Origin of the sequence: Microcoleus sp. S36a_B3 (assembly GCF_036700745.1) — a bacterium.
Classification (GTDB): Bacteria; Cyanobacteriota; Cyanobacteriia; order Cyanobacteriales; family Microcoleaceae; genus Microcoleus.
Map to the genome: position 1 here is coordinate 1 of NZ_JAUBPN010000008.1, position 55,784 is coordinate 55,784.

52 protein-coding genes, 1 pseudogene and 2 CRISPR repeat arrays are annotated in these 55,784 nt (G+C 44.6%); of the genes and pseudogenes, 21 read left to right on the forward strand and 32 right to left on the reverse strand.

The window, feature by feature from the left end:
- Window positions 1–525: 525 nt before the first annotated feature.
- On the reverse strand, window positions 526–1,305 hold the full coding sequence (locus QUA01_RS10985; protein ID WP_333092382.1) for a hypothetical protein: 780 nt from the start codon (window positions 1,303–1,305) through the stop codon (window positions 526–528).
- Window positions 1,306–1,586: 281 nt separating this feature from the next.
- Window positions 1,587–2,078, reverse strand: coding sequence for a hypothetical protein (locus QUA01_RS10990; RefSeq protein WP_333092383.1), 492 nt, complete (start codon window positions 2,076–2,078; stop codon window positions 1,587–1,589).
- A gap of 23 nt (window positions 2,079–2,101) precedes the next feature.
- Here QUA01_RS10990 and QUA01_RS10995 point away from each other — a divergent pair, with 23 nt between their 5' ends.
- On the forward strand, window positions 2,102–2,410 hold the full coding sequence (locus QUA01_RS10995) for a nucleotidyltransferase family protein (RefSeq protein WP_333092384.1): 309 nt from the start codon (window positions 2,102–2,104) through the stop codon (window positions 2,408–2,410).
- Window positions 2,407–2,658, forward strand: coding sequence for a HepT-like ribonuclease domain-containing protein (locus tag QUA01_RS11000; RefSeq protein ID WP_333092385.1), 252 nt, complete (start codon window positions 2,407–2,409; stop codon window positions 2,656–2,658). The genes QUA01_RS10995 and QUA01_RS11000 overlap by 4 nt, the downstream gene beginning before the upstream one ends.
- A gap of 12 nt (window positions 2,659–2,670) precedes the next feature.
- On the opposite strand, the gene QUA01_RS11005 is transcribed toward QUA01_RS11000, so the two are convergent.
- On the reverse strand, window positions 2,671–3,828 hold the full coding sequence (locus tag QUA01_RS11005) for an RNA-guided endonuclease InsQ/TnpB family protein (protein ID WP_333092386.1): 1,158 nt from the start codon (window positions 3,826–3,828) through the stop codon (window positions 2,671–2,673).
- A 27-nt stretch (window positions 3,829–3,855) separates the two neighbouring features.
- Here QUA01_RS11005 and QUA01_RS11010 point away from each other — a divergent pair, with 27 nt between their 5' ends.
- Both QUA01_RS11010 and QUA01_RS11015 read left to right on the forward strand, forming a co-directional pair.
- Complete coding sequence (locus QUA01_RS11010) at window positions 3,856–4,017, forward strand: HepT-like ribonuclease domain-containing protein (protein ID WP_333092480.1); 162 nt, start codon at window positions 3,856–3,858, stop codon at window positions 4,015–4,017.
- Window positions 4,018–4,267: 250 nt separating this feature from the next.
- Complete coding sequence (locus QUA01_RS11015; RefSeq protein WP_333092387.1) at window positions 4,268–4,633, forward strand: DUF72 domain-containing protein; 366 nt, start codon at window positions 4,268–4,270, stop codon at window positions 4,631–4,633.
- Between the two features lie 177 nt (window positions 4,634–4,810).
- Here QUA01_RS11015 and QUA01_RS11020 read toward each other — a convergent pair whose 3' ends face one another.
- From QUA01_RS11020 to QUA01_RS11065, 10 genes are all read right to left on the reverse strand, one after another.
- Window positions 4,811–5,293 (reverse strand): Hsp20/alpha crystallin family protein, encoded by a 483-nt coding sequence (locus tag QUA01_RS11020; protein WP_333092388.1) that lies wholly within the window; start codon window positions 5,291–5,293, stop codon window positions 4,811–4,813.
- A 211-nt stretch (window positions 5,294–5,504) separates the two neighbouring features.
- On the reverse strand, window positions 5,505–5,663 hold the full coding sequence (locus QUA01_RS11025) for a hypothetical protein (RefSeq protein WP_333092389.1): 159 nt from the start codon (window positions 5,661–5,663) through the stop codon (window positions 5,505–5,507).
- A gap of 448 nt (window positions 5,664–6,111) precedes the next feature.
- Window positions 6,112–6,963, reverse strand: a complete 852-nt coding sequence (locus QUA01_RS11030) for a hypothetical protein (RefSeq protein ID WP_333092390.1) — start codon at window positions 6,961–6,963, stop codon at window positions 6,112–6,114.
- Window positions 6,964–7,066: 103 nt separating this feature from the next.
- Window positions 7,067–9,076, reverse strand: coding sequence for an AAA family ATPase (locus QUA01_RS11035; protein ID WP_333092392.1), 2,010 nt, complete (start codon window positions 9,074–9,076; stop codon window positions 7,067–7,069).
- A gap of 178 nt (window positions 9,077–9,254) precedes the next feature.
- The gene (locus tag QUA01_RS11040; protein WP_333092393.1) at window positions 9,255–9,467 is read right to left on the reverse strand and encodes a hypothetical protein; all 213 of its coding nucleotides are present in this window, start codon (window positions 9,465–9,467) and stop codon (window positions 9,255–9,257) included.
- A 16-nt stretch (window positions 9,468–9,483) separates the two neighbouring features.
- The gene (locus QUA01_RS11045) at window positions 9,484–9,963 is read right to left on the reverse strand and encodes a nucleotidyltransferase domain-containing protein (RefSeq protein WP_333054123.1); all 480 of its coding nucleotides are present in this window, start codon (window positions 9,961–9,963) and stop codon (window positions 9,484–9,486) included.
- A complete protein-coding gene (locus tag QUA01_RS11050) occupies window positions 9,947–10,519 on the reverse strand; it encodes an SLATT domain-containing protein (RefSeq protein ID WP_333092394.1) in 573 nt (190 codons plus the stop codon). The genes QUA01_RS11045 and QUA01_RS11050 overlap by 17 nt, the downstream gene beginning before the upstream one ends.
- Before the next feature lie 163 nt (window positions 10,520–10,682).
- Window positions 10,683–11,588: an S-4TM family putative pore-forming effector gene (locus QUA01_RS11055; RefSeq protein WP_333092396.1), complete on the reverse strand. Its 906-nt coding sequence runs from the start codon at window positions 11,586–11,588 to the stop codon at window positions 10,683–10,685.
- Window positions 11,589–11,623: 35 nt separating this feature from the next.
- The gene (locus QUA01_RS11060; protein WP_333092397.1) at window positions 11,624–12,628 is read right to left on the reverse strand and encodes a hypothetical protein; all 1,005 of its coding nucleotides are present in this window, start codon (window positions 12,626–12,628) and stop codon (window positions 11,624–11,626) included.
- A gap of 198 nt (window positions 12,629–12,826) precedes the next feature.
- Window positions 12,827–13,177, reverse strand: a complete 351-nt coding sequence (locus tag QUA01_RS11065) for a hypothetical protein (protein ID WP_333054127.1) — start codon at window positions 13,175–13,177, stop codon at window positions 12,827–12,829.
- A gap of 262 nt (window positions 13,178–13,439) precedes the next feature.
- Between QUA01_RS11065 and QUA01_RS11070 the strand changes: the two genes are divergently transcribed.
- On the forward strand, window positions 13,440–13,916 hold the full coding sequence (locus QUA01_RS11070; RefSeq protein ID WP_333029205.1) for a DUF1643 domain-containing protein: 477 nt from the start codon (window positions 13,440–13,442) through the stop codon (window positions 13,914–13,916).
- 106 nt (window positions 13,917–14,022) lie between these two features.
- Here the strand turns inward: QUA01_RS11070 and QUA01_RS11075 are convergent, their stop codons facing one another.
- Complete coding sequence (locus tag QUA01_RS11075) at window positions 14,023–14,415, reverse strand: DOPA 4,5-dioxygenase family protein (protein ID WP_333092399.1); 393 nt, start codon at window positions 14,413–14,415, stop codon at window positions 14,023–14,025.
- Between the two features lie 132 nt (window positions 14,416–14,547).
- On the opposite strand from QUA01_RS11075, the gene QUA01_RS11080 reads away from it, so the two are divergent.
- Window positions 14,548–15,819 (forward strand): alpha-L-fucosidase, encoded by a 1,272-nt coding sequence (locus QUA01_RS11080; protein WP_333092400.1) that lies wholly within the window; start codon window positions 14,548–14,550, stop codon window positions 15,817–15,819.
- Between the two features lie 53 nt (window positions 15,820–15,872).
- On the opposite strand, the gene QUA01_RS11085 is transcribed toward QUA01_RS11080, so the two are convergent.
- From QUA01_RS11085 to QUA01_RS11120, 8 genes are all read right to left on the reverse strand, one after another.
- Window positions 15,873–16,769 (reverse strand): GIY-YIG nuclease family protein, encoded by an 897-nt coding sequence (locus tag QUA01_RS11085; protein ID WP_333092401.1) that lies wholly within the window; start codon window positions 16,767–16,769, stop codon window positions 15,873–15,875.
- A gap of 191 nt (window positions 16,770–16,960) precedes the next feature.
- A complete protein-coding gene (locus tag QUA01_RS11090) occupies window positions 16,961–17,665 on the reverse strand; it encodes a tyrosine-type recombinase/integrase (RefSeq protein ID WP_333092402.1) in 705 nt (234 codons plus the stop codon).
- 418 nt (window positions 17,666–18,083) lie between these two features.
- Window positions 18,084–18,713, reverse strand: coding sequence for a hypothetical protein (locus QUA01_RS11095; protein ID WP_333133143.1), 630 nt, complete (start codon window positions 18,711–18,713; stop codon window positions 18,084–18,086).
- Window positions 18,714–18,746: 33 nt separating this feature from the next.
- Entirely contained in the window at window positions 18,747–19,463 is a 717-nt protein-coding gene (locus tag QUA01_RS11100) for a hypothetical protein (RefSeq protein ID WP_333092405.1), read from the reverse strand.
- Window positions 19,464–19,940: 477 nt separating this feature from the next.
- Complete coding sequence (locus QUA01_RS11105) at window positions 19,941–25,637, reverse strand: DEAD/DEAH box helicase (protein ID WP_333092406.1); 5,697 nt, start codon at window positions 25,635–25,637, stop codon at window positions 19,941–19,943.
- Between the two features lie 16 nt (window positions 25,638–25,653).
- A complete protein-coding gene (locus QUA01_RS11110; RefSeq protein ID WP_333092407.1) occupies window positions 25,654–26,661 on the reverse strand; it encodes a hypothetical protein in 1,008 nt (335 codons plus the stop codon).
- Entirely contained in the window at window positions 26,654–28,684 is a 2,031-nt protein-coding gene (locus tag QUA01_RS11115) for a hypothetical protein (protein ID WP_333092409.1), read from the reverse strand. The genes QUA01_RS11110 and QUA01_RS11115 overlap by 8 nt, the downstream gene beginning before the upstream one ends.
- A gap of 424 nt (window positions 28,685–29,108) precedes the next feature.
- The gene (locus QUA01_RS11120) at window positions 29,109–29,729 is read right to left on the reverse strand and encodes a tyrosine-type recombinase/integrase (RefSeq protein ID WP_333092410.1); all 621 of its coding nucleotides are present in this window, start codon (window positions 29,727–29,729) and stop codon (window positions 29,109–29,111) included.
- A gap of 547 nt (window positions 29,730–30,276) precedes the next feature.
- Between QUA01_RS11120 and QUA01_RS11125 the strand changes: the two genes are divergently transcribed.
- Window positions 30,277–31,467: a hypothetical protein gene (locus tag QUA01_RS11125; protein ID WP_333092411.1), complete on the forward strand. Its 1,191-nt coding sequence runs from the start codon at window positions 30,277–30,279 to the stop codon at window positions 31,465–31,467.
- A gap of 208 nt (window positions 31,468–31,675) precedes the next feature.
- Window positions 31,676–31,837 carry a hypothetical protein gene (locus QUA01_RS11130; RefSeq protein WP_333092412.1) on the forward strand — a complete coding sequence of 54 codons (162 nt, stop codon included), beginning with the start codon at window positions 31,676–31,678 and terminating at the stop codon, window positions 31,835–31,837.
- Here QUA01_RS11130 and QUA01_RS11135 read toward each other — a convergent pair.
- Both QUA01_RS11135 and QUA01_RS11140 read right to left on the reverse strand, forming a co-directional pair.
- On the reverse strand, window positions 31,809–32,039 hold the full coding sequence (locus QUA01_RS11135; RefSeq protein WP_333092413.1) for a hypothetical protein: 231 nt from the start codon (window positions 32,037–32,039) through the stop codon (window positions 31,809–31,811). The two genes, QUA01_RS11130 and QUA01_RS11135, sit on opposite strands and share 29 nt — an antisense overlap.
- Before the next feature lie 103 nt (window positions 32,040–32,142).
- Window positions 32,143–33,438: a glycosyltransferase gene (locus QUA01_RS11140; protein ID WP_333092414.1), complete on the reverse strand. Its 1,296-nt coding sequence runs from the start codon at window positions 33,436–33,438 to the stop codon at window positions 32,143–32,145.
- 132 nt (window positions 33,439–33,570) lie between these two features.
- Here QUA01_RS11140 and QUA01_RS11145 point away from each other — a divergent pair, with 132 nt between their 5' ends.
- Together QUA01_RS11145 and QUA01_RS11150 are read left to right on the forward strand one after the other, a co-directional pair.
- Window positions 33,571–33,741, forward strand: a complete 171-nt coding sequence (locus QUA01_RS11145) for a hypothetical protein (protein ID WP_333092415.1) — start codon at window positions 33,571–33,573, stop codon at window positions 33,739–33,741.
- A gap of 243 nt (window positions 33,742–33,984) precedes the next feature.
- Window positions 33,985–34,449: a GNAT family N-acetyltransferase gene (locus QUA01_RS11150; RefSeq protein ID WP_333265830.1), complete on the forward strand. Its 465-nt coding sequence runs from the start codon at window positions 33,985–33,987 to the stop codon at window positions 34,447–34,449.
- Window positions 34,450–34,490: 41 nt separating this feature from the next.
- Here QUA01_RS11150 and QUA01_RS11155 read toward each other — a convergent pair whose 3' ends face one another.
- Complete coding sequence (locus QUA01_RS11155) at window positions 34,491–34,808, reverse strand: type I restriction enzyme endonuclease domain-containing protein (RefSeq protein WP_442921605.1); 318 nt, start codon at window positions 34,806–34,808, stop codon at window positions 34,491–34,493.
- On the opposite strand from QUA01_RS11155, the pseudogene QUA01_RS11160 reads away from it, so the two are divergent.
- Window positions 34,753–34,978: pseudogene (locus QUA01_RS11160) on the forward strand (hypothetical protein); the annotation flags it as partial. The gene QUA01_RS11155 and the pseudogene QUA01_RS11160 overlap by 56 nt on opposite strands.
- Here QUA01_RS11160 and QUA01_RS11165 read toward each other — a convergent pair.
- The 5 genes from QUA01_RS11165 to QUA01_RS11185 all read right to left on the reverse strand — a co-directional run bounded on the left by QUA01_RS11165 (window position 34,926) and on the right by QUA01_RS11185 (window position 38,273).
- Window positions 34,926–35,237, reverse strand: coding sequence for a hypothetical protein (locus QUA01_RS11165; RefSeq protein WP_333092418.1), 312 nt, complete (start codon window positions 35,235–35,237; stop codon window positions 34,926–34,928). The pseudogene QUA01_RS11160 and the gene QUA01_RS11165 sit on opposite strands and share 53 nt — an antisense overlap.
- A 724-nt stretch (window positions 35,238–35,961) precedes the next feature.
- On the reverse strand, window positions 35,962–36,480 hold the full coding sequence (locus QUA01_RS11170; RefSeq protein ID WP_333092419.1) for a phage baseplate assembly protein V: 519 nt from the start codon (window positions 36,478–36,480) through the stop codon (window positions 35,962–35,964).
- A gap of 155 nt (window positions 36,481–36,635) precedes the next feature.
- Window positions 36,636–36,800, reverse strand: a complete 165-nt coding sequence (locus tag QUA01_RS11175; RefSeq protein ID WP_333092420.1) for a hypothetical protein — start codon at window positions 36,798–36,800, stop codon at window positions 36,636–36,638.
- 134 nt (window positions 36,801–36,934) lie between these two features.
- Window positions 36,935–37,234 carry a hypothetical protein gene (locus tag QUA01_RS11180; protein ID WP_333092421.1) on the reverse strand — a complete coding sequence of 100 codons (300 nt, stop codon included), beginning with the start codon at window positions 37,232–37,234 and terminating at the stop codon, window positions 36,935–36,937.
- A gap of 31 nt (window positions 37,235–37,265) precedes the next feature.
- Complete coding sequence (locus QUA01_RS11185) at window positions 37,266–38,273, reverse strand: tetratricopeptide repeat protein (protein WP_333092422.1); 1,008 nt, start codon at window positions 38,271–38,273, stop codon at window positions 37,266–37,268.
- 193 nt (window positions 38,274–38,466) lie between these two features.
- On the opposite strand from QUA01_RS11185, the gene QUA01_RS11190 reads away from it, so the two are divergent.
- A complete protein-coding gene (locus tag QUA01_RS11190) occupies window positions 38,467–39,549 on the forward strand; it encodes a leucine-rich repeat domain-containing protein (RefSeq protein WP_333092424.1) in 1,083 nt (360 codons plus the stop codon).
- Window positions 39,550–40,284: 735 nt separating this feature from the next.
- Here QUA01_RS11190 and QUA01_RS11195 read toward each other — a convergent pair.
- Window positions 40,285–40,461 (reverse strand): hypothetical protein, encoded by a 177-nt coding sequence (locus QUA01_RS11195; protein WP_333092425.1) that lies wholly within the window; start codon window positions 40,459–40,461, stop codon window positions 40,285–40,287.
- Between the two features lie 173 nt (window positions 40,462–40,634).
- Window positions 40,635–41,115: a CRISPR direct-repeat array (repeat unit 37 nt; unit sequence GTTTCCATTCAATTAGTTTCCCCAGCGAGTGGGGAGT).
- Window positions 41,116–41,666: 551 nt separating this feature from the next.
- The gene (locus QUA01_RS11200) at window positions 41,667–42,842 is read right to left on the reverse strand and encodes a helix-turn-helix transcriptional regulator (RefSeq protein ID WP_333092426.1); all 1,176 of its coding nucleotides are present in this window, start codon (window positions 42,840–42,842) and stop codon (window positions 41,667–41,669) included.
- Between the two features lie 364 nt (window positions 42,843–43,206).
- Here QUA01_RS11200 and QUA01_RS11205 point away from each other — a divergent pair, with 364 nt between their 5' ends.
- The 9 genes from QUA01_RS11205 to cas2 all read left to right on the forward strand — a co-directional run bounded on the left by QUA01_RS11205 (window position 43,207) and on the right by cas2 (window position 52,362).
- The gene (locus QUA01_RS11205; RefSeq protein ID WP_333092427.1) at window positions 43,207–44,964 is read left to right on the forward strand and encodes a Cas10/Cmr2 second palm domain-containing protein; all 1,758 of its coding nucleotides are present in this window, start codon (window positions 43,207–43,209) and stop codon (window positions 44,962–44,964) included.
- Complete coding sequence (locus QUA01_RS11210) at window positions 44,943–46,079, forward strand: type III-B CRISPR module-associated Cmr3 family protein (protein ID WP_333092429.1); 1,137 nt, start codon at window positions 44,943–44,945, stop codon at window positions 46,077–46,079. Before QUA01_RS11205 ends, QUA01_RS11210 begins: the two co-directional genes overlap by 22 nt.
- Entirely contained in the window at window positions 46,055–46,891 is an 837-nt protein-coding gene (locus tag QUA01_RS11215; RefSeq protein WP_333092430.1) for an RAMP superfamily CRISPR-associated protein, read from the forward strand. The genes QUA01_RS11210 and QUA01_RS11215 overlap by 25 nt, the downstream gene beginning before the upstream one ends.
- 2 nt (window positions 46,892–46,893) lie before the next feature.
- A complete protein-coding gene (locus QUA01_RS11220) occupies window positions 46,894–47,340 on the forward strand; it encodes a hypothetical protein (protein WP_333092431.1) in 447 nt (148 codons plus the stop codon).
- The gene (locus QUA01_RS11225) at window positions 47,324–49,063 is read left to right on the forward strand and encodes an RAMP superfamily CRISPR-associated protein (RefSeq protein ID WP_333092433.1); all 1,740 of its coding nucleotides are present in this window, start codon (window positions 47,324–47,326) and stop codon (window positions 49,061–49,063) included. The genes QUA01_RS11220 and QUA01_RS11225 overlap by 17 nt, the downstream gene beginning before the upstream one ends.
- The gene (locus QUA01_RS11230; RefSeq protein ID WP_333092435.1) at window positions 49,063–50,655 is read left to right on the forward strand and encodes a hypothetical protein; all 1,593 of its coding nucleotides are present in this window, start codon (window positions 49,063–49,065) and stop codon (window positions 50,653–50,655) included. The genes QUA01_RS11225 and QUA01_RS11230 overlap by 1 nt, the downstream gene beginning before the upstream one ends.
- Window positions 50,656–50,767: 112 nt before the next feature.
- Window positions 50,768–51,055: a CRISPR-associated protein Csx18 gene (gene csx18, locus QUA01_RS11235; RefSeq protein ID WP_333092437.1), complete on the forward strand. Its 288-nt coding sequence runs from the start codon at window positions 50,768–50,770 to the stop codon at window positions 51,053–51,055.
- 32 nt (window positions 51,056–51,087) lie between these two features.
- Window positions 51,088–52,077: a CRISPR-associated endonuclease Cas1 gene (cas1, locus tag QUA01_RS11240; RefSeq protein WP_333092438.1), complete on the forward strand. Its 990-nt coding sequence runs from the start codon at window positions 51,088–51,090 to the stop codon at window positions 52,075–52,077.
- Between the two features lie 3 nt (window positions 52,078–52,080).
- On the forward strand, window positions 52,081–52,362 hold the full coding sequence (gene cas2 / locus QUA01_RS11245) for a CRISPR-associated endonuclease Cas2 (protein WP_333092439.1): 282 nt from the start codon (window positions 52,081–52,083) through the stop codon (window positions 52,360–52,362).
- Window positions 52,363–52,548: 186 nt separating this feature from the next.
- A CRISPR array of direct repeats spans window positions 52,549–55,781; the repeat unit is 36 nt; unit sequence CTCCCCACTCGCTGGGGAAACTAATTGAATGGAAAC.
- The last annotated feature ends 3 nt before the right edge of the window (window positions 55,782–55,784 follow it).

Below are 55,784 nucleotides of genomic sequence, written 5' to 3' on the forward strand. Positions count from 1 at the left end.
CAGAGAGGAAGCATAAGCGCTAAGAAAGAATGTTTAAAGCTTATACCGCAGAGCTTACCCAGGTTTACCTAGGTTTTCACAAGCGGTTGGACGATCGGTGAAGCAACTGCCGGCAAAATATTGTTACTAACCACGATTGCTGCAATCCTGTTTCGCTTGTGGCAATCGTGGCCGCAGGAGTGGGTTTGGTTCGCTGTGCTGCCTCAATGCGCGTTTGTAGTGTTTGTTGGGGGATTAGTCGGCTGTACTTCCAAGTGGGGTGTTGAACGAACTGTTGCCCGCGACTGAGAATTTAAGGGTACTCAAGCAAGCACTCCAAGCCATCGCCCTCAATTTTTATCGAAGCGCGAAGGTTACACAGAGTGTTTGTGCAGAAGATTGAGTCTTGGGAAATAGGGCGATCGTCCGTCCCCTTTCTCTGCATTTATATGGCTCTCAAGATACGGGTAAAGCTAGATTTTGCGAACCAAATGACAGATTAACATTCGGTGTACTAGGTTTTTCAGACCAACCTTAACGCTGCATCTAGTTACTGAAACACACTTGAAGAGAACCCCCATTATCACCCAGTGCATTATCAGCATCATTGATTCTCATATCGACTGCATTAAAAGAGGCGGAAGAGAATGAATTAGGACTCTGAACCCATACAATTCCCTGTCCGCTACTCATCAACAAGACCCCAAAAGGAAACCTCTGGTCAAATTTGTATTGATTGTATGGTGCAAGCAACTCAGCATCGCGCCCAGTATGCCCAGAGGCTCCAACTGGAGCATAATTTTTAGCGTCAACACTCCACCCTCCACTAATGCTTGTAACTTTTGTAAATGCACGAGGTAGGTTAAATCTTTGCCATGCAGTTCTTGAATTTACAAAGACACAATGTGGTGCAGATGCCTTTTGTGCAGCAGTTTTTTGAGCTTGGCTATGGGGTTCGCCTCCATTTTTTTGAACAGCACTGTAATAAATATCTGCAAATCCATTGCACCTTGCTTTAAGAGGTTTTCCAATTATAGTATTGTGGTCTCTCGCGCATATACCGAGCATCCTGTTGTGAAATGCCTTATCGCATTCTTGCTGCGATTTACCTAAAGTGTCGTAGCACTGGTCATGTTCAACACAAGCTACATTAAATTGTCGGCTGGAGATAGGACTCAGAACATAACGTAGAGCTGTGTATGACCAACCGCTTCCGCATCCAGCAGGTTGTGCATTTGCTGGTGAAAAGATAGCGGTTCCTAGAGTAACACTTCCCGTAAGTACGAAAGTAGCAACAGCAGTAAAATTACCTATTTTCTTATACATATTTAATCTTTTATTTAGTTAATAGTGCTAGTCGTCTATTGCCCATTTTTGACCGGCTCGCGCGATTCAGCAGATAAACTGGCTATCCTGGCGCCGATATTCCTTGCAACCAAAACAAATTCATTCCTCTGATCAAAATACCAACACCAACAGTAAAATCAGGATAATTGCAGCAGCTCTTTTCCTTCTTCCATAACAGACACCAGCAAAGCCAATTTCCCCAACTGACTTCCCATCGCTCTACAACCAATAAAACCAACGATCGCCCAATTCCCGCCAGCCTACACCGCATCATCCATCCATCCGCATTCTCGGCAATCCCAATGCACCGGGGGTATTTCGTACTTGGGGAACTGATGCGAGCACTGGGGACATCGCCCGGTAAACAAGGGGTGCGTGTCCAGCAATTCCAATTGTTCCTCCAGCGTCCACCGCTGCCTCGGTTGCAGGATGAGTTCGCCGTTGTAGTAACTCGCACCTTCGGGTTCCCACAGTTCATCGGGTTCGGCGTTAGGGTCTGCTCGAAAGTCAATGCAAGTGTTGGTGTTAGGGCCTGCGGGATGGACGGCACAGATGAGGTGTGGGTTGTGGGCAAAGAGGAGACAGCGATCGCATTCGGGGATTTTGGGCATGGCGGGTCTGTGGGGTTGGAGTTTGGGTTTAGTTTCTCGCAAATCGGTGTTGGTGGCGATCGCAAATGGCGTTGTGTAGCGAGAGTGGGCGTTACTGGATTTCTGAAAGTGCCAGACTAGAAATAGCGATGAGGGCACCATTTTAAGGTGTTGAGGAGGGCTTGATGGAAAAAACAGGATTAGGCATTCAAGAATTACTGTATTGCGAGCGATCGCAAATTCTAGCAATTGCCCAAAAACACGGAGCCTACAACGTGCGCGTATTCGGTTCAGTAGCGCGGGGCGAAGCGACACAAGAAAGCGATATTGATTTGTTAGTGGATTACGATTTAGAGAAAATTACGCCTTGGTTTCCAGGTGGACTATTGCTCGATCTAGAACAACTACTCAATCGTAAGGTTGATATCGCCACAGTAGATATGTTGAAAGAACGCATTCGGGAGCGCGTTTTGCAGGAAGCTGTACCGCTATGAGACGAGAACCGGAACGGCTGCAAGATATATTAGAGGCAATAGCTGCAATTGAACGATATGCAAGCCTTGGCAGGCAGGCATTTGACAACCAAGAATTGATTCAAATTTGGATTGTTCATCACCTCCAGATTATTGGAGAAGCAACAAATGCGTTATCGTCCGAGTTGACTAGCCGATATTCGTCCGTGCCTTGGGCGCAAATTGTAGCGTTTAGAAATCTGGTAGTGCGTAAGCTTACTCCGCCCTAGAAGGGCGAAGCTTTAGCCACAGAACTGAGATATCGGAAACAAAGGCATTTGCCCCTGCAATTGACAACTCAGTCCCGGACTTTCGGGACTGCTTACAAACGAAGCCCCCAAAGCAGCAATATTCAAAGCAGCATTTAAATCAGCATCATGTTCAAACCCACAATGTCCACACTTAAAAACCTTACCATTCCGATAGGATTTACCCTTGATTGGGTGAATATGTCCGCATCGGGAACAGGTTTGACTTGTGTAGGCGGGTGGAACAAATACAAGTAATACACCAGCAATATTCGCCTTGTACCCCACAAACAACCGCAATTGGTAAAACGCCCAATTGTTAGTCCTACGGCGTTCTGTTTTGCTTCTAGGTTTCTCGTTGAGATTATCTCTAATCCCCGTCAAATCCTCAAAAGCCAACGCTGCACCCAGTTGTTTTGCACTACTGATAAGTTGCCTAGAAATATTGTGATTCAACCACTTCTGAAAACGATGTTCTTTGCCAAAAAGCCTTCTCATCAGGCGACGAGCCGAACGAGTGCGTTTGCTTTGAATATTCGCTCTGACCTTACTGTAACGGTCACGAACCGATTGAATCTGCTTGCCACTCCAAGTTTCACCTGTGGAAGTGGTAGCTATATCTCGCCTGCCCAAATCCACCCCAATTACTTTTGGGGTTTTACCAGTGGATTCAGTGGGCAGATAAACACAGATATTGATGTAGTAGTCGCCCCTTCTCGTTTTGTTGAGTGTAGCCGCAGTTGGAGATTGCCCTTTAAGCAATGCCAATTGATAGTTACCAATACTCAACTTGAACTTAACTCGACCACACATCAAGGTAACGCCAACAGTTTGCAACTCTTCAATGTATTGAAAAGTCCGCACATCCAAGCTAATCGATGTTGGTTTGAACCGATGGATCTGCTTAACTGCTTTGGCGTTACCAATCACGCGACGAATTGCTTGACACACATGGTTTGCCTTCAAACCCGTAGCCTCGCGCACAGGCTTATAAACCTTGTGGTGAAGCTTTGTTGTATTCCAACAATCCTCGCTTCTTGCTACCTCCAATATCTGATTACAAGCATCGGCAAATCCCTGCAAAGTGCGGTCAATTTCACACCGTAACTCTACAGTAACTGGAAGCTTACATTTAACAGATATTGTCTGCATTAGATTGAGTTAATTACTCATCCCATTATATCATGTAAAGCCGTCGTAGAACGGCGGGGTTTCAGACCCAGAGGACTTGATGAATATTTTCGAGTGTCGCTGAACCTAGTTTGGGCCATCGTACAGAATAATTTACCACCGCTGAAGGTAACAGTAGAACAGATTTTAGAGGAGTTGCTAGATACGTGAGTTCAGGACTATTATTTGGAACGATCGCTCTTTGGGTGTTTTGCCGTTCAAGCTCCTATTAATTTCCTCACTCCTTCAAGATAGAAAAGCCTGAGACGTTCGCCCAAAGCAGTAAAGTTAGGTTCGCTGTTTAAAGGAGTCCTTAATAGTTCAACTTGCTTTCTCTATTTTTAGCTGATTGATAGAGTGCGGTAGCGATGCGGGCCGACTACACTTAAATTCACACGCTTATTGGTGGAGTAAAAAGGCGATGGTTGTTCGCATCGGTACTTCAGGTTGGAGTTACGACCATTGGGAAGGTGTGCTCTACCCCCACCAGCTACCGCCTCGCTCCCGACTCGATTGCTACATCCAGCACTATCAAACCGTCGAAGTTAACAGCACCTACTACCGCTGGCCGCCAAATGCTACCTTCGCTAACTGGCAGCAGCGCCTCCCCCCAGAATTTCTGATGACTCTAAAAGCGCCCCGCCCCGTGGTTTACTCCAAGCGTCTTTATTCGCCACAGAAGTGGGTGGAACAGAGGATTGAGGGATTTCAATGCCCCTGGACGAGATCGATTGGTATTCTGCTCGTCGTGCACATCGACTGTATTTACGGGAAACCTGCCTTGTAAGCGTTACTGAAACCACTGCGGGTTCAAGTGGTTTTTCGCTCGGCTTCCCCAAATAAAAAATACCGAGAGCAATGGTCGCTCCCGGTATCAGCTTTTCCAGTTCCGTTGTTGTTAAGTAAATCCAATCAGGCTCAATGAAAGGAAAATTTGCCTCACTCAATTAAGCACAGCCGACCGTTATTGGTTAGCCTGTTCCAAAGCTGGATTCGTTGAAGTTCCAGCAATTTCGGCTAAGTTAATCTTGACGACTTTATTGCGAGCTTCAGTCACTTTGGGTAGCGTTAGCGTTAGAATGCCATCTTTGTATTCAGCTTGCACAGAGTCGTTTTGAATGGGTGCGGGCAAGGGAAGTACCCGATGGAATTTGCCATAGCGGAATTCAGAGCGGACATAGCCAGATTTCTCGTTTGTGTTTTCGTAGCGGCGTTCGCCAGAAATAGAAATTGCTTCACGGGTCACTTGAACGTCAATATCTTTGGGGTCAATTCCGGGCAGTTGCGCTTTTAATACGAAGTTGTCCCCAGCATCAGCCAATTCTAGAGCGGGCATCCAAGCGGTTTCTGAGTTATCTCTCGTTGTTACCAGTTGGTCAAAAACTTTATCCAGTTGTTGGCGGATGGTTTCAATTTCCGTGAAGGGTTGCCAAGAGCGCATCAACATAATCTGTCACCTCAAAAATTGGTAATGCTTTATGAGTTTGTTTGGGTTGAAGCTCATTGCTTACAGTTATTATGATGCCGCTTCCCAAGTGGGAGGAACAGTCAGGAGAACCCAACCCAGTTAGTCGTATTTGCCAGAATAAGTGCGAAAAAATCAGAATTAATTGGCATTGAAGAAAACCGTACAAAGCTATTCCTAGAAACCGAAAATGCTATGGGAACGCCATGAGCTTGCCTCGTCCGTTCTGCACGGCACGAGCGTCGGGGGAAGTATCGTCGGTGTTGCCAACCGTACCAAAAATGCGGTGCGGGTGATGTGTAGCAGTGGTAAGGATGTACAGAGCCGGCAATTGCTGCTTTCCCATAGCCATCGCTATATGAGGACGATCGGATAATCCCAGTCTTAAAAACAAAGTTTTGATATAGCTAGCTGCGGGAGTGGGAGTCCCACATTAACGCCTCCACAAGCGGGGTGTTACCCACAGCTAGCTAACAAATCCTCCCAAGCAGTAATTCAAAACAGCCAAGACACCTTCATTGTCTAAGGACTAGCGTGTCACCTGCTTGAGAATGCCTAGTAAAATGTTATGCAGAAACAGAAAGTAATAGATACCGAAAGCAGCCAAGCCCCCTAAAAGCATTACTGGAGATTGCCGAAACTGGGCTATACCAATGAAAACACCAAGGAAAATTGACACAAGGATAGCGGTCTGAAGATCGAACATGAGGAAAAAGGCTCCTTTCTGTGAAACTATTGCAATCCAGCATAGGTGGACTGCCCAAGCGTTAGAGGCAATGCGATCCAGATTTGAAGTTTTATTAAGCTTTGCGGTAAATGCCGCCTGCCCCATCCGTGCAAAGCAATTCCCCTTTGTGCCATGCCCAGCCGTGCAAATTGCGGCTAGCTGACACTCCTAAACTCAGTGCTTCCCACAGCGACTTGTTGTAGGCGACCAATTGCTTGCCGAGCAATGGGTCATTTTTTGCCTCAATTTGGCACGTCCACATAACCATCCCAATCCAAGAAAAAGAAACTTTGTGCCAAACCAAGTTTGTTTTTAATCTCTGCTCCTCTGCCTTCTTAAGTTCTGGGTAAGTGCCATCAAACTGGACTCGATCCAGAAGTTGAGTGTACTGCTTACCTACTTGCCTCCACTTTTTCATCGGAACGTCATAGTAGGGTTCCAGGCATACAGAGAAAGAACTGTCCGCATCTTCTTTTAAAGTCTCTGCAAATAAATCAAAGGCTGATTGAAATGGATATTGTCTCAGGCTAGCTTGGTGAAAAAATTTGTACGAAGAATGGGCGGATGCCCCGGGAAAAGGCTCCACATAACTCGTGTTTTGAAGTTCGGTGTGGAGTTTTTTGACATATTTTTCGGCAACTTCGCAAAGCTCCCACCGAGATTTGTACTCATTAACGCAGCAGTTCATTAACTCAGCTTTTCGTTGAGAAATCTCTTGCCGTTTTACAGCTTCCTCAAGCGGGTAATAGTCCTGAACAAGCCACTTTGATTTCCAGCACTCAGCCAAAAGAATCTGGGTTTTTCTTGCTTTGTGCCATTCCTCTATCTGAGCTGGTGTCTTAGCTTGCTGTAGGAGGAGATCGCTGGGCAAGCTAGCTATAAGTTGGGCAATTTGTTCATTTATTTCAGGGATTTTTTGATTCATTAGGTAATTCGAGATAAAGTGGAGGACTTCGGACGGCACAGACTAAGCGGGGATTGCAGGCAAGCGAAAGTTTGAGCATGGCGGATGGGTTGGGGGTTTGGTTTTAGTTTCTCCCAAAACCCGGGTGTTGGGAGCGATCGCACTCGCGTCTATCCAGCGCTGCCTTACCTTTGTCAAGGATACCTCGCAAAAATTGGGCTAGATCGGCAAAGTGTTCTGGGTTATTTTCAAGCAGCCATTCCGTGAGCATTAGTGAGTGCGAGGTTTTTTTAAACTTGACCCGCGCTTCTGATAAATCGGCAAATAGCGCATCGAGGACTTTTGCAGCATCAATTTTGCCAATCCATTCGGCATTACCTAGATGTTTTGAAGTATCGTCTTTTGAACGCTGAGTATTGGGTTTTGGGAAGTAATTCTTATTTAATTTATGGGTTTCGAGCCGTTCTCGAACTTCTTCGCCGCTAACAGGTTGTTCTCGCCCCGCATCTTCACGATTGAGTGCGGCTGCTATAGCATCGGGATGGAGCAGGTAATTTTCATACATTCGCCTGTTCAAAAATTCAACCGGGTGCTGGCTTCTTTTCTGCAAATCCTTCATCTCCTCTTCATCCCTATCTTCCCGGTCAAACAGAAATCCTATAGCAGGAGGGTACAAATTATTGCCGCCGCTAAGCCGTTTGTATAAATCAAACATCACATCAACAAAGCGAGCCTTTTTTCCCAATAAATCGCCCGTGTTTTTGATGCTGATGATTTTAGTGCCTTTCAAGAGTTTTGGCTCTAACTTGTCCAACACGAGCGGAAAGCACAGTTCCTCGGTCGGCCCTTCCACCCATAGGATGTTATCTGCGCCGAAAACGTCAGACAAACTGACTCCCAGTTCGGCTAATAGAGAGCGCTGTTCCTTAATATCTTTTGCATTCATCATTGATGCTTGGGTTTTGCCGTCCTCATATCGAAGTTTCACAATAGTTGAGGGATTGGCAGCAGCAATAATCTCTGCCGAATGAGTGGCAATAAAATATTGGTGTTGCGGAAACTCCTTGAGGATTTGTATCAGCTTCTTGGCCGCCCCTGGATGCAAATAAGATTGGGGTTCGTCAATGATAATCGGTCTGGGTTCTGGGGAAGCCAGTACCGCGTAAAGAATCGCCAGCACTTGACCGGTACCAGTCCCGCAGTCTGACAAGGAAAATGCCAAGTCTTCTCTACCGCTTTCGAGAGATTTTGTAGGCCAAAGTAATATTTTAAGGTCTGGAGGCTGACGAGTTTGCTTCGATAAAATTTTAGTTGAAACCCATTCAAACTGTGGAAACATGGTAGAGACGTGCTGATTGAAACTTTGGTACAGCTTTCTTTTACTGGGCGATTCCAATAAATGAATAACTTCAGCTAGGTTTGAAGCCCTTGAATTAAGCTCTTCATCGTTTCCAACAGAGCAGTCTCCAACAAACCGCTGGGCTTGCAATTGGGAAACGCGCTCTCTGAATGTGTGAAAAAGCGTTACAAAAAAATCTTCCTCTGTATAACTAGAATCTGTTTCATTAGTTCCTTGGTCTAAGGAAAAACGACCGCTCGCGTCTTTTCTGAGAATATTTTTGTTTCGGTTTCTTGAAGAGCCTATAGTAAATTTTTCGGGTCGATAGTCAGTTAATTTTATAGCCGGATCTAAATCTTTGATTGAAATGTCATCCCGGTTTACTGAATTAGCCGTTAATTTTGAAACACTTAACTCTACATCGCTGGGATTGTCCATCCACTTTTGGAATAAAGCAAGCAGTTCGTCGGATGCGGGCAAATACGAATTGCCAGCCGAAGACAATCCTACATAGCAGTTGGGTGATAAATCATCGAAGAAACGATTAATTTCTGCTTTTGTGAAAATTAAAGTTAATTTAGCGGTAGATTCTCGGTTCGGCGTTGAATTGGGTTGCGGGAACGTTTCGATAGTGCGGTGCGAGCTTGTCTCAAAGCTCAGGCTCAAAGCTTCCAGCAGCGCTGTTTTTCCTGAATTGTTGGCTCCCACAATAATGTTGATGCCGGGTTGGAATTCTAACACTCCAGAATCGCGGAATGATTTGTAATTAAGTAACTGGAAACGGGAGATGTACATAAGTGTTTTTGAGGAAACGATACTTGAGCGCTCCGATCCTGGTGCGGTAGCGATGCGGGCCGACTACACTTAAATTCAAACACAAACACAGCCTAGTTGGAGTAACAAGGCGATAATTGTTCGCATCAGCATTTCAGGTTGGAGTTACGCCCATTGGAAAGGTTGGCTTTATTCCCACCTACCGCCTCGCACAGAGTTCGATCGCTACATTCAGCAATATCCAACAGTCGAAGTTAATAGCACCTGCTACCGCAGAGATTAACAGCAAGACTGAAACGACAAGAGCGATGATCGAGAAGCGCAGAGCGAGCGATCGCGGAACCGTGATTGCAGCCTTCGAGATTTCACAACCAATCCCCTCTGATTGTTTGCAGATCCAATCACCGGACACAGATACTCTTTGCAGTTTATCGATTACTTAACTTTGTTCCGTGCATTGGAATTGTTATGCAGTCTTGAATATCTTTAACTCTGATCCAGTTATTCAACTCTTGGTTGATATGTTTTTCGTAATCAAGCGTGGTCACTGGCACCAGCATATTCTGGACAAGAATGTGTTCGACATTGGACATCCAGCCAGTATTTATAACCCACCTGCCATTGATCTTATTCTCTGGGTTCCCCATAACTTCAATAGTATAGCCCTCTATAACAGCTTGGAAGAAGGTGGATCTAACGTTTTCTGCTTCAGAGTGAGATACTTTTGCTTTCGTATATTTCTCTAGCCTACCAAAAATCAATACTACACCCTCGTTACTTGTAATAATATCAATGTCATTAGTAGATGGTAGGCAATCTCTCAAATATAGATTACAACCACCCACTATCGCCCATAAACAGTTCAATCCATCTAAGTGCTGAACTATTTCTTTAACTGTAGATATCATGTCGTTTTTCCTCTTCTTCAAACGAGTATTTTGACACATCTTTGTTTCCAGATTTTGCTCTCATTTTCGCAATCTTTCCCCAGGACACTGATGACAAATGAGGTGAGTCACGGTTGATATCGTTCAATTGTTCTCGGTACTTTTGAACTACCAGTCTGGCTTGTTCTATTGTTGAGTCATCTGGAAAATCTGTCTTCCAATTTTTGCATGCTCTCCAGAGCGTATGGTATCTCTTAGCTGCCTGTTCGTGAGTAGCAGCCTTATCTTTGAATCGAAAAACATGTTCAACGATTGTCAGCACAGATACAATAATAGCTAACACCGTAGGTGTTGCCTTTACTATAGAATTGTCTTTGGGAAGAAAACCCTCGAATTGAGTGCTTAATAACCAAGCTGTTATGACGGTGAGTCCGAATGACTGGAAATAGTAGAGTATATTTGCTTTTTCATAATAGTCGTCAGCAAGGTCGAAGTGCGCTCGCTTGGAATCATGACAATCCACTAGATGCCGTTGGAACTCATCTTCTATTTGTTGATATAACGAATCAGTATTCATAAGATGTACTACAAACGCACTATTTTGTATTCATGTTCCGTGCAGCACTGCTTCATAATGGGCGTGCTTACCGAACGCAGATGATCTTGATCTTAGCAAGGAAACCAACCATTTTGGAACGTTGCAGTGCAGCGTGTTTGTTATACCGTGCCAATCAACTGTGTCAAGGGTTTTGCGTCAATTGCTGAACTAAAGATTCAGCAATTTTATTCATTTGTTCCTCATCTTTGTTCCTCAATCGTGAATAAAGCCAGTCCATAATAAGTGGACTGCGCCGCCGATTATCATAAATTTGCGTTTGCAGGCTGTATGATTCTCTCTCAAGGTCTTGTGGAGTGTACCTTCCACTGATTACCTCTTGGACAAGTACCTCTGCGTTTTCTCTCAGCCGATCAAGTCTGGTAGCAGCTTCGTTATGTTCAGTGTATTGACGTAATCCAAAGACGAAAGCTGGAATTAATGGAACTAGAACAGCCAGTAGGAACTTTTCAAGGGTTAAGCCTCCAATCAAACCGATCAGAAGAACAATCATTGTCAAAGAAACCAAGATAATGATTATCCATTTAGAGTAACGGCGACGCAATTGAGCATCCCACCTAATGTTAGAACGTTGACAAATAATTCGTGCTTGATGAATTGGCAACTGCCCAACACTAACTGGATACCAATCCTGGAGTTTTGTAAAGTCTATATTTTTACGTTTATATCTATTAGAAGCATCAATAATCGTTTCTGGCTCAACACGAAATCCACAGTTTAGCCTGGCCCAATTGAACTGAAGAATCTCACAGTCAAATAGCTGTTGAATCTTTGCAGCTTTCTCCTGGATAGATTTTTGTAACCGTGAAAATACGAGAAGTTCCAGGAATGTAGCAATAATTCCCCACAAAGCAGCATAGACAGCGAGTGCAGGAAATAGAGCAACCAAGATCGACCATGCAATCACTACTGGTACACTAATGATAAGGCTGATTATTTGTAAGTTTTTTGCGTCAGAATAAAGTTGACGCTGTGCAGATAATAGCTCTAACTTACGTTGAAGATTTTGTTCTTGAGGAATAATATTCATGGGTAATTATCTAAATCTTTAACTGAGATGGTTTCTCAAGTATAAATTGGAAAATTTAATCCAAAGATTTCGCCCCATTTTGCAATAGAAAGCTTGTGATCACCGTCATCTTCTAAAGCTCTAGCTTTTGTAGCTCTCAAATAATCAAGAGCTGCTCTTTTGGAAATTTTATCTTGATCCTCACGGCTTAGTTGATTAATATTGCCCTGAATTCCTTTAGGATCGTCAACCGGATAAAAAATTGCAGTATGAATGTATTGCAAGATACCAGGAACTTCTAAATCCAGATATCCAGATGCTTTTGTGTCCTGTTTAGAGTAGAAATCAAGAATCATGTTTTCAATTAGATATGAAGACATTGATGGCATAGTTAATCTTTTATTCCAATATTTCATCAATCTGATTGCATTCAATACCTTGCCGTTGTGGCATTGATTGATATTGGTTACTCGTTGCCTGTCGATTCTTGGATCGGTTTTTTTCCAATGTCCATTACCATCTGGAATAAGGTAGTAATCTTTGTTAAAATAGTCCTTTTGTGTAAAAAAGCAAGGCACAAGGTCGAAAGTCCAAGGATAACTTTTTAAATTGAGAGTAGCTGCCTCCATGTTGCGCTTGATCTCAGCTTTCTCGTACTGTGGAACTTGATCGAGCAGACTTATAAATTTATTGATTACTTTCCGTGAATTCAGAATGTTTGTCTTTTCCCAACAAAGTCCTTTTAGTCTATATGCAGCATCAGAGACATAAAGAATCTCAATCCTATCATTGAATTCGTGGTAGACACTTCCTTCAGCACTCAAAGCAATCATTATATCAATGTCATCTAGCTCTCTCTTTTTAGTTCGTCGGGCAAACGAACCCATAAATATATCTTTTTCTGAGTACAAACTTGGAAAAATAGAGTTTTTGTTAGGGAATGTGTGAATTTGAGATAAAAGCCAATCTCGACTATCTCTTGCTAACTTAGTTTGTTCGGGATCTAGATTAACATAATCACTCTGAAAAACTTTAAAAGCTTCATTAACGGTTCTAACCATTTTTATTAGAAGGTATTGGAACTGAAAAGATTGCTCCAAATTTAGCTATTGTTTTACTCTGTTCGTAAGGGTTTAATGTGGATTTCTTTATATCCTAGCTTCTGAATGTGTATATATTTACTGGCAGGAAGTAGGGATAACCTCACCCTTGTCAATTTGGTCTGACGAACCAGATAACTGACAGCATCCGCTAGCACCTCACACCGAATCATCCATCCACCCGCACTCCGCACAATCCCAATGCACCGGGGGCTTCTCGTATGGGGGGAACGGATGCGAGCACTGGGGACATCGCCCGGTAAACAAGGGGTGCGTGTCCAGCAGTTCCAATTGTTGCTCTGGTGTCCACCGCTGCCTCAGTTGCAAGATGAGTTCGCCGTTGTAGTAGCTTGCACCTTCTGGTTCCCACAGTTCATCGGGTTCGGCGTTAGGGTTTTCTCGAAAGTCAATGCAAGTGTCGGTGTTGGGGCCTGCGGGATGGACTGCACAGACTAAGTGGGGGTTGCGGGCGTACAAGAGACAGCGATCGCACTCAGGGATTTTGGGCATAGCGGCGGTGTTGGGGTTTTGGTCTGGGTTTAGTTTCCCAAAAATTGAGGTGTTGGGAGCGATCGCAAAGCAGCGGGTCGTGGTAATCTGCTTATCAGAGAATGGATAAATAGTAGTGTTTATTGCCTAAATGATGAGGATATAGAGTCCCTCCCTTGGACATTTTATTGAATTCGATGGGCGATAGAAGCAGCCTTTTAATATTTGGATATTTTACTAATAATCAATAGAAGAGTTTCTGGGGTGCTTAGGTGAAACAACTATGAGAAAAGGTGCAGTGATAGACTTAATCGGGAGCTACCGCTACTCGTTATGGAGGGAGTGGGATATTAATGCTCCAAGGGTCGTTTTTGTTATGCTTAATCCCAGTCGTGCGGATGCAACTACTGATGATCCCACCTTGCGTCGCTGCATCAGTTTTGCTCAGTCTTGGGGTTATGGTTCGCTTGAAGTGGTTAACCTATTTGCTTACCGCTCTTCAAAACCCACAGAACTAAAAAAGGTAACTGACCCCGTAGGGTCAGAAAATGACCGCTATCTCGAAAAAGCTGTAAAATCAGCGGATAAAATTATTGTAGCTTGGGGTAATAATGGCATTTTTAAAAACCGATGTAAAGAGGTTCTCGATTGGCTAACTAGCTTAGATACACTCTACTGTTTGGGAATTACCCAGAGAGGTTGTCCACGCCATCCACTGTATGTTAAGAGTAACACAAAGCCTGTATTTTATCGATTTTAAATTAACTGAGGTTTGTTAGGTTTTAGATAAATATCAGACAAGTGCTAACTTGTCAAGGTTTTATTAAGTTCAATCTTAGACTAAGTTGCAGTATGAATATTATCGGTCATGGTATTGATATTGTTGAAATCAAACGAATTAAAGAAATAATAGATAGGTTCGGAAATCGTTTTGAAATGCGATGCTTTACAGAGGCAGAATGTATGGCGGCTGGAGCTGGTCTCAACCATAGCCCGTCCCCTGTTTCGGGATGGACAAGAATATCTAACCCCTCGCGGTGGAGCATCAACCAAGGAACGACTTTGCCAAACTGCGGGGGTAAAAACGCAACTTGATACATCGCTTGCGGGTGGGGGCCTATGGGTTTGTCGTGCCAACGGCCTAGCTGCACCTCAAACTGAGCCAATCCTTCGCGCACGCGCGCTGCTGCATCGCGGCTATCACTGTCGAAGTAAATATGTGCGTGAAAACCAACAATTTCGATGGTGTCTGCTTTCATGATTTTCAGTGGGGTATTATGGAGAGGTTCATTGCAGCCAAATCCAACAAAGAAGTATACCCTAGCTTATTAATTTTACCTGCGAGTAAACATTACTCTTTCACAATACCGCCTATATTTTAGGGTGAACCAATGACTCAAGAAAATAACTGGTTTGAGACAGCACGATTGGGAATGTTTGTTCATTGGAGCCATAGCAGCCAGTGCGGGTACGAAGTATCTTGGCCGTTGGTCGGAGGCGTCTTTAGCCTGCCCTACTGCCAAGATGTCCCGGTAGCAGACTATCACCGCACCGCCCAAACTTTCAATCCGACTGAATACGACCCTCAAACTTGGGCGCATTTAGCAAAACGCTTGGGGATGCAGTATGTGATTTTGACGGCTAAACATCATGATGGGTTTTCCTTATTTCATACCCAGCAATCCGATTTTTCTATCGAGTATGCGCCATACAAAAAAGATATTGTCCGAGAATTTGTGGAGGCGATGCGGGCGGAGGGTTTGCGAATTGGGTTGTATTTTTCCTTAATTGATTGGCATTACCCTGACTACCCGGCTTTTACAGAAGCCGACAAACCGTATCAGTTTGGGAAGTTTCGACAGCCGACGAGTTCTCAGTGGGAGCGCTACCTAGAATTTATGTTCGCTCAAGTCACAGAATTGTTGAGCAACTACGGAAAGATTGACTTGCTGTGGTTTGATGGCGGTTGGGAGCGAAAGCCAGAGGAATGGCAAGCTAGAGAGCTACATGAAATGATTCGCTCGCTGCAACCGCATTTGCTAATCAACGATCGCCTCCCTGGATTTGGAGACTTCGATACCTGCGAGCAATTTATTCCCGCCCAACCGCCTCAACGTACTTGGGAAGCTTGTCTAACTCTGAATGAAAGCTGGGGTTACAACCCGAATGACACCCACTTCAAGTCAGCTCGCCAACTTATTCATACCCTCTGTGAAGTTGCAGGTAAAGGCGGCAATCTGCTGTTGAATGTCAGTCCCACGGGCAACGGGCAGATTCAATCCGAACAATTGGATTTGTTGCAATCCGTAGAAGCATGGATGGCTGTCCATGCCCAAAGCATTGTAGGAACACTGCCTGGACTGGAACCTTGGCAATTCTATGGCCCTTCTACTCGGCGGGGCAATCGCTTTTACTTGTTCTTGCTAATGAAACCCTACGAGTCAGTAACAGTACGAGGTGTACCCATTAAACGGATTCAAGCCGTTTCTTTCGTCGCTGGAGGGGAATCATTACAATACTCAACTCGCTGTGCCATTGTCGATTCTATGTTAAGTGCCGATCCTCTTGGGGAGTTAACGATTCAAGTGTCTGAAGAAGCTCTCAATCCCTATGCTACGGTGATTGCAGTTGATATTGCTCCAGCCAACGATAACGATACTTAAAGGAAGATGTAACCAGTGTAGCGATCGCACTTTTTCACTTCTTACACCACTCGTCAGAGCGCATCCACCTCAACATCACTCAACACTTTCGCTTCCATCTCATACAAATCATTCAACACAACCTTGACGTTCGGAAACACAAAATACTCGGTCAGTTTCCCAATCCGGTAATTAAAAGCTTTGTACCGGTGTTTGAAATACAGTTCCACATTGCCCCGATGTTCCCAAAGTCCCAGCAAATTAACAACCACATCCGAGTAATGCGCCCTCACATCTCGCTGCACCTCGGCTATCCTCTCTTCAATCTGACGAGTCGTAATCCCAATTTTATAGAAGCAGCTCTCGTCAGCTTTTACCTCCAGAAAGTAGAGCGAATTCACCAGAATCCGACGAAGCTGCGCTCGATAAATCAGCAAATCAGCCTGCCGTTCATCCAAACAAGATAACCCCGCAGCTTCAGCAATCTCTACAGAGTTTTCCAACTTCACTAACTCTGACAGCAGCAGCGGTTCTTGGACTTTGTTGAACAGCGCCAGGGGAAGCGCGCCGACGGGGATTTTACCGAGGTTAGTGAATTGATAAGTGCGATCGCCCTCCGATTCCACCAACCCTTTGAGCTCCCACCGAAAGCTGACTAAATCCTTGGGAATCAATCGCTTTTGGGCTCCGTATTCTTTCCACAGCACTTTCAACTGTTCTAATTCCTCACCCTTAAGCTGGATGTTAAAATTATCGTAAAGGGGCAGCGATGGGAAAGCTTTGGTTTTAATCCGCTGCGAGACTGGCTTGCAAGTCTCCTCGGTGTGCGCGAAGTGGTGTTCTTTCACCGAACCCTTTTTTGCTGTCAATCCGCCACCGCAGTAGAGGCAAGCGAGGTTAGTTTTTCCGCGCACAACCTCATCAATGCCCGTCAGTTCGCCACTGAGAGCAACACCAAATTTTAGCCACATCGCCTGTCAATTCTCCTAAAAGCAGGTTTCGTAGATGCACCCGCTCCACATGACCAACGATTCTAACAAATCCAGGGGTTAGGGCTTCTGCCTTGGGAAAGAAAGCGATCGGCATTCGATGCTCTTGATGCGCGACTTTAATCCTTGCGTTCCAAATCTAAAATCTAAAATCTAAAATCTAAAATTGCTCGTCACCAATCGGGAATTTCTTCAGGCTCCGAGTCTGATAGGCCTTGTGACAGTTGCTCTCTCGCTAACGGCACAGCCGGCAATTCATGCTCTAGACCGGGAAATGTAGCTTTTCCGGTGTAGGAAAGCATCGATAAAGAGGCGATCGCACCCCGCACTTGATCTGGCTTCACCTCTAAGTATTTCTGCAATTGTTCGAGGTTGTTGTGACCGCTGATTTCTTGAATAATCCGCAGCGGAATTCCGGCGTTGCTCATCTGAGTCAGGGCGGTGCGGCGGAAGCTGTGGGTGGATGCTCCCTCGATGCCGGCCCGCTCGAACGCCTTTCTCAAAATCTTGTCCGCTGAGTCGGGGTGCAAATGCTTCCAGTGGTGCGAACGGTGGCGGCCGGGGAATAAATAAGTCTGGCCGGCGCGGGAACGCCAAGATGTCAGGAGACTTCGCAAATCTTCAATGACCGGAATCGTTCTGGTTTGGAGTTGGCCTTTGGTGTTGCCCTTGCGGAAGTTGATTGTAGGTCGGACTGTACCTCTGGCAGTGTAAATATCGATGACTTCTAGGGAACAAGCTTCGGCAATGCGGCAAGCGGTGTAGAGACAAACTCCGAACAGCGTGCGATCGCGCGAGGAAAGCAAACCTTTGTTGAACAGCAGTTCGATTTCCTGTTGCGTAAGGATTTTTGCTTGTCCGTGCCGTTCTATCTTCATGCTTGGTGTATACCCGACCCGATACCAGAAAGTTTGCCGCAAATACTGCATTACTGCATCGGTCGGGGGTATTTCTTAACGCGGTAGTCCAGCTCACGATGGCGGGCGTAGAATAAAGACAGCTATCACGGCAGCCCTGGATGCGGCGGATGGGAATGTGCGGAAGGTTCAGAAACTCAGCAGGCACAGAAAGCTTGACACTCTCATGATTTATGTGACAACAGGGAGCGCGACCAACAAGACGTTACCGAAATGCTGGATGAGATGTTTTGAGCGATCGGGGCGGTGTAGAGGCGATCGGTGCAGGACTCGGGCGATTGAGTAGTTCGGCTTTACCCCGCGAAACCAAAGGGGTAGCGCAAAGGGCTACCCCGCGATCTGGCTTCGGGCGATCGATAAAAATAAGATGGAGCGCAAGCTACTCAATGCCAGCGTTAATTAGGACAGGTTCGAGCCAGAGTCTTTTGCTCTGCTTCCATTTCTTCCCCTCGCCCGGTTCAATGCACCGCCAATGCCCGCGCCGCCAGTGGATGCGAGGTGAAGCGTGAGTGCCTCGACTCTCTGACACAGGCGACTGCTCAGATTTTATCTGGTAGTTTTTCCCGATCCATCTTGGATATTTGGGTGCTGGTGTTAAAGATTTTTTGCCGAACCCTTTTGGCTGTTTAATGTCGTCTACCGTTTCCGTGGGTACTACGTCGCTAACAAGAGAACCTCCTGAAGTTTCCAAAAGTAGCAAAATATTGATAGCAAAAGAGCGAATTTTATCACAGAATTCTCGGTCTTTTTCGTCTAGTTTGCCATGATCGATTATTACATCTCCATCGGCATCTATCTGCGTGTCTGCTACCCAGATATTGCCACTTGTGTCTACAAAACAAATGCTAATCCACTGAGTTTCTTTTCCTGGCTTTTTAAAACAATTTACCAGCAAGAAATCTACATAAACGTCAGTAGTTCCGGGAGGGCAGAGTAAAAACCTGGGGATAGCAACTACAATTTGTGGAAATGGCCAAGTTAAATCTGTGAGAATATTCTTTTTATCCAAGATATCCGTCTCCATTAGCGCTGTTGTTAATTCTTAAGTCACGCAATACAATAAACGGCTACTCTTTAGCCACAAACTAAAATTTGTGGCAAACGTTAAGTTCATGGTTAAATTAATCGAATCACCTTGAAAGCGATTAAGGAAATATCGCGGATTTTCTTGTGCTTCTGAGCAAATAACTGTACAGGCAAGGTCAATTTGAACCAAGGTTTTTCGTGTTATGTATTCTGGTGGCATTCTGTAACCTGAGCGTTCGTTTGCCACTATCGTTTGTTCGCGGGAAGCCTGTTTTGTTATGTCTTTGAAGACTTCTTCTCTTTCTGTGTTACTCATTCTCATTTTCTCCATTTTGACAGTTTTAGTTAAACTCCAAATTTCCGCTTGCCTGCCAGGCAGGTTGAATCGACTTAGAGTTGCCCGTATCGTCGCCACTGCTGCCGCTTTCTCTTTGTCACCAAAATCAGTTTGCCAGAGCGCCCATTCGGTTTCCACATCTTCGACACCATCGATCGCGCTTTCATCCAACATCGGCACAGCAGCAGGCAACAACTCTTGACCGGATTGAAGCGCGGCGGGTAGGGCTGATTGGATTCCGTGCAGTGCTATCGCCGCTTCTTTAATCGACACCGACTGCTTTGGGTTCAACCAAAAATCAATCGTCGGTGGCTGCACCAAGGGCGCCGGTTGCTTCTCCCATTCCCATTTCTGGAACATTACCTGTGCTTTGATTGTTCCCCAGACAGCGCTCATTTCTTTCGGTCGAGAGCATCTTAGGCCCAATACTCAGCGTTTTCCACGGCATTAGATACACACGCCGCCACCTTCACAGCCGAGCGAAACATTACATTAAGTGTATTAATTGGTCTGCGGCAAAATCCTCTCAAATCCTTGCAGCGTATGGTTTGAGCGTGGTAGTCTTGCTCTAGTGAGGTAGGGCAGATGGAAGCGGACGGCGATGACAAAATATGCGGATCTACGATCGAAATATGCCCGAGCGCCCGTCAACTCTCCTCAACCGCGCCCCTCATCCGTTCCTCAAACGAGAAAGCTTCCATCGGGGGGTTGCTGAATACAGGTATAAATTCAAGATTTCGGAATGGGTATAAGCCAAGTAGGGTGAGTTTTGTAACATCAAGCGAAAAGTTGATTCATACCATGAATCAGCAACGCCGATAGTGTCTGCGTCAGTCCTCCCCTATCAAGTCTGATAATGTTTGAAGATTCACTTTAAACCACCAGTGACTGATAGCACCAACTTGGACGCCGCAGCAGATTGAATGTATCTAGGTATAGAATCCGATCGGCTTCGGCCACTGTCGCAGCAGCTTTCTTCGCTTCATTCAATAAGCCTTGACGGCAATCTATGTTCCACAAAGGATGAATGATAATAACACTTATATCGCCCACAATCAAACCGGGTAGGGGGCCGAACTGTTGCGCGGAACAACTAAACGAAGCACAAAATGTATCGCGTAAAGCAGTTGCTTTCAAAACCCAATCTTCTAAGTCGGGAGTAGAAAAATTCCCATCGAGTCCGCAACGAAAATCACTACTAGCTAATCCCCTCAGCAAGGAAAGCCCCAAACGCCAATCCAGCAGACCGTGATAGTTCATATTGCGGTACTGCTGCAAGCAATCGTAACAGGAAAAATCACATTTTTGGCGGTGTTTTGGTGATATTATCGCCTCAGCAAAGCTATTTTTAGAATCCAGAATTTTGTCTAAAAGTATCTCTTCCCAGTGATTAGCTAACCAGTAGGTAAAGCCCGATCCGTTTGCAAGACGATCGCTAATTACAATTTCTCCTACTTTTTTATCCTCTAATTCAGTCTGTCGCAAACCGCTCACGTCTAATTCTTCAGGATCGATGTCTAACTCCTGTGCTGCTACAGCACGAACCATAAAAGCGGCTGAGTAGAAAGCAGCTTTGACGGCGGAACCATCTGCAACAGGATCGAGGCACAATCCATCTGGTACAGCAGCGGGTTTAATTCGCAATACGCCTGTGGTTTTTGGGGCAACGATCGCAATTTTCTCTGACTCGCCCTGCTGTTTAAATTTCACATTATTTTTATTCTGAAATCGTTCATCAATCCACTGATCTTTTAACAGTTTATCACCGCATCCAAATGTTGCTTTTCCGAGTGCTCCCTTAAATAGCTGTCCTCGATTGTCATTCACCCGAAAAACGCGACCGGATTCAGAAAAAACTATCTGAGTATTTGTGTTATTTACTAAGTTAAAAGGTGGAGAGTTTGATTCGGCTACGCTACCAGCACCTGTAATTAACGCATCGTATTCATCTTTAGCGTCCGCCCCACGATTGAGGCTGGTACGGAAAGCTAAAGGGACAGCCCACTGAAAAACTCGAAATCCCTGTTCGTCAGTCGCCCCGCATTTCGGACAGACTGTATCATCAAATATTGTATTAGAAGTATCCGTATGTTGGCATCGCTGACACCTCAACATCCATTTGCGCTCGCTCAGAGGTTCGCCAGCAGGAACCAACCCGTTTTTAGTGTCGGGAATTAACGATGCTGTAAACCCTATCGCGGTATAAATTCGCTTGTCTTTAGTTTTTTCTGAACCCGGGGCAAATTCAGAGACAGCTAAATCTAAATCTCGATCGATAGTAGAAACTTTTTGTTTTCTGGACGGATCGTGATGATACAAATCGCGCACTCTTGAGGGCATCCCGTACATCGGCAAAACCCCGCCCTCAGCGAGGCGCTCTGCCAATCCATCTCCAGTCAATTCTAAGTTATTGGCACACTCGTCAATCTTATTGAACAAAAGCTGGCGTGCATACTCTTCAAGTTTTTTGCGATTAATATCTTCAATACCAACTAGCAGAGAACTTATCACCTCCGTAACTTCCTTTGATTTTTCTAACCAATCACGAACTTGTTCGCGGCGTTTTTCCGTTTCGTTCCACTTTTTAAGTGTACCAAATTCACCGTGACTGTCTGGCTTTTTTTCTACTTCCCAACAGGTAACACCAGCATCCTTAAAGGCACGTCTCAAACATTCTTTGGCTAGGAGGCGCTGCACGATCTCAACCTGTGGCATAGAAAGAAAAGGAACTGGTGGCGGATCGCCCGTAATTTTTTCAGGATGGCGGTAATAAAATTCATCGTGCGATCGACCCCGACAAAGAGTAAGTACAATCGCGAAAGCCTGACCCCGGCGACCCCCGCGACCCGCACGCTGCTGGTAATTAAAGCGCATCGGCGGCATATTTGCCATCACAACAGCCATTAAACTGCCAATATCAATTCCCACCTCCATTGTGGTAGTGACGCTCAAAATATCAATGATATCTACTGCTGGGATAAAATCTCTTTCTTGTTCGGCAAAATTTACGATGATGTTGCGAAAATGTCGCTGTCTTTCAGCTTGATCGTCGGTTTGTCCGGTTAACTCTTCGCAATGTAAACGCAACGGTTGACGCTTATTTACAGCTTGGGTGGCGAAGTAATTGCGATCGTATAAATTCGCACATATTTTATTAGATTTGATCGATAAATTTGACAAGCAATTAGTACAAATACCACCTGCACGGTGGAGGTGAGGGCGCTGGCATAAATCGCACTGCCACACGGGGTCATCGGACACAGCAACTCGTACAGATAAATGCCGGGGATTAAGTTTAAAGTGGTGGTGCTGACCGCATTCGCAAATAGCAGATTTCAATGCCTGCTGCAATTCGTGTTCGGAAATTCCGCAAGCTTTTGCACACTCTTTAATGTATTTCCGAATTTTTGGTCGCGCATCACCCCAGTTTTTCCAATCATCCAGCGGATAATCTTGAGGTTTTTTCGGATACCTGTACAATTCACCTAAAATTCGCAAACTGCCATCACAGATGCTCTCAAATACTGAGGGTGAAAGTCCGCATTGAATGGCTAACGGTTCAAGCTGATTCTGCGATAAATTCAGGCGAATATAACCCAATCCTGATGCTTCAATCCCAAAGTAGAGCCGACTGAAAAGTGTGTCACATATCTCGGATTTTACTTTCTCTCGAAGTTCGTTATCTCGGCTTGTTTCTGCGCCAGTAGACAAATCAGATTTCCATCCTGCGGTATCAGACTCAAAATCAAAAAATTTTGTCCAATGATGATCTTCCTTACTGTCGTATTCAAATTCCTGGTAATGGAGATCATTACCAGCAGGATTAACCCCCAACACTTTCAATCGCTGTATGAGCAAACCAGGATCTTTATTGTCGGGTTCAAACATTATGCGGAGAGGAACTGTGCGGGTATTAACTATTTGCTGAATTTCATCAAGTACCTTCTGAGCATTATCTCGCCGATTTTGATACAGTTCCAAATCTTCTGAATCAAGACCTTCTGGCAATGGTTTGTTAACGTTTTTAATGGCTTTTTGTAAATCTTCAAAAACTTTTGGGTTGTGTTGAGCAAATAACTGGGCGTCAGGACGGGTAGGCTGACCGTATTGTTGAATATCTTCTAATAGGTGCGGTTTGCCTATAGCGAGTTGTCCGAGTTCATCAAAAAGTGCTTCTCTTATTAGATCGTCATAGTGAGCTCGCTCAATTCCATTGGATATAGAAGCGGCATCTTCGCGGCTGTCAGAAAACACAACTAATTTGCGGGATTCTGCATCTTCCGGTAGCTGATAAAACAGTTCTTTGGAGAGTAATTGGCTAACTTTAGAAAAACCCGTGCGGAACCCTCGAATTGAAGATTTGCGAAACCTGCGTTTGCTATAGTCTGCACCGCAGCATGGACAAACTGAGGGTAACGATCCAATAAATTCTTGCTTCTCTGCTGAGAGCGATCGCAAGTGAAACAGATAGCCTTTCACCCACTGTTCCTCCAGGGAATCTGGATCTCCTAGAATAACGCGACCACTGCGAGTATCTAGCGATGCTTTATCCCACCAAGCTTTCTCACCACCTTCACCTTGTCTCGATGGCTGTTTCCACCCTTTGCAAACATCTTCATCAATATTTCTGAAAGGCCAAAATACAGCATATTCAGAGTAATTTCGACGGTGTAAAAGACTGGCTATTTTACGGTCGGGAATTCCCTCAATGTCTGGTTCTGTAGGTAAAAGTTCCCATCCGTCATTCTGTCTGGTCAGCCTGTTTCCCCCAAAAAACACAGTTCCGCACTGTTCGCAATAAAGAAGTCCTAAAACTCGGTAATTATCGCAAAGTATGGGAGGATTTTCTACAAATAGTTTGCCTACTGGTCGATTTTCGCTAATTTCAGTTTCTTCGCATCCGTGATTAGGTTTAGTGCAAGCCCACAGCCCTTCGATATTTCTGAAAAACCAGTGCATTCTGAAGGATGGTAAGGATGTTTGCTCGGACAAACCGCGAGCGACAAGCAGCCCTCTTACTGCCAGTTGGAGGTTTTCATCTGGTAAGTTATTGCCGAAAATCTGTTTAGCAAAATTAGCGACCGCTACAGCACGAATTTTGCCGTCAACGTTACAAGCGTTGACCATTCTAGCCCCGAGGTGCGCGCTTTTTGATTCCAGAATTGGGCGGCAAGCACTGTATGCAGGTGTTTCCCGTAACCTTTCTGCATTGTTTATTTCTGGTGCTGATGCCAATGCGATAAACGGTTGGGCATCAATAAATTCTTGACCATCAATGGGTGGAATTGACTCTAAATCACCCGGTATAATCTGTTCGGGATACCATTCAGTACCAAAAAATTGATTTAGAAATTTTAAGCTTTCTGGATCGTTTGGTTCCAGAGATGCACTAGAGGCAAGAATCCGCAATTTGGGATGACCTGGATGCAGCCCCAATCGTTGCAGCAACAGTCGCAGCAAATAAGCTACTTCTGTCCCAGAAGTGCCTCGGTACAAATGCAGTTCGTCAACAACTAAATGAAAAACACTGCCTTCTTTGTTTAACCATTGCTTCGTTTTTTCAAAGATATCTCGATCTATCTCGCGCATCAGCATGATACTGAGCATAGAATAGTTGGTAATTAAAATATCGGGCGGGGCATCTTTCATATCCCAGCGACAGCGCATTTCTGACCCATCTAAACGCGGGAAAAAGAACCTCACATCATCATCGCCAGTTTGACTTGCGTGTTCGCTCGCTTTATCCGCTGATTCCTCCACCTTCTTAATTTTTTTTAGCAATTCTTCTATTTTTTTGCCATTAGGTTTACCATTTTCTGTATATTCATGCCCCGGTACGGGCGTAACGCCGTTGTATCTACCAAAATAGACTCGGTTGCCTTTTCTATTATCTTTAAACCAACCTCGCGCTGCTTCAGAATCTAAAGCGCGACGAAGCCTGGTAAGTTGGTCTTCAACTAAGGCATTCATGGGATATAAAATCAGCGCGCGAACAGCAGCATCCCGGTTTTCGTGACTTCTTTGAGGAACCCGACAAGAACGCTTAAAACTGCGATTTTTATTAACAACTGGGTTACATTCGTTCTGCCAATCTTTATTTTTCCACCAGTCATTTAGGTAGGCTGGCTCTGCTTTGGAAGCCTCCCAATTTCTCGATTCTTTGGCAAGGTAAGCAAATAGCGGTAACATAAAAGATTCAGTTTTTCCTGAACCAGTACCCGCCGTTACTACAGCATTTTGACCCGCTAAGGCCTGCCCCAGCATTTTAATTTGGTGGCTGTACAGTTCGTAATTGCCTACAAGTCCGCTGGAAGCAAGCTGTTTAAAATCTTGAAGGGCCGATTCATCTAATCCCGGTACGTTTGAAATATCTAAATCATTGATAGTTTTACCTGATTTTTGATAGCGGGGCATCGGTTCAATCCAGGGGTCTTGATGGAATGCGCCGGGTTGGCGCAGCAGTCTTTCGCGTTCTTGTTCTATTTCGGGGAATTGAGTTCCAAAAGCTGTTTTTATGTAGAGTAAGAAGTTGTCGCGGATAGTGTTAAAAGCGTTAATTGGGTCGTGCATAAATTCCCTTAGTATGTTATATTAAAGAGTGCGGTAAAAGTGTTTGTCCTAATTTAGCTGCGGTCATTTCAGCTATTTGAGGGGGAACAGCGCTGAATAAATTGAATTCCTGAATGGGGGGGGAAGTGGACGGAATTTTTTTTACATATGCTGTATAACCGGAACAAAGGGTTAAGACTCTTTCTAGGAGTCGCGGCAGTTTCGCGCTAACGGGTACTGCCATAGTGAATCTGTGTTTGTCGTATATCAGAACATTCAGCCGCCGTGCTTTGAGAATAGCATACCTTCCCCAATCAAGGTCTACTTCAGTACCCATGCCATCTTGCCAAAGATAATAAATCTTTGTGTTTCGAGAGGGATGACTGTATCGGCTGAGACGGATATTAATGTCTGTTTCTTTAATTTTTTCGATAAACTGTAAAGAAATAGGGTTAAAAGTTTGGCGATTCCAGTTCAATTCTGGATCGTTAAACCCTTTGAGGGTAGCTAAGTAGTCGTCAATACTGGCAGCAAAATGCAGCAAAGACCAGGCTGAGGGCGTTTCGAGAAAAGGTATGCCCAGAGATGATGCGATCGCCTGTAATTCCCTTATATCCTCTGCTTGTACAGCCACTCGCTTCGGTATCAACCCTAATTCACTCGCTTGGTCTTGGATTTCAACGTTGATGTGATTTCCCACAGACTGACAAGCATCTGATAATTGTTGAATAGTAGTAGGCGATCGCGCTCCTGCTAAAATGGCTTGAGGAAAGCCGGCACTGGGCAATCGCACCAATAGAGGGGGAGCAGCATAAACCTTACTCTTGCTACTATCCTCGCTAAAATTAAAGTCGCAGTGGCCCAGAGAAGCTAGAGTGCGAAGTGCTTGAACTCTTCTATTCTTAATTCCGTCTTTGTCCGTGTTTTCTTGCCCCACGCCCGTCTCAAAATTATACAAATAATCAAAGGTTTCCTTAAAGAATAGCCAAGTAACTTCCTTTTTTCCCGAAATAATGTAGAGCAGTTTTTCGCTAGTTTCAGACACGTTCTGCCTCCTTTTGAAACTGTTGCCACAATACTTTCAAGTTAGAACCATCGGGCGGGGAAATTTTCTTGCGATCGTGCCACAATATTTCTTTCCATGCCCGCATTTTCTTGCGGTCTTTGCACTTTGACATCGACGGTTGTGAATCGGCTACGTTGGTGCTGCAAAACATTGCTTGACCGCGATGGCGACCTTTGGAAATAGCCCAAACTGGCTCCCAATCTGTAGGCAGCGATTCCGCCGGCCAAATTGCTATTTGACCTGGTTGTTTACCTAAAAAGAAAATCCGCTGCTTTCCTTGTATTGGTAAAAAAGTGTTGAAGTTAAAGTCCGGGAAATCAACGCCATGCACCCATGCCCCAGCAAATCCCGCGCTCCCATTATCCTCAGTCTGAAGATTTCCGAAACGATCGAACTGTTGCGCGTTGCTTTGGGAGGGCAAAGAGTAGTTTTCTACCAAAACCAGAGAACAGCGCTTGATAATATCTTCTCCACTGCGTGCTTCTATTTGCAAATTTGTTTCGGATGGAGTATTGGCTGGCAGTTCATAAATACCTGCTGCTTCGGTGCAATTTAACAGGCGATCGTTGCAATATACTTTTATTGATTCGTTACCGCCTTGGAGAACCAATTTCGGTCGAGCAAAGTTAAAAAATTTATTGCCTCTTTCCAGGCGAATTCCCCCAGTTAGCTCTAACCGCAAATTAGTCGAAAAAGCCAGGATTGGGTATTCTACTTTAATTAACTCATCACTACAAGCGGCAGTCGCCTTGAACAAGTGCCACCCACTGGGAAAACCATCTATTATTTGCAATTTTTCAAAGCCTTGACAGCTCGATTCTCCCCATTTTGTCAGTAACTTTAAACACTGTTCGTGTGCAGCTAAATAAAATGGCTTTTGAGCGGGCAACTGTCGCACTTCCACAAGACCTGGCAATCCCTCACTATTTCCATCAACGAATACTCGAATCGGCGATGCTGGCAGCTTAAAACACCATTTAGAGTCACTCGATCGCATCCGCAAACCTTGCAACCAATTAAACTTAGAGGCATCAAGCGGTTTTCTATCTGCCTCAGCTACCACTGAAGACCAACCTCCACCATGTTCGTAACAAGAAAAGGGCTGAGAATTGTTTTCTAAAAATAATAATAAATCGTCTTCAGGAAATTCGTGTTTTGTACTGCAACGCAAGGTTATAGCGGCGCGTTTGGCAATTGGATCGTGTTGGCAGCCCAATCTCAAGAGTCCGTAGATATGCGTTCGATCTGAAACTTCAGCAGTTCCATCCCAACCGCTCAATTCATCAATAATCCATTCGAGCAATGCTTGGCGAAATTCGTCACTCTCACCAGTTTTTTCTAATAAGCGCAGGGTTCGTGTTCGTAATTGTTTACGCCCATGATGGGCTAACAAAAGTGCGATGGTGTCCTCAGTAGGATGTGAAACAGGATCTAAGTCAGTAGTCGCAAAAATAGCAGGTAGTGCACGGCGCTCTTTTTCAGTCAAAAGAGTTTGTGATTGTGGTAAACCGATATGCTTCTTCTTCCCAACAGTAAAACAGTTGAAAATACCCCATTCACCACTTTTCTCTTCATTTGCCCACCGTGCTAAGTCTTCCCACAGTATTTTCATCTGGTCGAAATCTGGATAGTTTCCAGATATAGGTTTTTCACCCAGTAATGTTCGGAGGCGGGGGTAGTAGGCATGGGATGCAAAATTTTCTTCGATATCGGCAGCGAGGGCGAATAATGCCAAATAACCGACGTAAAGAGGATAACCTTTTTGTCGCTGTCGGTACTTCCAGTAATCCATACTCTGCAAAGCTTTCTGGCAGATGCTCTTTCCTGGCAACCCAATCATACCAGTCTTTACCGCCTTAATAAAATCTGCAATATCTGCACTGTAGTTTTGACCAATATTTCTTAGTAGTTCCTCTGTGACACACAGGTGAACGCTGCGCCCTGCCATTTCATTTTTAAAAAAATGAGCAGCGATTGAATTATTCCATTGAAAATAATCCATTTTTATATTTCATATAATTTAACGGAGCTTGGTAATTATAAGTATTATAGTCCATAAATAGGCATTATAGTCCAATAGTTTAGTCGTCAAAACAAGATAAACTTTTTGTTGTCAGCTTGCGTTAATTTACTGAGTTCAGGTAGCCTTGCAACCGACACACTTACGAGGGAACCGCCCAACACGGACAAAAAGTGTTAGAAACATTATTTAGAGGAGTTAGTAAACGAAACAGTTACTGTACAAACGTCAGCATCTACTTGCCTAAAGATAAAACAAGTAGCCCCTACTCACTGGGGAAATTAATTGGATACATTCAGTAGACAACCTAACTAAGTATTCTGCTACACTTGTGAGTTCTCTCGGTTTAAAACAGCTTGTGTTTTGCCCAACCGAGCAAGACAGATATTACAAAGTTCGTTAAGCCTTAGTGCTTTACATGGTGATTTTCACTTTTCCTGACGTAGTAAAGGGTAGAGAGCGCAGAGACGGCCCCGCGCACTTGGTCGGGCCGCACTTCTAAGTATTTTTGCAACTGTTCTAAGTTGCGGTGGCCGCTGATTTCTTGAATAATCCGCAATGGGATACCCGCGTTGCTCATCTGCGTCAGCGCCGACCTTCTTAGGCTGTGGGTGGAAGCGCCGGTGATGCCAACTTTTTCGCAGGCTTCTTGGAACAGGTGAGAGGCGGCTTCCGGGTTCGCGTGTTTCCAGCGGTGATTGAGGTGGCGGCTGGGGAATAGGTAGGGGTGTGAGGGATGTTTGTAGGTTTCTAACAGCAGCCTCAACTCTTGAATAATGGGGATAGTGCGGGTGCCGAGCTTGCCTTTGGTGTTGCCTTTGCGGATAATCATTTCGGAGCGGATGGCATTCGCTGGGGTGAAAACATCGATGACTTTCAGGCTGCACGCTTCGGCAATGCGGCAGGCGGTGTACAGGCAAATTCCGAAGAGGGCGCGATCGCGATCTGTCTGCAAACCTTCGTTAAACAACAGTTCGATTTCTGCTTGAGTCAGGATTTTCGCTTGTCCGTACTGCTCTATTTTCATGCTTGGTGTATACCCGACCCGACGCTCCAAAGTCTTGCATACTTACTGCATTACTGCATCGGTCGAGGGTATTTCTTAACGTGGTAGCGAGAGGTGTTAAGGGAAATAAGCGTCATCGTAGATTCGGTGAAGGATAATCGCTATCGGGTACTCTAAAAATATGATGTTGGAAAGTTCAACAGCGATCGTATTATTAAGGATTATCGGGCTAGTTCTGATTTGCTGCCGTCAATGACGCTATGCGCTCGCACTATATTACAAATCTATAGGTGTTTGTCCAGCAAATTCGGGTTAATATCTAGTTAGACCGCGAGGTTTACTGTGGGCGCAACCAAAGTGTTAATGATAGAGTGCGAGCGGTAAATGTAAAGATTTAGTAAATTCCGTGAAAATACGGAAATTATTCCGGTTATTCCTTAAAAGTCTTGTACTTTCTGTCAATAAAATAATTAGACCGCCAAGCTTCAGTTGCAAAGTGATTGAGAGGCTTTGGCTGTCGTGGGTGCGTCGATTAACTGTGAGTTGTTTCAAAATAGAGGATACAAAAATGAAATCCCCACTAATCTCTTCGTTAACTGTTCTTACCGTATTAGGACTGTCTCAGCCAGCCAAAGCATACAATCTTGAAGCCTGTGCCAAAGACCCGATGACTGGCACACCTCAAACGATTAATTTACTTCAGCCCGTTGACCAAAAAATGTTGAATTGTATTCCTAAATTGGATTCAATTGCCAATCAATGGCAGTCAAAAGCTAATAGTATTGTGGCAGCACTTGATAAGGTGAGAATTGGAAATAATGGCATAAGTCGTATTGAAAAGCTTGAATACAATGTATCGGCAAATTATATTTCTGGTGCTATTATGACGAGAGCCGCTCACACTTGGAAGGTTAAGGAGTGCGCTGTCCCAAGAATGGTCACGACTTATCGCACAGTTAAAGAATGTGCAATTCCAAAAATAGGGCAAACGGGTTGTGCAAAAAAAGTTTTTGGAGAATGTATCGCACCGACATTTGGACAAGTCGGCTGCAATAAATGGATAGAGACTAAAGTACCATCTGGTGTCAAACAAGATGGATGTAATAAATGGTTGGAAACATCTGCCAGTGCTTCAACTACCTGCACTTATGAATACACATTCAATTTTTCAACTGGTGAATTTAAACCGATCTTTAAATGCGGTCGCGGCAGCCTTGGCGAATATAAACTGGATGCAAGTGCCATCACATCTCTCTTGAAAGGAGAAATACCTAGTTTGGGTAGTTTGTTAACCAGTGTAAGTTTTACACCTCCTCTATTTAAAGATGCCAATCGTGATGACTATCAGAATGTGAGAAATGGAATAATTTCTAGTCATCCCAATTCAATAGTCTATTTTTCTTCTGAATCTTTTGTTAAGTGGGCATCTGTAGAAAACCAAGGAGCTAACGTAATTGTGGCTGCTATTTCTGGTGGAGGCTACAGCGCAGAGCTGGTTCGCCAAATAGAACAAAAATTAAGAACTGAACTCACTTTTATGAGTGCTTTTGCTTCTCAAACGGCAATAAACTTGGGTAGCGATCAGATAATATCAATGATGACAGGAAACAGCACGCAAAGGTTGGGTGGTTATAACATTTCTGTAAAAGTAGTAAATACTCCTTACGTGATTCAGAAATGTGTGGTTAACGGTGATTGTCTTCCTGAAATAAAATCACCGCGTTTAGGTTTTGCTATCATTGCGACACCAACTAATTAGCTACTTAAAGGTAGCCTCTGATAGCTCAAGCTCTACTCTTCAATAAGCATACAGCGTATTCCATGTAAATGTAGTACACAAAATTCAGTATTATAGCAATCCTAAATCAATTGCAAACACATTGGGCTTCACCAATCCTGATTAAGTTGGGATTAATTAAGATAAAATTTTGTGACTCATTTAGGATTGCTATAAAGAGAATGTCAATTTGTTGTACGTTAGATTTATTAGCGAACGAGCTATTAGCTTTGACACGCTGACTTGGCTGGAAGACCCAGACTGGACTTACATCGCCAGTTGGACTCAAGACGTGTCAATGAGCACTGATTCTAGCGAAGGAGTTACGACTTGGAATCTGACTCTGAATTGAGAACACAGCCAAACTCAGAGCTTTCTTGAATGATATTATCGATAACGTTGAGAAAGATGCGGTCGCGGTCGCTCTGCAAATCTTCGTTGAACAACAGTTCGATTTCTGCTTGAGTCAGGATTTTCGCCTGTCCGTGTCCCTCAATCTTCATGCTTGGTGTATACCCGACCCGATACCACAGAGTTTGCCGCAAATACTGCATTACTGCATCGCATTGGGGGTATTTCTTATTAATGCGACGGCTCTTTTAAGGTCGCCAATAGCTCGGAGATAAAGAGAATTTGGTGTAACTAGGGTTTTTGGGGTTAGCCAACGTCAGCTTTAACAGGCTGACCTGTTAAAACTGCTTGTTCGATAATATCGGCAGCGCGAGTCACACCACCTGCGTGACGAATAGTATCTTGTAACCGGCGGGCATTCTGTTTGTAAGAATCCTCTGCTAACACGAGACGGATGACATCGCGCAACCGAGGAACGTTTAGGCGTACCAGAGGTACGACCTCACCTGCACCAGTTCTGGCGATACGACTCGCGATACCGGGCTGTTCGTTAGTAATAGGAATAGCCACAAGAGGGACACCGCTGCTTAAAGCTGCCAAAGTCGTATTCATCCCAGCATGAGTAATAACTAGAGTAGCTTTTTCGATTAACTGTTGGTGAGGAGCGTAGGGAACCACTAAAGGTGAACCGGGTAAATCGAGAGCGAAATCTTGGATATTAGGGTTTCCTAGAGATATGACTAATTGTGCACCGTTCCCCAAACAAGCCTCGGCAATAGTTTGGAAAATTTCCCATTTGCGATTTTGCAAAGTTCCCAGAGAAGCATAAATCAAAGGTTGACCAGTCAATTTTTCAAAAGGAAAAGAAATAGAGGAGAAAGATACAGGTTCTAAACCAGAGGGGTCTTTCAAAGGGCCAACATAATGAAACCACTGGGGCAATTCTTTTCTAGGAAAATCAAACTCTGGGGGCAATTGGCAGATTTGAGCGAGGGGAGAGTAAAAATCCTGGATGTTAGAGTAAGGTGCTAAATTCCATAGAGCTCGCTGACGGGCAACAAGAGCCAGAATCGGTTGGGAAAGGATCTCGATGAAGAAATTACCCACAATATTCCGCAGACGCGCCCACCATACAGGACGGTAACTCCAGTCCGTAAAGAAAGGGGGAACACCCGGTTCGCGGTCGATCGATAGAGCATTACAAATAGTAATAAAAGGAAGATTCAATAACTCGGCAACACTGCTACCTGCGGGGGTCGTTTGATCTACCAGCAACGCTTCGACACCAGCAGGTAGCAGTGCTTCGGGAAGTGCTCGTAAAAACAGAGCGGTTTCTTGTTCTATCCAATTTGCGGTAAATTTAAACCCTGGGATTCCGCTCATTTCTCCTAACTGTTTGTATTTGCGTTCCAGACTTCCGAGTGGAAATTCTGTTTCACCAATTGTCTCAAAGTTTAAACCAGAGTTTATGACTTTGGAACGGATATCGGGAATGCTGAAGAGAGTCACTTGATGGTTTCGTCTTTGTAATTCTCGCCCCAGGGCGCACATGGGGTTAAGATGTCCGATGGCTGATGGACAAATAATAGCAAAGTGGGTCATAATACTTGATCTAATTTAGTAGTTGGTAAAGAAGTTTGTTTGAAGCCCAAAGTCCCAGACGAGCAAAGACATTATTAATTATCAATTATCTTCGTTGTTTCGGTTAACAATTCTGGGTTCAGGCTCTGTTTGATGGCTTTGGTTTTGGTGCGGCGTTTTTCTGGCAGCGGCGATTTCGGTATCCATGTCGGAGAGGATCTGGGAGAAAAGCGCATTATTGGCACTTGCCTCTACCCTGTAGGCTTCTCCGATCCGGCCACCAGCGTAGATGTTGCCGATATTTATTCCCGTCAGCTTGGGTGAATATCTTTGCCTGCCCGTGTCCCTCTATTTTCATGCAGGCGTATATACTCGACCCGACACCTGAGAGTTTGCCGCAAATACTGCATTGCTGCATCCGTAGGCGGGGATTTCTTAACGCGGCGGATGAGCGGGGTCAAGGAGAAAGAAGAGGCGATCGTAGATTCGGTGAGGCACAATCGCTATCGGGTATTCTAAAAATAAATGATGTTGGAAAGTTCATCGGAAAAGAATGATCAGATGATTATGCGCGATAGCCAAGGACGAGAATACCGCCTGCAAGTAAACGGGGACGAAGACTCATATTTTATTGCCAAACTCTTGTACCGCAACAGCGAAGTCGGTAGGCTCGAAGGCGTTTTTTATCCGCCTGATAAGTTGATGATAGGCAATCTCATTATTTACAGCGATGTCATTCACGCTCCAGAGCACTTAGGGGCAGCTCTTTTGAGACTGGTAGTTAAGCCAAAACCAATAGATTATCGTCGCATGGGGCTGGGAACTCACCTGTTGAAGTTTGCGATAAAGAAAGCTCGTCAGCGGGGAATTAAGCGAATCTACGGTTCTCTAACTCAAAAAGACATCAATAATAATCCCAACCTCGTCAGATGGTACAAGAAGTATGGATTTGAAATACTTCCGCCTTCCCAGGAGAACATCGAAAATGCAGCTTTTGGGATTTCTCTGGACTTAGAAGAGAAATCAAATTAATTACCCCTTCGCTACTTTAGTTTTGGTCTTCCTCTGTAATATTAGGAACGATTTGTCTCTACTTCAAACTCGGTGAAAACCTTTGCTTGCTCTAACACTAACTCGATCGCAAGAGCTTGCATATCGGGCGGATAGCCATATTGTCGTAATAAGCGTTTAACCATCACCTTCATTCTCGCTCGGACGCTTTCTTTGAGATTCCAATCGATGGAAGCGGTTTTGCGTACCCGTGCTACCAGGACGATCGCCAATTCTCGCAGTTGGTCTTGTCCCATTACATCCCGCGCACTCTGGGTTTGGGCTTCTAGCTGTGGGTATACAACAGACAGAGATGTTGCAGCAGCACAAGTAGTTTTAATTAGAGGGCTTGCAGCCGTAGGGCATACCGCCTGTGATGCTTGGTGAGGGTAAATTCGTTGGAATCCCTGTGAACCAAGAATCCTCGTACCTGATAGTCGAGGAGTGTCAACATCGCTCTAAATCTTGCCTTCAAACCTCTGATGCCAGAGGATATACCCCGACACAGTAATAACCAGAGTGATGCCTCCTCCTACCCAAGCCAGCATAGGATTGTAACCGCTACGGCTGAGGGTCTGCATCCATAGATGGGTGCGATCGGAGGATATTAACCAATCTGCAACGACCGGACAAAGATACATCAAAGATGCACCAACGATAAGCCAGCCCACCATAGAGGCGACCAGAAAGATAGTTTTGGCTGTAGATTGGCTACCCATGAGCAATTGCGGTAAAGAACTAACTTTGAGATTAGCAAAGTATGTCAGCACAGGTATAGCCCGAGACAGTGGGCGATGCAAGCGTGAAACTGTAGAATTGATTTGAAGCCAAAGGTAAAGGGCGTTGCTGATTTAGGGTATGACTGGCTCAATATGCAAGTCAGAGAAACCAGTATCCACAAAAAATCGGGATTTTCAAGTTATTTTTTTCATACCCTGATTAAGCAACGCCGAAGTTTCTACACGGGCTGCTGCATAACGCACAGCAGTTAAACCTGGGACATTACAAATAATCTTGGCTGAAGCACAATTGTGCTTTCAGTGAACCCTGGCTTTTGGTGTTGAGGAACGCGGGAAGTGGGATGTCATTTTCAGACAATGGTGTATCAAGCATCTGGGCAACCAAATCAGCCCTAAAAATCTAGCTTTCGAGACAGAAGTTGGAAAGTTAGGAGGAAGATGCTAGACACCACTAGATAAGTGCTAGACACCCTACGCCCCGACAACACAAAGTTGACCACAATAATTGTAGTCAATAAGCTACAGCTCAGACAGGGTAAGGGAGTGAGTGATTTTAGGTTTTTGGCTTTCAACTTTTAGATTGATTTTTTAAACCGCTCGGACGCAAGCCAGGGGAAACAAGAAATCTATTTTTTAAAACTAATTTATACAGCGCCATCAAATTCCCTCACAATGTTCGCGGGGAAAAAAATTTCAGACAGTGACGAAAATTGTTCGTTTCAGCCGTTGGATGTGAGAGTGGGGGGATGCTCGCTTAGCCCTCTGTTACCCCGTCAGGATTCCCATCCTTCCATTCAATGGTTTCTGCCATCAGTTTAACCGTGGTCTTGTTGTTATTATTCAGTTCAATACCATCGGCATTAAAAACCATTTTTAGCGGTTTTTCTACCACTGGCTTATCAACTTCAACCGTTAACCCTTTGTTATTTTCTAAATTACTTAAAGTAATCGTAATTCCATCCGTTTTAAACACCTGCACCTTAACTGGATCATCAACTTTGGCGTTTTGAGGCAATTCATTTTCCCCCCAAAAACAACCACTCCAAATCGGATAATCGGGGTCGCCGCCTTCAAATTCCACCCAAACATTGGCATCAACAGGTGGAATGGTAAAAAAGCCAACATCTTTGCCAGCATAAGGAGTGCAGGGCAATGCCCAACTTTGGCGTCCCTCTCCAAAGATTGCGGGAACGCTAACTTGAATTCTACCTAAATTTAAGGGGTCTTTGTTTGCTGCTACTTTACCGCGATATTTGCCGAAAAACTGTTTCATATTGCTACCCTTTGTGTTGTGGTTCCGACTCCTTCACGGGTGATGGTAAAATTCTGCTTATATTGCCCCCTGCTAATTTTGTGGGTGAAGCTTTTGACGTAGTAGAAGCCGTCATAGCTGTATCCTACCCCTCGAAAATCCACCAATCCTCGTAATTACAGCAGCGCCCCGTATCGCAGGGTATCGAGTTCCCCTGTAACCGTGACAACATCGTCCACAGAGCGGTCGGTTATCGCTTGGGCGTGGCCGTCTGCTTGAGCGGTTTCTTGACCGGTTTGGAACTTTGACAATGAGAGCAAGGCATTGGCATATTTCATCACATCATTCTCCATTATGCAACACCCTCAAAAGGATTGCAGATGCGATCGAACTCTCCGAGATTAAGCGAGATTCGATCGCCCGGACGCCACCGAAGGAATTTAAAATTTGATTCTACTGGTTACTCAAACCTTTCTCACTGCTCTGCTTCAGGTTTAGGTTCCTTCGGTTTTTTCTCAAAGACTTGGATATTTGGGTCTGATAGCACAAAGCCGTTAGAGGTTGATTCACCCATCTTGCCACCGATAGCAGCCACCCACATAGGATAGTTGGCAGCAGCATCCTCAAGCTTCTTCCATATTTTTGGCTTAACAGTAACGGACACTACCCGACCGTCACAGTCAAGCTCAAAGGTTTTCCAGTTGTCTTTGTTAGTCTCTACGTTATTCGGGAGTTCGTTAATTTTGATGATGAGTTCAAGCTTGCCAAGTGTCATAGGTAATTTCGTTGGTTTAATGCGTTGCTTTTTAGGGATTTCTAGCGCGTTTCCTGGCTTCCGATGCTTTGATATCATAACCGGAGTTAGGATTAGTTTTGTGCAGTTGCATTAACAGGTTAATGTAAAATTCGTAGTAGTCCTGCACTGTGGCAAAGTATGAGCTGCGACTTTCTGGGGCGGCTATTTTACGGCGGAGATTTTCAATTAATTTGAGAGAGGCTTCAATATCAGTGAGAGCTCCGGTAAAATTGCCTAACGATCGTTTGACAAAAGCCATGCTGGAAAGGGTAACAGCTTCTCCACCGCGATCGTCTACGGCCCGTCTCAAGGGAAGGGACTGGTTGTAATACTCTAGCGCTTTCTGTTTCTCTCCCAAATCTGAGTAGACTCTGCCGATGTTGTTGAGGATGGTGGCTTCACCACGCTGATCCTTGATTGCCCGTTTCAGGAGAAGCGATTGGCTGTAATATTCTAGCGCTTTCTGTTTTTCTCCCAAATCTGAGTAAACTAAGCCAATGCTGTTAAGAGCAACGGCTTCCCAGTGAGGACTGCGTACTTCCCGAAACAGCGACAGGGACTGGTTGTAATAATCTAGCGCTTTCTGTTTTTCTCCCAAATTTAAGTAGATTCCGCCGATGATGTAGAGGGTGGTAGCTTCCCCACCGCGATCATTAAGGGTTCGTTTCAGGGGAAGGGACTGGCTGTAATACTCTAGCGCCTTCTGTTGTTCTCCCAAATTTAAGTAGACTCCACCCATGTTGTGGAGGGTGAGGGCTTCTCGACTGCGATTGCCCGCTTTTCGATACAGTTTTAATGCTTCTTCATATTTGACGATCGCACCTCTTAAAGATTCCGCCGTTGCTTGTTCGTAAAGTTTCTCTGCTTCTTTATATACTTTTTGGGCAGCGTCGCTACTGTTAGTTTGTGCTATTTGTACAGCCTTACCAACGGGTACGGCTGCTGTCACTGGCTGACTTAGCTGAACCGAAAGTGCGATCGACATACCAGCCAGAAACCATTGAGTGCGATCGAACATAACCACCCTTTTTGTATTTGCTTCAATCTTAATCACTAGCTCGTTTAGTGTAAAGGCAGGAAGAAGTCAGGGCGCTCGGAAATCGAGCTAGACCGGGAAACGATAATAGTCACGATGAAGCTGTAGCGGTTTCAAGTCCTAGGATGGGAAATATCAATATCCTGAAAATAAATATTACGGAGAGACGTAGGACATGACACGAAACGAAGTAGTGTGGCGAATTGACCGAGCAGCCGAGGAAAAATTGACTGAACTTAATTTGAGGGGTCTGAATCTGAAAGAATTGCCACCAGAAATTGTCAAGTGTACGCATCTGACAAGGCTTGACCTTCGTCAAAATCAGATTACCTACCTCTCAGAGGCGCTAGGGCAACTATCCAGTCTGGAAGGGCTTTACCTCTGGTGCAATAAGATTACCTCCATCCCAGAAGTGCTAGGGCAACTGCCTAATCTGACAGAGCTTGAAGTCAGCGACAATAAGATTACCTCCATCTCAGAGGGGCTAGGGCAACTGTCCAATCTGACAAAGCTTCACCTCTCGGAGAATCAGATTACCTCCCTCCCAGAGGCTATTGGGCAATTGTCGAACCTGAAAATGCTTAACCTCGCCCGCAATAAGATTACTTACATCCCAGAGGAGTTTGGGCAACTGTCCAATCTGACATACCTTTGGGTGGTTCACAATCGGATTACCTCCATCCCAGAGGCGTTTGGGCAACTGTCCAGTTTGAAAAGGCTTTGCTTGAGTCATAATCAGATTACCTCCATCCCAGAGGTGCTGGGGCAACTATCCCATCTGACAGAGCTTGCCCTCTCGAACAATGAGATTACCTCCATCCCAGAGGCGCTAAGGCAACTATCCCATCTGACAAAGCTTGACCTCAGCCACAATAAAATTACCTCCATACCAGAGACGGTCTGGCAACTATCTAATTTGAATGAGCTTGACCTCAGCCACAATAAAATTACCTCCATCCCAGAGGCGGTCGGGCAACTATCTAATTTGAATTGGCTTGACCTCAGCCACAATAGGATTACCTCCATACCAGAGGTGCTAGGGCAAGTATCCAATCTGGAAGGACTTGACCTCAGTCACAATAGGATTACCTCCATCCCAGAGGCACTAGCATTACGGCAACTTTCCCATCCGATGTGGCTTGACCTCAGTAGAAACCCAGCCACAGCAATCCGGGGTTTATGCCGTAAAAGCGCCGTTTTACGGCTAGCACATTCACTGATCGCCAAACACTTCCCAAAGCGTCCTCCAACTCTCTAGCGTCTGTCTCTAAAACTAGATTGTTGGGACTGATTTTGTTGCCAAGATGTTTGATGCACCGTCCCCTGAAAATGGCACCTCACTTGTAAAAGCTAAAGAGTTAGATAAAAATTAAAAATATTCTGTATCCTGACTGAGCCGTACCAGTTTCAAGTCCTAGATGGGGAAATACCATCCGCCTGATGAATCTGTAGCTATAAATAAATTACGGGCGATCTAGCTACCACATCAAGCCGATCGCCCGTTTTGCACGCAAAGTCACGGATTTTAGATTTTAGATTTTAGATTTTGGATTGAGAATAATCTCGATCGAACCCAGTCCCAGATTTGCTGGGAAGTTGCAGGCAATTGGACTGAAAAGTAAAAATAAGCGCGATTCCCTACCGACTACCGGGGATTAATCAGGGGCGAGCTGCCATGAGTTTTCATGAGTTTTCATGAGTTTTCATGAGTTCTCATGAAAACCCATGAGTTTCATGAGTCCTCATGAGTTTTCATGAGAACTCATGAGTTTTCATAAGCTTCGGATGTCTAATTATGTCTTTTTATGCGATCGTCCATCAACTTTTAGCTGCTGAAACTCTGCAAATTCCACCTCGCCCACGATCTCGTAAGAAATTTATGTTAGTGGCTCTATTCCTTCTAGCCGTAAGAAATCTACTCCAGTGGACGCAACGGTATAGCAAAATGAGGCTGAAACTAGCGATCGCCTCCCCACTTCTAAATCCCAGACTTTTAGGGTTGTTGTAATGCGACGAAAATAGCCCTTTGCTCGTCCCAGATAATTGCGATCGCATTGTAGGCAGTATGACCCATCAATGTTTTAAGTTCTGTACCAGTTGTCAAATCCCACAACTTTAGCGTGTTATCCACCAATTCACCGTAGTGCAGTCTAAAGAAGTGTACGTCCAAGCTGACCCGACCCTACCACCTCATCTGTCGCGATCTTTGGGCTCTGTAAACACCAACCTTTCTGATTTTCCTAACCTAGTTACAACGATCGCAAACTCTCTAGCCTCATCGTTTAACTGCCGTCAACGAGTGAAGGCAGAAAAACCCGGACTGCCACCATAGGCTATCCGGGTTTTTCCATTTAATTAGCTTCCCCAGCAAGTGGGGAGTTTTGTAATTAGTCAACTGGCTAACCTTATTGCAAATGTTTCCATTCAATTAGTTTCCCCAGCAAGTGGGGAGATGAACGCACAGGGCGTCACTGAGCTGAAGAACGTTCTGTTTCCATTCAATTAGTTTCCCCAGCAAGTGGGGAGAAAAAACGGCTGAAACCAATCTTTGGGAGGGTAAAGTTTCCATTCAATTAGTTTCCCCAGCGAGTGGGGAGTTGATGACGGAGCAGACCCAGAGGATGATCAAGTCACTGAAAGTTTCCATTCAATTAGTTTCCCCAGCGAGTGGGGAGTTGATTAGCCAGTTTTTAGATAAGATTTCTTTGTAATGTTTCCATTCAATTAGTTTCCCCAGCGAGTGGGGAGTCAATTTCAAGTCAAAAACGAGGGAAAATGCAGAAAATTGTTTCCATTCAATTAGTTTCCCCAGCGAGTGGGGAGAGTTCGCCACAGAGACTATATCCAGAGCGGGATTCAGCCATCAAATCGACGCACCGCTAAAATATAGCACAGCTAAACGAGAAAAAGCATCGAATTGTAAGCCTCAAACTCAATCCCTGCAAAGCATCGACGCACCTCAACCAAATCGTAAGGACTACAGGAACCAAGCGAGGTGCGTCGATATTGGCTAGATTAGTCTCCTAAAGTCAATAGTTTTCCGGTCTAAGGCTGGAACTGGTAGATGGAGGCATCGTGAAATGGCATCCTATGGGCACGAAAAACAGGGACTTTGTAGCGTATGTTGGCTCTAGGTCTGATTAACTGGTGCGATCGTCTAGCCGCAACAAGAAACTGATATCGGCTAGCCTAACTTTTCCAGCCAACTGTCGCCCATTGCTGGAATATAAATGTGTCGTTACTAAGACTGCTGCGCTATCAGTTTTGCTGATTTCATCGGTGTATTGTCTGGCAACAGTCGCTGTTTGTTTACGTGAGAGTGTTACCTACAAGGGATTATACAATTCTTAGCATGGATTTGTTGTTTAACTCACGTTAGCTGTACCGATCGGCTAAATCTCTGGCTGCTTGTCGGTGTTTTTCTACCAAACTCGGCGGGGAAAGCACCTGGGCGCTATCCATATATCTGTTCACCCACAGACTGAATTCGTTGAGGGAGCGATCGGGCAAATCGATCTGATAATCCACATAAGCCATTTTGCCAAAACTATCCCTCGGGCCTTCTCTAATCTTTTGTCGCGGATGTCGCCGATCGCCCTCTAAGATAAATCCAATTACCTTCTCAAAAAACCGCACCTTCACTTTTTCTAACTTCAGCGTACCTTCCAATTCAGCCTGCTGTTGCTCTGGCTTACCTAAAAACAGTCCCCAGCCGTTTTTTAACAACTTTTGAGCTATTTTCAAACGTTGTTCCTGCACGGCTAAACCACGCCCCTCGGGAGCGATAATTTCGCAGTAGTCAGTAAAGCGATTCACCCGTTCTACGCTTAAGTGTCCGTTGTCGCAATTTTCGCAAATCAGGTACCAGGCGATATCGTGATAAATCAGTTGCAGAGGCCAGATGCGCCGGAAACCAACGTTACCTTTACCGTAATAATCGCTTTGGCGGTAAAGTTCGATCGCCTGGCCCCGAACGATGGCTGTTTCTACGATGTCTAGTTTGTGAAATAGAGTATTCCGATATTCTTGGCGATCGAGCATTTCTACAGGGTCGGTGTAAATTATCGCACGATTCAGGTATTCACGAACGGGATAGAACAATTGACCTTTGAGCTCGATATCTAATCCGCGCAACCGTTTCGTGAGTTTTTCACAAATTTGGCGGGCTTGGGGATTTCCTTGATATTTGGCTTGAGATGCTATTGCTTGAAATGCGAATAGTAGTTCTTCGCGATTCAAGGCGCCAGTGCCGAGATAATAGCCGAAGCGATACATTCGTTTGTCAAGGATTCCGTAATGGCGCAAAGTTTCTAAATCTTTGCGAATGGTAGGAGTTGCAGGATAGTTTTCTGGAAAATCAATGCTGCCCGACTCGGCAACTTTCTGTAATTGAGATTGAACTTCTAGCAAAGCATCGTGATATTTAGTGTCGGAGGTTTCGGTGTCGGAGTGTCCGATGCCCGGATGGTTTACCAATGTGGCGATGAGGAGCATGATGCGATCGAACGTTAGTTTGTCAGCATAGGGGTGAGGAGTTGGTTTTTTTGCCATGATGGGGGTAAGGCGGGTAAAAGTCAAGGAAAAGACAATATTGACACAAAAATATAGAAAAACCTTAAAGCCGTTATTTAGAAAGCTGTAGGTTTTCCAAAAAATTTGATAAATATTGTAAATTGCGAGACTTGAAGCTGGATCGGCTGATATATTGAGTGGAATCGTTAGCGGAAGTAATATTCAGAGGAAGAACCTCACCAGCTTTGATGAAAATTGGAGGCAGAGTCTCCTGATTTGCGTCGCCAGACTCTGCCTAGTAAGGAGTAGACGAGTCGATAAGTCGATCGCGCTTTACGTTGAGAAATTCACTTAGTTAGTCTTATAGTCAGGAAACAGACAAATATCACCAAAAATTGAACCTATGTCTGCATATACCGCGATCTCGTTTGCACCCGTTCAAGGCTTTATCGAGAAATCCCGGAAACTCCGAGATTTGTATGGAGCATCGCTAATCTTATCTTTTTTGAGTTCTAGGCTTGTACAAAAAGCTGAGCCTTTAGGACTTAAGGTGATTTCGCCTGGATTGCCCAATCATCTAGAGGGAATGCCCAATCGAATTTTAATTAAAGGGAAATTTGAACGTAATGATGTACAAAATACTCTTTTAAAAGAATGGAAAAAGATTTTGCAAATTTGCAGAGTCTGGATAGAAAATAATCTTGACATCCCAAAATACCAATATTATTGGTCACAAACCGAAGACCAAAAAGGCAAGCAAAAAGGAGAATGGGAACGATGGGAAAGCTACACCTGGGAATTTTTTTGGGGATACGGTACGTCTATTAAAGACGCAATGGATGATTTGGAAACTCGCAAGCTGAAGCGAGATTGGACAGCTATCAACTGGATGGGTGAGAGTTCTAGTCTGACGGGCACGGATGCGATCGCGTGGCATCAATTAGGTAAACCATTGAGCAAAGGAGAGCAACCAGGGCGATCGCTCAATGAAACTGAGCAACTGGAACAGAAACAATTTTATCATCGCCTTGCTTGGATTTTAGACGATCCTGGTTCTCGAAATTATAAAGCTAGAGAGCGTACAAAAGAATCTATTCCCTCAAATAAAGCACTGGAAACTTACTTTAATAAAAAAGAGAAAGACGGTAGCGACAAAGAGGAAAGCATCGGTGGCAAATTTATTGCTCCTGGAGAAAGATTAAGTATTCCCGAACTGGTAAAGCGTCTAGTAACGCTACCCTATCTTGCTAGAAAAATCGGCATGGAAGAATTAGATGAAGGTTTCAAGGATATAAATCGTGAAGCCGGATACTGGACAAGCTGGTTTATGGGCGATGGTGATGAAGTTGGAAAAAAACTCAAAGAGCTTGCAACCCGTCCTGAAAATAATGAAGAAAAGAGAGAAGATGACCTCAAACGCTTCACTGAATTAATGAGAAAGTGGGGCAAAGAATTTAAGGAAAAGGAAGATTTGTTTCTTGAAGGTAAAGGGCGTGTTATTTATGCTGGTGGTGATGACTTTCTTGGAGTGCTTTACAGTCAGGAAACCAAAAAGGGAGAAAAGCCTGAGAAAGTTAAACCGATAGAAGCGCTGAATTGGTTGTTAGGCTTACCCCAAAAATGGGAAAAACTACAAAATGATACTGAACCCTATCTTCCTAAAAATGTCAAATTCACCTATAGTGTCGGATTTGTTTGGGCTGGGCATCAGGTTCCCCAGCGAGATATTTTACAGCATTGTCGGGATGCGGAGAAACGGGCGAAGAGTTTGGGGCGAAATAGAGTCACAATTCGAGTAGTCTTTAACAGCGGTCAGTTTGTGGAGTGGACTTGTCCTTGGGATTATCTTCATGTGTTGAAGAATTATCGCGATCGGGATGGGAATACAGGAAATCAAGCCAACTGGACTCACATTTACAACGATTGGGCACAATTAAAAGCGCGTCATGCAATTCGACTTAAAGAAATGGAGGAGCTTTCTATCAATAATGAAGTCGCTATTGCTCTATTCAATTTGTATTTTGATAATGCAGGAAAGAAGTTTAAGCAAGAAAGAAAATGGATCGATTTGGCAGGGGATAACTCTGATTCTGCGATCGTCAATTGGATTAATGACCTTGTGCAAGTGGGGTGGCAACTATGTCGAAATTCCAATATTTAATTAAAGTTTCCCCCTTGGGATTGATGTATGGTAGTGCTGGAGCCTTTCTGTCTCCAGAGAATTTAGTAGGGCGAGCAGGCGCTAAGTTTCCACCTGATACTGCCGTAATCGCCGGACTCTTTTTTAATGCCAATCGCGAACAAAAATTCGCAGAACATCAAGACCTAAGAAATAATCTTGTAGTTTCTGGCCCTTTTTGGGCAAAACAAGACACACCTAAACAGTTCTACGTGCCTATTCCTTGGCATCAAGTGCTTGCTGAAAAAGAAGATGATGAATGGTTTTTTGTTAAAAAGAAACCAGATGACACAGATGCGGTTGAATCTAATGAAAATAAATGGTGTCTGGGTCAGCATCAATGGGAACGCAAGAACAAAGATTTGAAACCAGAGTATATCTGGCAGTCGATAGATGCCTGGAATTTGCCCGCTAATGAGTTACGAGAAAGAGAAGCATATGCAAAAGCACCGTGGAAATTTCTCTCATTTCTACATCCCAAAATGAAGACTCAGGAGCGTCACGTAGTCGAAGAAGATGGACTCTTCTTAGAAAACGCAGTTCAAGTTGATGAAGATTGCTGTTTAGTGTACCTTTCTAACTACGAGCTACCGGGTGGATGGTATCGCTTTGGTGGAGAAGGACATCTGGTAGAAATTGAAAGTCATCCTCTGTCAGGAAAACACAAAATTAATCGACTGCTGGATCAAAAAATTCAGCACGCTTTTGCTCTGATTGCACCTGGAGTTTGGGGGTCAAATAAACTCTCCTACCGCTACCCAATCCATCGCGACTTTCCCCGACAAGAACTCAAAATATTGACTGATAAAGCAGTACCTTACCGTTACCGTCTCGGTCATTCCAAGAAAGAGGAAGAAGCAGAAAATGAGGGCGATCGCTATAACCCCGGAAAAACCGGACGCTTGAGTCGCGGACGCTATGCCGTTCCAGCAGGCAGCGTTTATGTTTTCAAGAATCCTCTAGAACTTACTTGGTGGGATTTCCCAGACGAGTGGTTCCCAAAAGAAGGATTTCCCCTCAAACATTTGGGGTGTGGTTTGTGTTTACCAATTGATATTCAAGGATTACCGAAATGTACAACAAAGCCTACGGAGTAATTGAAACTCTTGCACCTGTTCACGTTGGCGCGACAGCAGGAGAAGAAACTGGCAATCTCAACCTGATTTTCCGTGACCAATTTACGCAAACAGGGATTATTCCCGGTAGCTCAATTCGAGGAAGATTTCGGGCAGATTTGCGAGATAATAAATCGGGTGACGAGCAAATTTGGTACGGACATGAATCAGTTGATGGTCGTCCTGATGGGGGTACTACAGAAGCTTTAGTCAAGTTTGAATACGCCTCAATTGTCTGGTTGCCTGTTTTTTGTCCCGGTCAACCAGTTGTTTGGGTTACTTCTCCCCTTCTGCTGAAGCGATACAAACGTATTGCTAAAATTGAAGCTGATGTACCTCAACCCTACAGTGCAATGGTGGGTCTAGAAGGTCGGCAGATTGAAGGTCGGGGTAAAATTCTGTTTTTCAATTTGGGATTTATCGAAATTAAAAACTTGATCAAGACTGAGGACAAAGATAGTTTATCAGCTTGGATTCCCCCTGAAACGGATTTAGATATTAACAAGCTCGTAGTGGTTAGCGATAAAGATATCGCCATGTTGCACGATATGGCGCTATATCGTCAAAGTCGCGTCAAGCTATTAGACACAATGAAGAAAGTTGATACCGAGCGCGGTGCATTTTTCAACGTAGAAGCATTGCCAGAAGGAAGCATTTTAGTATTTCCCATTGCCTTAAAGCAAACTGGCTGGAAACCCTTTGGCGAAAGGGAGAATTTATCAGAACTATACTTTGGTGGTTTAGAGTCAATTGGTTTTGGTCGTTGTCGTGTTTCACTTGCAGGAGATTATTAGTAATGAGTTGGAAATCTTATGAACTCGATCGGGCTGCTCAAAAATTAGTGCTGGCTGCACTGAAGCGCGATCCAAAATCACTCAATCAGTCCCACAAAATGCGAATGGCTGTCCCTTATGGCTTAGAGCGCTTTTGGGGCGAACATTTGCGCCTCAAAGGTAAAAAAATAGAAGATGAAAATAAGTCGAAGTTTTGGAAGGAAACCTGGGATGCTTTGGAAACAGTAATGGAGAAAGCAGGGGTAATAATTCCTAATGATCCTATAATTCCTGATAGTAAGGGGAACATTCCGACTGGAAAAATTCAGGATATGTCTGAAAAAATGTGGCAATTGACTATAGAAGATCAGCGAGTGGCGATCGCAGTCTTAACCCAACTCTGTGACTGTATTGTCTGGTGGAGACAACGCTATAAAACTGGGAGGCAAGGCGATGACACAGATTCCTGATGCCAATAAAAAAGTGCCGATGATGTTTCGGGCGCAGGTAAATGGGCGGTGCCAACTGCATCGAATTGTGCCTGCAAAGAAGAAAGCAGGTGAGAAGCAAGATGTTGAGTTTTGGGCGGAACAATGGATCGACAAAGCTGAATTTATACCAGCAAATGAGCAGCAAGACATTGAGAAAGAAACCTACCAGACAAAAACCTACCAAATTAGTTGGCGGTTTATCACCAATGGCGGACAGGATGACGGAATGATCCGCCCTGTAATTGGTGCTTATGGAATTCCCTTTTATCCTGGCAGCAGCATGAAAGGAGCATTTCGACGCGCTTGCGAAGTCACCGAACAAGCGGGAAAACTTCAATACAGTACCTGCAATGATTACTGTGGCGATGAATCTGACATTACACAAGGAATGCTCCGGTTTGAAGGAGCATATCCGACGAATGATTGGACAAAAAACCTTGTGGATATGGTGCATCCGCAATCTAAATGGCAGGTCAAAACCTATGAAACTAATGACAAAAAGGCAACTGGCGAAAGTGCTTATGCACAGGTTTCTCTCTATCAACCAACCTTGAGATTTGCTATTTCTAGTATCAAACCCCTCTCTCCCGAACAATGGCAGGAAGTTTGGCAAATTTGGGAAAAAGCGATGGCAACAGGGCTTGGTACGCGAGTCTGTGCAGGTTACGGACAAATTGAAACTACACCTGATGCGGTTCTGTATCGAGCAAGCGTCAAAGGGCAAGGACAAGCTGCTAAGTTAATTGATGATACTGGAGAGTTTCGCCCTAATATCTTTAGAGCAACTTTGCGGAGTCATGCTTTACGAATTTTTGGTGGCTTGATAGATGAAGAAAAAGCAGAGGAATTAGTCGAGGAATTGTTTGGCGGAGTTCAAGGTAAGGGAACAGTAGGATTATTAGAACTGGGGTTTCAAGAAACTCATTTAGAGCCAGGAATATTTGGTAAGAATGGCTACGAACAACCTACTTATAAAGTAGAAGGCGATGTTATTTGGTCTTTGACACGTCCATTACAGAATGAAGAGCAAACAGCAGCATTGCAAAAACTCGTGACTGACTTGATGTGGTTTGCGATGGTTTTTGGTGGTTTTGGCAAGTCGTGGCGGCGGGCAGATCATCGATTGTTTTATGAAAGTGACGGCGATGAAGACTATCAAAAATTAATTGGTTGTCATTGGCAGTGGGCTGGAGATATCGATCGCAAAAATGCTCTTCGCATCTGGAATCCCAAAAAAGTAGGTGGATTTATTAATTCTGTGCTGGAAACAGCTCAAGCATGGATGCAGTTGCGAGGTAAAACACCGACTCCCAATCTTCATGCAGACTGGCGAGAATCATGGCATCCATCTCGCGTCCAAGTTTGGGGAAGAATTGCTCAGACAAGACATGAATGCACAGCCATTGATTGGTTACACAAACCTTATCAAAAGGCAATTCTTAGAGGTGAAAAAGACCAAAATATAAAAGCGACATCTGTAACTGGAAAATTGGGTGAAATTGGCTGTATCTGGCATCGAATGTATCCACCAAAGGTGCAAGTCATAACACAAGAGGGAAAGCCAAAGCAGAAGTCAACAAATCGCTTCTTGGAATTGTTAACTATTTTCCCTGATGGTTCGCAAGAGTCAGATGATTTTTTGAAATTCATGAAAACACAACCTGACGATGGATTTAAACTACTTTGGGGAGAGGAACAATAATGAATATTTGGATTGTCACGATCGGTAGCAGTGATGTACAACTCGATAGCGACAGCGAATGTCGCAAAAAAGACAGAAACGAGCAACAGAGAAGCGATAAAATTTGGCGTTACTGGTATGAAGATGAGATTAAGCCAGACTGTCATGATATCTCCTTTGAACCGAAACAATCCTACAAGGACAAAGATGAACCTTACCGGATTGAAGCAAGAATTTTGGGGACTGTTTATGAGGAAAGTTCTTCAATCATCAGGGATGAGATTTGGTCATACTTAACCTTTCCGCTACTAGATAACTTTGTGGGAGAGCTAGAAAACTCTTCTCCAGATGCGATCGCCGTGCTTTTAACCGATCAATCTGAGATTTTCCAAGATAAAAATACGAGAGGGAAACAGAAATGTGCTTACTGGCAAGATACCTGCAAGTTGGAGCCAATTTTGCAGAGGTATTTTCAGGATAAATTCCCCCAGGCAAAATACAAACCTATTTTCTTGGCTCCAACATCTAGCGATAAAGGATTAGATGACTGGAATTACGTTCTCGATTTGGTTCGTGAAAAACTACGTGCGATCGAGTTTGATGGTGAAGAAATCAAAAATGAAGAAATCGAGACAGTATATGTCAGCCATCAAGCTGGGACTCCAGCGATTTCATCTGCGGTACAATTTGTTAGCTTGGCACGTTTTAGAAACAATGTCGAGTTTTTAGTTAGCAATGAATATAATCAAGAAACCGATAAAATTCCCCGTTCTACTTATCTCGGAGCTATCCAAATGCAGGAGGCTCAAGCACTTTTAAAACGCCATGACTATGCAGGTGTTCGGGATATTTTAGGATTAACTAAAACAATTCCCAGTAACCCTGAAGAAAAACGTATAAAACATCTGCTCGATGCAGGAGAACAGTGGAATTTTGCTGAATTTCAGAAGTTCAAAAAAATAGTTAACGATCGTAATTTGTTACCTAAAGCAAGTTTTCCTTGGTGGAGACTAGGCTTTGAATCTGCTTATTTGGCTTGGGTTCGTTTAGAGCAAGGCAGTCCTGTCGATGCGATGTTTCATAGTTTCCGCGCTGTAGAAGGTTCAGCGGGTTTGTGGGCTGAGAGAATGTATCAGAACCATATTCGACGAGATCCGAAAAAAGGGCTTCAACTTAATCTTTCAATCTGTGACAGCATAAATAATATGAAATCCTGGTTTGAAAAGGGAAAAACAGGAAAATACAAACAAGAGATTGGTCTTTACGGTAAGTGTTTATTTTCATTACTGCGAGAGACTAATACCAATTGGCAAAGTAACCGAAATATTGCTCTTTTCTGCAACCCCCTTGATCAATATTACCAAGGTAAAGATATTTTTCAAGAACGCAATAATCTTTTTCATCGGTTGGAAGGTTTACAAGAGCAAGAAATATATGATGCTTGGGATGCAGCCAATAAAGATGAGTGGATTGAAATAGTTCTAGGTTGTCTCAACTTCATTGCTGAGAAAGATATACCAAACAAGCTTGAGTCTTTAAAAGAAGCTAGCCTCATGTTCAAAGTACATCAGGAATTAGTAAATGCGATCGCCCCTAACAACCTCCAAAGATAAGGGCGATCGCCTCTAACAACCTCCAAACTACAAACTTAACTAAAACTTTCACCTTTAGCCACTATCTACAACCAAACTTTACCATCCATATTCAACCCAAAATAACACAACTATGTACATCACATCCCGCGCATCTACAATCCGCAACTTTTCTCTCGCAGCCGTCAACGGCACTATCACTCTCATCATTCTCCTAATCGCCCCCCTGGGATTAGCTGCCGTAATTTCTAACACATTCCTTGTCACAGTAGCTACTTTTTTTGCATCGACAATCGCCGACCAAATCGTTCGCTACCTCCAACCCTCTCGCGCCCAAGAAATCCAAAGTCCCTTAGAATCTACCCCAGTATCGTCGCAAATTAGCCCGCGCCGTGGCGATTCCCAAAATTTAGACAGATAACCAACAATTTTGCAGCGGCGGGTTTATTGCTTATGCGTACCGTCTACGTTTCTCAGCCCGGTTGTTACGTTTCCTTGCACCAAGAAATGCTGGTTATCAAAAAAGGCGAATCTGTACTCGGTGAAATTCAGCTTCCTCTCCTTGAACAACTGCTGATTTTTGGTCAATCTCAAGTCACAACTCAAGCAATTAGAACTTGTCTGTGGCGGAGTATTCCGATCGCTTACCTTTCGCGGATGGGTTACTGTTACGGGCGGATTCTGCCGATCGAGCGCGGCTATCGCCAACTTTCTCGCTACCAGCAACAGCTTTGTTTTGCAGAACGTTTGCAGGTAGCCAGACGCATCGTGCAAGCTAAGCTGAAAAACAGCCGCGTGATCCTGATGCGGCAGCAGCGCCGACAACCTTCTGATGTCATTGCTTTTGCGATCGACTGTTTGGAACATTTAATCAAAAAAGCTGGGGAGGCTGAAACTATTGAGAAGTTGATGGGGATGGAAGGTGCGGGGGCTGCTCAGTATTTTTCGGCTTTTGAAGAGTGTTTGAGCAATCCTGATTTTGTGTTTGTCGGCAGGTCGCGCCGCCCTCCTGGTAATCCGGTTAATGCTATGCTCAGTTTTGGCTATCAAGTTCTCTGGAATCATTTGTTGAGTTTGATTGAGTTGCAAGGACTCGATCCTTATTCGGCTTGTTTGCATCAGGGAACGGAACGCCATGCGGCTTTGGCTTCGGATTTGATTGAGGAATTTCGCGCGCCAATTATTGATTCTTTGGTTACTTATTTAGTCAATCGTCGATTTGTAGATGCTGGCAGCGATTTTGTTTATAGTAACGGGGGTTGTTACTTAAATGATGCTGGTAGGCGCAAGTACCTCAAAGCTTTTTTAGAGCGCATGGAGGAGGAAATTGAAACTGACTCTGGGAAACAGCCGAAGTGGGATTTGTTGAATCAACAAATCAAAGTTTACAAACAATTCGTTTACAACCCAACGGAGCTTTATAAACCTTACCAAATTCGCTAAGTTGTGCTTTTTTATGTGGTGATTTACGATATTCCTGACAACAAGCGGCGTTCTAAGGTGCATGATTTGTTGGAAGGTTACGGAACTTGGGTGCAGTATAGCGCTTTTGAGTGCGTACTCAGTCGGGCTAAGTTTGATGAATTAAGAGCGCGACTTGGGAAAAAGATTAACCTGGAAGAGGATAGCATTCGGTTTTATCCGGTGTCGCGCCATACTTTGGGACAGGTAGAGGTTTTGGGAGTCGGTGCGCCTGTGACTCAAGCAGCTCGATCGGTGATTATTTAGCTGGCTTTGCGAGGCTGGGAGTAAATCGGCTCAAACGCTTTGTTTGCGTCGCGAGCCTCGCAGCATTGCTAGACAAAGGTTTCAGCGTTTAAAATGGATGAGTGACGGTGGGATGTTTGGCAATAATTCCTGAGCCTCGCAAACGGCATCTAGATGGCTTGCGCTGTATGGAGTGTATAATGGAGGCTCCCCACTCGCTGGGGAAACTAATTGAATGGAAACTCTCTTGCATTTTTAGTATCACTCCTTACTTGTTCACTCCCCACTCGCTGGGGAAACTAATTGAATGGAAACTGGAGTTCTATCTTCTCAGGGGTCTCTACTACCTTGTCCCCACTCGCTGGGGAAACTAATTGAATGGAAACTCTCGAATAACTCATTAGCAGAATGTTTGTCTACTACTTTCTCCCCACTCGCTGGGGAAACTAATTGAATGGAAACTCTTTCACAGAATGCCCATCGTAGTCACAGAACTCACTCCCCACTCGCTGGGGAAACTAATTGAATGGAAACTGGGGAGGCGGACGGCTAATCGGCGCGAAGGCGGCTAGATGGTTTCCCTCCCCACTCGCTGGGGAAACTAATTGAATGGAAACGACTACGCGGTGATGGAGAAGACCGACGCAGCGATCTCCCCACTCGCTGGGGAAACTAATTGAATGGAAACACCAGCTTTGAGATAGTTATTGTCTGAGTGCATAGAACTCCCCACTCGCTGGGGAAACTAATTGAATGGAAACATTGAACCTTGACGGCCTTCTCTATCACTGCTACCCTCCCCACTCGCTGGGGAAACTAATTGAATGGAAACTGCACAGGAACTGATACTCGCGATCGGCTTTGTAGCCTCCCCACTCGCTGGGGAAACTAATTGAATGGAAACTTATAGCTAACGACAGACTATAAGAGTGAGGGACTCCCCACTCGCTGGGGAAACTAATTGAATGGAAACATCATATATTCCACTTTCATTTTCCACTAGAGTATTGAATACTCCCCACTCGCTGGGGAAACTAATTGAATGGAAACAGGATTCCTTCTTCTGTACCGCTGGCATGTATGCTCCCCACTCGCTGGGGAAACTAATTGAATGGAAACGCCCACGTGAGAGGCGTGCAGGGATTGTCTCACGACCGGCCTCCCCACTCGCTGGGGAAACTAATTGAATGGAAACATACTTATTCATGATTGTCCTTGAAGATGAGTACACTCCCCACTCGCTGGGGAAACTAATTGAATGGAAACGATGATCGAGGGCGGCTCTTTGGGCTTCTTTACTAGGCTCCCCACTCGCTGGGGAAACTAATTGAATGGAAACGCGCCAATGAATTTTTTGGCAATTTCTACCGCAACATTTTCTCCCCACTCGCTGGGGAAACTAATTGAATGGAAACCTTGTGATGCTGCTGCTATCAGGCGCGTCAGTAGTATCTCCCCACTCGCTGGGGAAACTAATTGAATGGAAACCACTTTGGTGGTCACTAAACCCTTGCGTGCATTCTGCTGTGCCATCTTCTCCCCACTCGCTGGGGAAACTAATTGAATGGAAACGCTGGGCTGGTTGCACCTACGCACAAGCCATCAAGCTAAACTCCCCACTCGCTGGGGAAACTAATTGAATGGAAACGTTAAAATACTTTCTCACCTTGTCGCGGGTTATAACCTTTGCGTTAAGCTCCCCACTCGCTGGGGAAACTAATTGAATGGAAACCCAGGTACTATGCTAATGACGTTGTTGCTGTAGGTCTCCCCACTCGCTGGGGAAACTAATTGAATGGAAACTGTACTCACGGCGTCCTTGTGGGCCGGATACCTCTCTCCCCACTCGCTGGGGAAACTAATTGAATGGAAACCTTCACGGGGCGTCCGAACTGCTCGGATACAATAGGTAGACTCCCCACTCGCTGGGGAAACTAATTGAATGGAAACACCCTTGACAGGGGATTCATCCAGGACACCCACCTTCACACTCCCCACTCGCTGGGGAAACTAATTGAATGGAAACTCATACATCGGTGTACAATGCTCGGTACCGAACTCGGGGACTCCCCACTCGCTGGGGAAACTAATTGAATGGAAACTTAGGGGCTACCTGTGTGCTTACTGTGTGGTTTGCTCCCCACTCGCTGGGGAAACTAATTGAATGGAAACACCAATGCCAACACCTAGACCATCTATTACTCTCATCTCCCCACTCGCTGGGGAAACTAATTGAATGGAAACCTGAGTGGGATTCAGCCGACCCCTCACCTTGGACTTACGAACCTCCCCACTCGCTGGGGAAACTAATTGAATGGAAACGAGTAGCACCTGCCCCAGCTAATGCTTGAATTTCTTCAGCCTCCCCACTCGCTGGGGAAACTAATTGAATGGAAACGAAGGTTTTTCCTCCCATTCATTTCCAAAAATTCAGTATGCCTCCCCACTCGCTGGGGAAACTAATTGAATGGAAACTTCTCAACGATTTATTGTCTTGAAAAGCTGTTGGTAATTGACCCTCCCCACTCGCTGGGGAAACTAATTGAATGGAAACTTCATAATCTGCTAAAGCCTGCGGGAAAGTTTCTAAGCCTCCCCACTCGCTGGGGAAACTAATTGAATGGAAACAGAGTTCGCGTCGTTATTCTTTTTCTACTTTGGTTCGGCTCATCGACCTCCCCACTCGCTGGGGAAACTAATTGAATGGAAACAAACGAGGCGATAAATGCGAGAGCGCATTGAATGACCTCCCCACTCGCTGGGGAAACTAATTGAATGGAAACTTTAAATCACTACCTAAAAATCCATCACTATCTCGGCCTCCCCACTCGCTGGGGAAACTAATTGAATGGAAACATAGTGCAGGCACCGTTATGACAATACATGGGTCTACACCCTCCCCACTCGCTGGGGAAACTAATTGAATGGAAACTTTGAGGCTGGCTTTTAACGGGGTGGCGGCTAAGGCCTCCCCACTCGCTGGGGAAACTAATTGAATGGAAACTGCATAGATAAGTTTGTGATTCAGGCTGCCATTCTTTCTTACCTCCCCACTCGCTGGGGAAACTAATTGAATGGAAACTTCACTGTGTATGCACGGATGTGACTATTCTTCAAGAACCTCCCCACTCGCTGGGGAAACTAATTGAATGGAAACCATAGTAAAGGCGAATTACAAAGCACGAAAACTAACTCCCCACTCGCTGGGGAAACTAATTGAATGGAAACGCTAAAACTGTCACATCTTTCTGATAAACCTGAGCCCTTCCCACTCGCTGGGGAAACTAATTGAATGGAAACATATTAACGGATGTTCTGAAGTCGATCGTAGTCTCCCCACTCGCTGGGGAAACTAATTGAATGGAAACGAATAAGGGGTGAAAAGGTGTAAACCTTGTATTAAACTCCCCACTCGCTGGGGAAACTAATTGAATGGAAACTAT

What these genes read in the sequence shown, in the direction of transcription:
- QUA01_RS10985 (WP_333092382.1), bottom strand. Translation starts at nt 1,305, where the DNA reads ATGTATAAGAAAATAGGTAATTTTACTGCTGTTGCTACTTTCGTACTT.
- QUA01_RS10990 (WP_333092383.1), bottom strand. Translation starts at nt 2,078, where the DNA reads ATGGTGCCCTCATCGCTATTTCTAGTCTGGCACTTTCAGAAATCCAGT.
- QUA01_RS10995 (WP_333092384.1), top strand. Translation starts at nt 2,102, where the DNA reads ATGGAAAAAACAGGATTAGGCATTCAAGAATTACTGTATTGCGAGCGA.
- QUA01_RS11000 (WP_333092385.1), top strand. Translation starts at nt 2,407, where the DNA reads ATGAGACGAGAACCGGAACGGCTGCAAGATATATTAGAGGCAATAGCT.
- QUA01_RS11005 (WP_333092386.1), bottom strand. Translation starts at nt 3,828, where the DNA reads ATGCAGACAATATCTGTTAAATGTAAGCTTCCAGTTACTGTAGAGTTA.
- QUA01_RS11015 (WP_333092387.1), top strand. Translation starts at nt 4,268, where the DNA reads ATGGTTGTTCGCATCGGTACTTCAGGTTGGAGTTACGACCATTGGGAA.
- QUA01_RS11020 (WP_333092388.1), bottom strand. Translation starts at nt 5,293, where the DNA reads ATGTTGATGCGCTCTTGGCAACCCTTCACGGAAATTGAAACCATCCGC.
- QUA01_RS11025 (WP_333092389.1), bottom strand. Translation starts at nt 5,663, where the DNA reads ATGGCTATGGGAAAGCAGCAATTGCCGGCTCTGTACATCCTTACCACT.
- QUA01_RS11030 (WP_333092390.1), bottom strand. Translation starts at nt 6,963, where the DNA reads ATGAATCAAAAAATCCCTGAAATAAATGAACAAATTGCCCAACTTATA.
- QUA01_RS11035 (WP_333092392.1), bottom strand. Translation starts at nt 9,076, where the DNA reads ATGTACATCTCCCGTTTCCAGTTACTTAATTACAAATCATTCCGCGAT.
- QUA01_RS11045 (WP_333054123.1), bottom strand. Translation starts at nt 9,963, where the DNA reads ATGATATCTACAGTTAAAGAAATAGTTCAGCACTTAGATGGATTGAAC.
- QUA01_RS11050 (WP_333092394.1), bottom strand. Translation starts at nt 10,519, where the DNA reads ATGAATACTGATTCGTTATATCAACAAATAGAAGATGAGTTCCAACGG.
- QUA01_RS11055 (WP_333092396.1), bottom strand. Translation starts at nt 11,588, where the DNA reads ATGAATATTATTCCTCAAGAACAAAATCTTCAACGTAAGTTAGAGCTA.
- QUA01_RS11060 (WP_333092397.1), bottom strand. Translation starts at nt 12,628, where the DNA reads ATGGTTAGAACCGTTAATGAAGCTTTTAAAGTTTTTCAGAGTGATTAT.
- QUA01_RS11065 (WP_333054127.1), bottom strand. Translation starts at nt 13,177, where the DNA reads ATGCCCAAAATCCCTGAGTGCGATCGCTGTCTCTTGTACGCCCGCAAC.
- QUA01_RS11070 (WP_333029205.1), top strand. Translation starts at nt 13,440, where the DNA reads ATGAGAAAAGGTGCAGTGATAGACTTAATCGGGAGCTACCGCTACTCG.
- QUA01_RS11075 (WP_333092399.1), bottom strand. Translation starts at nt 14,415, where the DNA reads ATGAAAGCAGACACCATCGAAATTGTTGGTTTTCACGCACATATTTAC.
- QUA01_RS11080 (WP_333092400.1), top strand. Translation starts at nt 14,548, where the DNA reads ATGACTCAAGAAAATAACTGGTTTGAGACAGCACGATTGGGAATGTTT.
- QUA01_RS11085 (WP_333092401.1), bottom strand. Translation starts at nt 16,769, where the DNA reads ATGTGGCTAAAATTTGGTGTTGCTCTCAGTGGCGAACTGACGGGCATT.
- QUA01_RS11090 (WP_333092402.1), bottom strand. Translation starts at nt 17,665, where the DNA reads ATGAAGATAGAACGGCACGGACAAGCAAAAATCCTTACGCAACAGGAA.
- QUA01_RS11100 (WP_333092405.1), bottom strand. Translation starts at nt 19,463, where the DNA reads ATGAGCGCTGTCTGGGGAACAATCAAAGCACAGGTAATGTTCCAGAAA.
- QUA01_RS11105 (WP_333092406.1), bottom strand. Translation starts at nt 25,637, where the DNA reads ATGCACGACCCAATTAACGCTTTTAACACTATCCGCGACAACTTCTTA.
- QUA01_RS11115 (WP_333092409.1), bottom strand. Translation starts at nt 28,684, where the DNA reads ATGGATTATTTTCAATGGAATAATTCAATCGCTGCTCATTTTTTTAAA.
- QUA01_RS11120 (WP_333092410.1), bottom strand. Translation starts at nt 29,729, where the DNA reads ATGAAAATAGAGCAGTACGGACAAGCGAAAATCCTGACTCAAGCAGAA.
- QUA01_RS11125 (WP_333092411.1), top strand. Translation starts at nt 30,277, where the DNA reads ATGAAATCCCCACTAATCTCTTCGTTAACTGTTCTTACCGTATTAGGA.
- QUA01_RS11135 (WP_333092413.1), bottom strand. Translation starts at nt 32,039, where the DNA reads ATGCAGTATTTGCGGCAAACTCTGTGGTATCGGGTCGGGTATACACCA.
- QUA01_RS11140 (WP_333092414.1), bottom strand. Translation starts at nt 33,438, where the DNA reads ATGACCCACTTTGCTATTATTTGTCCATCAGCCATCGGACATCTTAAC.
- QUA01_RS11145 (WP_333092415.1), top strand. Translation starts at nt 33,571, where the DNA reads ATGGCTTTGGTTTTGGTGCGGCGTTTTTCTGGCAGCGGCGATTTCGGT.
- QUA01_RS11150 (WP_333265830.1), top strand. Translation starts at nt 33,985, where the DNA reads ATGCGCGATAGCCAAGGACGAGAATACCGCCTGCAAGTAAACGGGGAC.
- QUA01_RS11170 (WP_333092419.1), bottom strand. Translation starts at nt 36,480, where the DNA reads ATGAAACAGTTTTTCGGCAAATATCGCGGTAAAGTAGCAGCAAACAAA.
- QUA01_RS11180 (WP_333092421.1), bottom strand. Translation starts at nt 37,234, where the DNA reads ATGACACTTGGCAAGCTTGAACTCATCATCAAAATTAACGAACTCCCG.
- QUA01_RS11185 (WP_333092422.1), bottom strand. Translation starts at nt 38,273, where the DNA reads ATGTTCGATCGCACTCAATGGTTTCTGGCTGGTATGTCGATCGCACTT.
- QUA01_RS11190 (WP_333092424.1), top strand. Translation starts at nt 38,467, where the DNA reads ATGACACGAAACGAAGTAGTGTGGCGAATTGACCGAGCAGCCGAGGAA.
- QUA01_RS11200 (WP_333092426.1), bottom strand. Translation starts at nt 42,842, where the DNA reads ATGGCAAAAAAACCAACTCCTCACCCCTATGCTGACAAACTAACGTTC.
- QUA01_RS11205 (WP_333092427.1), top strand. Translation starts at nt 43,207, where the DNA reads ATGTCTGCATATACCGCGATCTCGTTTGCACCCGTTCAAGGCTTTATC.
- QUA01_RS11210 (WP_333092429.1), top strand. Translation starts at nt 44,943, where the DNA reads ATGTCGAAATTCCAATATTTAATTAAAGTTTCCCCCTTGGGATTGATG.
- QUA01_RS11215 (WP_333092430.1), top strand. Translation starts at nt 46,055, where the DNA reads ATGTACAACAAAGCCTACGGAGTAATTGAAACTCTTGCACCTGTTCAC.
- QUA01_RS11220 (WP_333092431.1), top strand. Translation starts at nt 46,894, where the DNA reads ATGAGTTGGAAATCTTATGAACTCGATCGGGCTGCTCAAAAATTAGTG.
- QUA01_RS11225 (WP_333092433.1), top strand. Translation starts at nt 47,324, where the DNA reads ATGACACAGATTCCTGATGCCAATAAAAAAGTGCCGATGATGTTTCGG.
- QUA01_RS11230 (WP_333092435.1), top strand. Translation starts at nt 49,063, where the DNA reads ATGAATATTTGGATTGTCACGATCGGTAGCAGTGATGTACAACTCGAT.
- csx18 (WP_333092437.1), top strand. Translation starts at nt 50,768, where the DNA reads ATGTACATCACATCCCGCGCATCTACAATCCGCAACTTTTCTCTCGCA.
- cas1 (WP_333092438.1), top strand. Translation starts at nt 51,088, where the DNA reads ATGCGTACCGTCTACGTTTCTCAGCCCGGTTGTTACGTTTCCTTGCAC.